This window comes from Mesorhizobium sp. M8A.F.Ca.ET.218.01.1.1, assembly GCF_004791165.1.
Lineage (GTDB): Bacteria > Pseudomonadota > Alphaproteobacteria > Rhizobiales > Rhizobiaceae > Mesorhizobium.
In genome coordinates this window covers 119,627-176,515 of sequence record NZ_SRUZ01000008.1, presented here as the reverse complement: position 1 = coordinate 176,515, position 56,889 = coordinate 119,627, and the positions used below count along the sequence as shown (strand labels likewise).

52 protein-coding genes, 1 tRNA gene, 1 pseudogene and 1 riboswitch (2 of these 55 only partly in view) are annotated in these 56,889 nt (G+C 63.8%); of the genes and pseudogenes, 26 read left to right on the top strand and 28 right to left on the bottom strand.

What is annotated here, in order from left to right:
- A protein-coding gene (locus tag EN861_RS26910) for a UbiA family prenyltransferase (protein WP_135866652.1) crosses the window boundary here: on the bottom strand, positions 1–758 show its 5' portion. It extends 676 nt beyond the left edge of the window; only the first 758 of its 1,434 coding nucleotides appear in the window; its start codon is at positions 756–758; the stop codon falls past the left edge of the window.
- Positions 759–983: 225 nt separating this feature from the next.
- Positions 984–1,247: a hypothetical protein gene (locus tag EN861_RS26905; protein WP_127277681.1), complete on the bottom strand. Its 264-nt coding sequence runs from the start codon at positions 1,245–1,247 to the stop codon at positions 984–986.
- 76 nt (positions 1,248–1,323) lie between these two features.
- Between EN861_RS26905 and EN861_RS35565 the strand changes: the two genes are divergently transcribed.
- A complete protein-coding gene (locus EN861_RS35565; protein WP_189343742.1) occupies positions 1,324–1,467 on the top strand; it encodes a hypothetical protein in 144 nt (47 codons plus the stop codon).
- Here the strand turns inward: EN861_RS35565 and EN861_RS26900 are convergent.
- On the bottom strand, positions 1,464–3,950 hold the full coding sequence (locus EN861_RS26900) for a mechanosensitive ion channel family protein (RefSeq protein ID WP_135866650.1): 2,487 nt from the start codon (positions 3,948–3,950) through the stop codon (positions 1,464–1,466). The genes EN861_RS35565 and EN861_RS26900 overlap by 4 nt on opposite strands.
- Positions 3,951–4,139: 189 nt before the next feature.
- Here EN861_RS26900 and EN861_RS26895 point away from each other — a divergent pair, with 189 nt between their 5' ends.
- From EN861_RS26895 to EN861_RS26875, 5 genes are all read left to right on the top strand, one after another.
- Positions 4,140–5,399: a sarcosine oxidase subunit beta gene (locus EN861_RS26895; protein WP_127277679.1), complete on the top strand. Its 1,260-nt coding sequence runs from the start codon at positions 4,140–4,142 to the stop codon at positions 5,397–5,399.
- Positions 5,400–5,408: 9 nt separating this feature from the next.
- A complete protein-coding gene (locus EN861_RS26890; protein ID WP_027145874.1) occupies positions 5,409–5,705 on the top strand; it encodes a sarcosine oxidase subunit delta in 297 nt (98 codons plus the stop codon).
- Entirely contained in the window at positions 5,702–8,695 is a 2,994-nt protein-coding gene (locus tag EN861_RS26885) for a sarcosine oxidase subunit alpha (protein WP_135866648.1), read from the top strand. Before EN861_RS26890 ends, EN861_RS26885 begins: the two co-directional genes overlap by 4 nt.
- Positions 8,688–9,275, top strand: a complete 588-nt coding sequence (locus tag EN861_RS26880) for a sarcosine oxidase subunit gamma (protein WP_135866646.1) — start codon at positions 8,688–8,690, stop codon at positions 9,273–9,275. Before EN861_RS26885 ends, EN861_RS26880 begins: the two co-directional genes overlap by 8 nt.
- Before the next feature lie 169 nt (positions 9,276–9,444).
- Positions 9,445–10,887 (top strand): MFS transporter, encoded by a 1,443-nt coding sequence (locus EN861_RS26875; RefSeq protein ID WP_135866644.1) that lies wholly within the window; start codon positions 9,445–9,447, stop codon positions 10,885–10,887.
- Positions 10,888–10,915: 28 nt separating this feature from the next.
- On the opposite strand, the gene EN861_RS26870 is transcribed toward EN861_RS26875, so the two are convergent.
- Entirely contained in the window at positions 10,916–11,620 is a 705-nt protein-coding gene (locus EN861_RS26870; protein ID WP_189343741.1) for a nitroreductase, read from the bottom strand.
- Positions 11,621–11,791: 171 nt separating this feature from the next.
- Here EN861_RS26870 and EN861_RS26865 point away from each other — a divergent pair, with 171 nt between their 5' ends.
- The 5 genes from EN861_RS26865 to EN861_RS26845 all read left to right on the top strand — a co-directional run bounded on the left by EN861_RS26865 (position 11,792) and on the right by EN861_RS26845 (position 19,468).
- Entirely contained in the window at positions 11,792–12,388 is a 597-nt protein-coding gene (locus EN861_RS26865) for an XRE family transcriptional regulator (RefSeq protein WP_189343740.1), read from the top strand.
- Positions 12,389–12,491: 103 nt separating this feature from the next.
- On the top strand, positions 12,492–14,945 hold the full coding sequence (locus EN861_RS26860) for an FAD-dependent oxidoreductase (RefSeq protein ID WP_135866640.1): 2,454 nt from the start codon (positions 12,492–12,494) through the stop codon (positions 14,943–14,945).
- Entirely contained in the window at positions 14,942–15,847 is a 906-nt protein-coding gene (locus EN861_RS26855; RefSeq protein WP_135866637.1) for a homocysteine S-methyltransferase family protein, read from the top strand. The genes EN861_RS26860 and EN861_RS26855 overlap by 4 nt, the downstream gene beginning before the upstream one ends.
- Complete coding sequence (locus tag EN861_RS26850) at positions 15,840–17,021, top strand: pyridoxal phosphate-dependent aminotransferase (protein ID WP_135866635.1); 1,182 nt, start codon at positions 15,840–15,842, stop codon at positions 17,019–17,021. The genes EN861_RS26855 and EN861_RS26850 overlap by 8 nt, the downstream gene beginning before the upstream one ends.
- Entirely contained in the window at positions 17,018–19,468 is a 2,451-nt protein-coding gene (locus EN861_RS26845) for an FAD-dependent oxidoreductase (protein WP_135866633.1), read from the top strand. The genes EN861_RS26850 and EN861_RS26845 overlap by 4 nt, the downstream gene beginning before the upstream one ends.
- Positions 19,469–19,516: 48 nt before the next feature.
- Here EN861_RS26845 and EN861_RS26840 read toward each other — a convergent pair whose 3' ends face one another.
- From EN861_RS26840 to EN861_RS26810, 7 genes are read right to left on the bottom strand one after another with little or no spacing between them, the layout of a single operon-like run.
- Entirely contained in the window at positions 19,517–20,104 is a 588-nt protein-coding gene (locus EN861_RS26840) for an NAD(P)H-dependent oxidoreductase (protein ID WP_135866631.1), read from the bottom strand.
- Positions 20,104–20,685 carry an NAD(P)H-dependent oxidoreductase gene (locus tag EN861_RS26835; protein ID WP_167531380.1) on the bottom strand — a complete coding sequence of 194 codons (582 nt, stop codon included), beginning with the start codon at positions 20,683–20,685 and terminating at the stop codon, positions 20,104–20,106. Before EN861_RS26835 ends, EN861_RS26840 begins: the two co-directional genes overlap by 1 nt.
- Positions 20,685–22,088 (bottom strand): FAD-binding oxidoreductase, encoded by a 1,404-nt coding sequence (locus EN861_RS26830; RefSeq protein ID WP_135866891.1) that lies wholly within the window; start codon positions 22,086–22,088, stop codon positions 20,685–20,687. Before EN861_RS26830 ends, EN861_RS26835 begins: the two co-directional genes overlap by 1 nt.
- Positions 22,088–23,389: a cytosine deaminase gene (locus EN861_RS26825; protein ID WP_135866629.1), complete on the bottom strand. Its 1,302-nt coding sequence runs from the start codon at positions 23,387–23,389 to the stop codon at positions 22,088–22,090. Before EN861_RS26825 ends, EN861_RS26830 begins: the two co-directional genes overlap by 1 nt.
- A 4-nt stretch (positions 23,390–23,393) precedes the next feature.
- Positions 23,394–24,242 carry an ABC transporter permease gene (locus tag EN861_RS26820; protein ID WP_127871556.1) on the bottom strand — a complete coding sequence of 283 codons (849 nt, stop codon included), beginning with the start codon at positions 24,240–24,242 and terminating at the stop codon, positions 23,394–23,396.
- Entirely contained in the window at positions 24,229–25,053 is an 825-nt protein-coding gene (locus EN861_RS26815) for an ABC transporter ATP-binding protein (protein ID WP_135866627.1), read from the bottom strand. Before EN861_RS26815 ends, EN861_RS26820 begins: the two co-directional genes overlap by 14 nt.
- Before the next feature lie 12 nt (positions 25,054–25,065).
- Positions 25,066–26,070 (bottom strand): ABC transporter substrate-binding protein, encoded by a 1,005-nt coding sequence (locus EN861_RS26810; protein WP_135866625.1) that lies wholly within the window; start codon positions 26,068–26,070, stop codon positions 25,066–25,068.
- Between the two features lie 267 nt (positions 26,071–26,337).
- Between EN861_RS26810 and EN861_RS26805 the strand changes: the two genes are divergently transcribed.
- Both EN861_RS26805 and EN861_RS26800 read left to right on the top strand, forming a co-directional pair.
- Positions 26,338–26,721, top strand: a complete 384-nt coding sequence (locus EN861_RS26805; protein WP_135866623.1) for a RidA family protein — start codon at positions 26,338–26,340, stop codon at positions 26,719–26,721.
- 56 nt (positions 26,722–26,777) lie between these two features.
- Positions 26,778–27,581, top strand: a complete 804-nt coding sequence (locus EN861_RS26800) for a creatininase family protein (RefSeq protein ID WP_135866621.1) — start codon at positions 26,778–26,780, stop codon at positions 27,579–27,581.
- Positions 27,582–27,585: 4 nt separating this feature from the next.
- Here EN861_RS26800 and EN861_RS26795 read toward each other — a convergent pair whose 3' ends face one another.
- Together EN861_RS26795 and cobD are read right to left on the bottom strand one after the other, a co-directional pair.
- On the bottom strand, positions 27,586–28,095 hold the full coding sequence (locus EN861_RS26795; protein WP_135866619.1) for a tyrosine phosphatase family protein: 510 nt from the start codon (positions 28,093–28,095) through the stop codon (positions 27,586–27,588).
- Positions 28,092–29,138, bottom strand: a complete 1,047-nt coding sequence (gene cobD, locus EN861_RS26790; protein WP_135866617.1) for a threonine-phosphate decarboxylase CobD — start codon at positions 29,136–29,138, stop codon at positions 28,092–28,094. The genes EN861_RS26795 and cobD overlap by 4 nt, the downstream gene beginning before the upstream one ends.
- Here cobD and cbiB point away from each other — a divergent pair.
- Positions 29,137–30,111: an adenosylcobinamide-phosphate synthase CbiB gene (gene cbiB / locus EN861_RS26785; RefSeq protein WP_135866615.1), complete on the top strand. Its 975-nt coding sequence runs from the start codon at positions 29,137–29,139 to the stop codon at positions 30,109–30,111. The two genes, cobD and cbiB, sit on opposite strands and share 2 nt — an antisense overlap.
- Here cbiB and cobO read toward each other — a convergent pair.
- The 4 genes from cobO to EN861_RS26765 are packed head-to-tail and all read right to left on the bottom strand — an operon-like array spanning position 30,108 to position 32,239.
- Entirely contained in the window at positions 30,108–30,731 is a 624-nt protein-coding gene (gene cobO, locus EN861_RS26780) for a cob(I)yrinic acid a,c-diamide adenosyltransferase (protein WP_127871562.1), read from the bottom strand. The genes cbiB and cobO overlap by 4 nt on opposite strands.
- Before the next feature lies 1 nt (position 30,732).
- The gene (gene cobU / locus EN861_RS26775; RefSeq protein WP_135866613.1) at positions 30,733–31,248 is read right to left on the bottom strand and encodes a bifunctional adenosylcobinamide kinase/adenosylcobinamide-phosphate guanylyltransferase; all 516 of its coding nucleotides are present in this window, start codon (positions 31,246–31,248) and stop codon (positions 30,733–30,735) included.
- Positions 31,241–32,044: a CbtA family protein gene (locus EN861_RS26770; RefSeq protein ID WP_135866611.1), complete on the bottom strand. Its 804-nt coding sequence runs from the start codon at positions 32,042–32,044 to the stop codon at positions 31,241–31,243. The genes cobU and EN861_RS26770 overlap by 8 nt, the downstream gene beginning before the upstream one ends.
- A gap of 15 nt (positions 32,045–32,059) precedes the next feature.
- Positions 32,060–32,239 (bottom strand): CbtB domain-containing protein, encoded by a 180-nt coding sequence (locus EN861_RS26765; RefSeq protein ID WP_127280551.1) that lies wholly within the window; start codon positions 32,237–32,239, stop codon positions 32,060–32,062.
- A gap of 36 nt (positions 32,240–32,275) precedes the next feature.
- Positions 32,276–32,474, bottom strand: a riboswitch (cobalamin riboswitch).
- 143 nt (positions 32,475–32,617) lie between these two features.
- Here EN861_RS26765 and EN861_RS26760 point away from each other — a divergent pair.
- Positions 32,618–33,784 (top strand): aromatic ring-hydroxylating dioxygenase subunit alpha, encoded by a 1,167-nt coding sequence (locus tag EN861_RS26760; protein ID WP_127871565.1) that lies wholly within the window; start codon positions 32,618–32,620, stop codon positions 33,782–33,784.
- A gap of 50 nt (positions 33,785–33,834) precedes the next feature.
- On the opposite strand, the gene EN861_RS26755 is transcribed toward EN861_RS26760, so the two are convergent.
- On the bottom strand, positions 33,835–35,034 hold the full coding sequence (locus tag EN861_RS26755) for an MFS transporter (protein ID WP_135866609.1): 1,200 nt from the start codon (positions 35,032–35,034) through the stop codon (positions 33,835–33,837).
- 236 nt (positions 35,035–35,270) lie between these two features.
- Here EN861_RS26755 and EN861_RS26750 point away from each other — a divergent pair, with 236 nt between their 5' ends.
- Positions 35,271–36,269 carry a DUF1624 domain-containing protein gene (locus EN861_RS26750; protein WP_135866607.1) on the top strand — a complete coding sequence of 333 codons (999 nt, stop codon included), beginning with the start codon at positions 35,271–35,273 and terminating at the stop codon, positions 36,267–36,269.
- Positions 36,266–36,736, top strand: a complete 471-nt coding sequence (locus EN861_RS26745; RefSeq protein WP_135866605.1) for an isoprenylcysteine carboxylmethyltransferase family protein — start codon at positions 36,266–36,268, stop codon at positions 36,734–36,736. The genes EN861_RS26750 and EN861_RS26745 overlap by 4 nt, the downstream gene beginning before the upstream one ends.
- Positions 36,737–36,748: 12 nt before the next feature.
- Here EN861_RS26745 and EN861_RS26740 read toward each other — a convergent pair whose 3' ends face one another.
- The 3 genes from EN861_RS26740 to mgtE form a co-directional block, all read right to left on the bottom strand.
- The gene (locus EN861_RS26740; RefSeq protein WP_135866603.1) at positions 36,749–37,261 is read right to left on the bottom strand and encodes an HXXEE domain-containing protein; all 513 of its coding nucleotides are present in this window, start codon (positions 37,259–37,261) and stop codon (positions 36,749–36,751) included.
- A gap of 68 nt (positions 37,262–37,329) precedes the next feature.
- Positions 37,330–37,716, bottom strand: a complete 387-nt coding sequence (locus EN861_RS26735) for a MerR family DNA-binding transcriptional regulator (protein ID WP_006203215.1) — start codon at positions 37,714–37,716, stop codon at positions 37,330–37,332.
- A 141-nt stretch (positions 37,717–37,857) separates the two neighbouring features.
- Positions 37,858–39,276 carry a magnesium transporter gene (mgtE, locus tag EN861_RS26730; RefSeq protein ID WP_135866601.1) on the bottom strand — a complete coding sequence of 473 codons (1,419 nt, stop codon included), beginning with the start codon at positions 39,274–39,276 and terminating at the stop codon, positions 37,858–37,860.
- A 391-nt stretch (positions 39,277–39,667) separates the two neighbouring features.
- Between mgtE and EN861_RS26725 the strand changes: the two genes are divergently transcribed.
- From EN861_RS26725 to EN861_RS26695, 7 genes and pseudogenes are all read left to right on the top strand, one after another.
- Positions 39,668–40,339 carry a response regulator transcription factor gene (locus EN861_RS26725; RefSeq protein WP_135866598.1) on the top strand — a complete coding sequence of 224 codons (672 nt, stop codon included), beginning with the start codon at positions 39,668–39,670 and terminating at the stop codon, positions 40,337–40,339.
- A gap of 121 nt (positions 40,340–40,460) precedes the next feature.
- Positions 40,461–41,651 carry an aminotransferase class V-fold PLP-dependent enzyme gene (locus tag EN861_RS26720; protein ID WP_135866596.1) on the top strand — a complete coding sequence of 397 codons (1,191 nt, stop codon included), beginning with the start codon at positions 40,461–40,463 and terminating at the stop codon, positions 41,649–41,651.
- A gap of 10 nt (positions 41,652–41,661) precedes the next feature.
- Positions 41,662–42,612: a CoA ester lyase gene (locus tag EN861_RS26715; protein WP_127279350.1), complete on the top strand. Its 951-nt coding sequence runs from the start codon at positions 41,662–41,664 to the stop codon at positions 42,610–42,612.
- Positions 42,613–42,663: 51 nt separating this feature from the next.
- Entirely contained in the window at positions 42,664–43,848 is a 1,185-nt protein-coding gene (locus EN861_RS26710; protein ID WP_127279351.1) for a malate--CoA ligase subunit beta, read from the top strand.
- A gap of 14 nt (positions 43,849–43,862) precedes the next feature.
- Positions 43,863–44,762, top strand: a complete 900-nt coding sequence (sucD, locus tag EN861_RS26705) for a succinate--CoA ligase subunit alpha (protein WP_135866594.1) — start codon at positions 43,863–43,865, stop codon at positions 44,760–44,762.
- Entirely contained in the window at positions 44,759–47,443 is a 2,685-nt protein-coding gene (locus EN861_RS26700; protein WP_245512118.1) for a phosphoenolpyruvate carboxylase, read from the top strand. The genes sucD and EN861_RS26700 overlap by 4 nt, the downstream gene beginning before the upstream one ends.
- 818 nt (positions 47,444–48,261) lie before the next feature.
- A pseudogene (locus EN861_RS26695) lies at positions 48,262–48,489 on the top strand (ATP-binding protein); the annotation flags it as partial.
- Between the two features lie 86 nt (positions 48,490–48,575).
- On the opposite strand, the gene EN861_RS26690 reads toward EN861_RS26695, so the two are convergent.
- Positions 48,576–48,660: transfer RNA gene (locus EN861_RS26690), tRNA-Leu, on the bottom strand.
- Between the two features lie 233 nt (positions 48,661–48,893).
- Between EN861_RS26690 and lipB the strand changes: the two genes are divergently transcribed.
- On the top strand, positions 48,894–49,637 hold the full coding sequence (gene lipB, locus EN861_RS26685; protein ID WP_135866592.1) for a lipoyl(octanoyl) transferase LipB: 744 nt from the start codon (positions 48,894–48,896) through the stop codon (positions 49,635–49,637).
- A 79-nt stretch (positions 49,638–49,716) separates the two neighbouring features.
- Here lipB and EN861_RS26680 read toward each other — a convergent pair whose 3' ends face one another.
- The 6 genes from EN861_RS26680 to mce form a co-directional block, all read right to left on the bottom strand.
- A complete protein-coding gene (locus EN861_RS26680; RefSeq protein WP_127279564.1) occupies positions 49,717–50,967 on the bottom strand; it encodes a site-2 protease family protein in 1,251 nt (416 codons plus the stop codon).
- Positions 50,968–51,616: 649 nt separating this feature from the next.
- Entirely contained in the window at positions 51,617–52,297 is a 681-nt protein-coding gene (locus EN861_RS26670) for an ABC transporter ATP-binding protein (protein ID WP_127279562.1), read from the bottom strand.
- Positions 52,297–53,583, bottom strand: a complete 1,287-nt coding sequence (locus EN861_RS26665) for a lipoprotein-releasing ABC transporter permease subunit (protein WP_127871574.1) — start codon at positions 53,581–53,583, stop codon at positions 52,297–52,299. The genes EN861_RS26670 and EN861_RS26665 overlap by 1 nt, the downstream gene beginning before the upstream one ends.
- Complete coding sequence (gene proS / locus EN861_RS26660) at positions 53,580–54,908, bottom strand: proline--tRNA ligase (protein WP_127871575.1); 1,329 nt, start codon at positions 54,906–54,908, stop codon at positions 53,580–53,582. The genes EN861_RS26665 and proS overlap by 4 nt, the downstream gene beginning before the upstream one ends.
- A gap of 650 nt (positions 54,909–55,558) precedes the next feature.
- Positions 55,559–55,843, bottom strand: coding sequence for a DUF1467 family protein (locus tag EN861_RS26655; protein ID WP_127276486.1), 285 nt, complete (start codon positions 55,841–55,843; stop codon positions 55,559–55,561).
- Complete coding sequence (gene mce, locus EN861_RS26650) at positions 55,840–56,244, bottom strand: methylmalonyl-CoA epimerase (protein ID WP_127276488.1); 405 nt, start codon at positions 56,242–56,244, stop codon at positions 55,840–55,842. Before mce ends, EN861_RS26655 begins: the two co-directional genes overlap by 4 nt.
- Before the next feature lie 127 nt (positions 56,245–56,371).
- Between mce and EN861_RS26645 the strand changes: the two genes are divergently transcribed.
- Positions 56,372–56,889: the 5' portion of an MBL fold metallo-hydrolase gene (locus EN861_RS26645; RefSeq protein ID WP_245512117.1), read on the top strand. 337 nt of this gene lie beyond the right edge of the window; only the first 518 of its 855 coding nucleotides appear in the window; its start codon is at positions 56,372–56,374; the stop codon falls past the right edge of the window.

Genomic DNA, 56,889 nt, shown 5'->3' with positions numbered 1-56,889 from the left:
TTGCGGTCGAGCGCAAGGTCGAAGAAGTCGTTGAGGATGTAGATCGCCGAGGCAACGGCGCTGAACGAGACGAACGCCAGCAGGCATTCCCAGATCATGTTGGAGTTGAAATATTCGTGCGACAGCATCATCGGCACGGCGATCAGCGAATTCTTCAGCCATTGGTGGACGCGCAGCATCTTGATGATGGTCCGCAATGTCGGCTTCGGAGCCGGCATCGTTTCGGCGCCATGCGCCGCCTGCCAGCGCGCGGCATGACGGTCCGGCGCCACCACGATCGCGCTGCGCGCCGCGTCGAAGACCTGGAGGTCATGGCGGCTGTTGCCGGCATAGTCGAAACCGGCATCGCCATAGGCTGCGAGGAGCGAGGCGCGCTTCTTGCCCGAAGTGAGATTGTCGAGGCCGTCGGTGGCCAGCACCCGGTCGAAGATGCCGAGATGGACGGCAATGGCATCGGCGAACTTGCGCGGCGTGCCGGTGGCCAGCACGAGCTTGCGGCCTTCGGCGTGCTCGGTGCGGAGCCGGTCGAGCAGCGGCGCCCGATAGGGCAGCATGGCGGGGTCGATGTCGACGCGCTGGGCAATCGCCTGCTTCAGCCGCGCCGGTCCCCCGGCCGCCCAGAAAGGCACCAGGAAAAGATAGAGCGGGTTCTTCTTGAGGAGGATGAACAGTCCTTCCCACAACAGGTCGGTCGCGATCAGCGTGCCGTCGAGATCGACCGCAAGCGGTATTGCGTTCCTGTCCGACCGCGCGTCCATGCCCGTCCTGCCCTGCCAGCATATGATCCGGAAACCGGAACCCCTTGAGCGCCGTATTTCGGCGTCTTGGACAGTGGTATAGCGGGGGATCGCCTAGGGAACGTTAAAACGTACGGTTGCAGGCGGCTGCCGCGGCGGTATTTCAGGCGTCACTGTTAAGCAACAGCTACCGGAAACGATAAAAGGCCGGACAAATGCCCGGCCTTTCCAACCATGCCACGGAGATTACTTGATGCGGGCGACGCCGCCGGAAATCTCGATGGTTTCCGAACCGGTCAGGGCTTCGAGGTCACCGTTCGGCAAGGTGACGAAGCAGCCGTTCTGGCAGAACTCGACGGTTTCACCGCCGGCCAGGGCAAGCTCGGTCTTGCTGCCGCCCTCGGTCACGACCAGCGTGCGGGTCTCGGCGTCCTTGTTGACCGCGCTGGCGGCATGGGCCGAGCCGCTCACGGCGAGCAAAGCCACGGCAGCGACGAGAGACTTCCACATTTGCAGTATCGGTGTTCCCACCGCCTCTGTTGCATTTCACAAGGCATTTTCGCCGTTGCATGGGAGCTTATATGAGATGAAAGCTGAACCGCAACTGAATGCCGCATTCATGCCGCAATTGGCTTTGGCTTTTGCCTACCCCGTTAATCTGGCCGCCCGGCACGAAATGAGCCGAAAGGCAGCGACGGGCGCCGCCCGGCAGGCCGGATCCCGGGCCTAGTCCGGATCGGGCTTCTTGGACTTGCGCGGCTTCGGCAGCTTTTTCGACTCCGCCTCGGCTTGCGCCTTGGCCTCTTCCTGCTCCGCGAAATCGGCCTCGATCTTGTCGTCATCGGTTGGCCAAGCCTGGTGCTTCTTGGCCTCGACGACCGCGCGCGGCGTGGAAGGGATTTCGATGTGCTGGTCGTCGAACTTCTCCAGCACGGTGAAGCGGACGTCGTTCTGCACGATGTTGCCGTTCATCACATCGGCCAGGAACACACGAATCTCGAATTCGAGCGCGGCGGGTCCGAAATTGGAAAACAGCACGAAAGGCTCGGGATTCTTCAACACCAGCGGATGGCTGCGCGCGATATCCAGCAGCACGGCGTGGACTTGCTTGACGTCGCTGCCATAGGCGACGCCGACCTTGATGTCGATGCGGCCGAGCTTGTTGCGGTGCGTCCAGTTGCCGACGGCGTTGTTGATCAGGTTGGAATTGGGCAGGATCACCGACTGCCGCTGGAAGGTCTCGATCTCCGTGGCACGCACGCTGATCTTCTTGACCGTGCCGCTGACGTCGCCGGCCACGATCCAGTCGCCGACCTTGAACGGGCGCTCGGCCAAAAGGATCAGGCCGGAGACGAAATTAGACACCACATTCTGCAGGCCGAAACCGATACCGAGGGAGAGAGCACCGGCGACCAGCGCCAGGCTGGAGAGGTCGATGCCCGCGGCCGAGATGCCGACCAGTGCGGCGAGCGCTACGCCGGCATAGCCGACCGCCAGCCGGATCGAGTTGCGCACCCCGGTATCGACCTTGCCGCGCGCCATGACGGAGCCGTCGAGCCAGCCCTGGAACCAGCGCGTCAGGAAATAGCCGATGACGAAGACAACGATGCCCGACAGGATGCCGGTGACCGAAATCGTCACCGAACCGATATTGATGCCGGTTGCGAGCTTATATGCCCACGCCTCGATATCGCCGGGCTGGAAGCCCCACATCAAAAGGATCAGCGGCAGGAAAACCAGCACGATCATCAGGTTGATGGCGATGCTGACGACAAGGCCGAGCTGGTCGAGCGCGGTATCCTCGTAGCTGGAATTGGCCGACAGCCAGCGCCCGACCGACGTGTTGGCGAAAGCGCCCTCCTCGCCGATCGCCTGCGCCGACAGGAAGCCGATATAGGCTGTTATCAGCGCGGTGCCGGTGACCACGACCTGCAGCGATACGAACAGCGCAAGGCCGATATAACCGAGCAGCGCCGCGATGATGGTGAAAAGCCCGAGCCCGAGCGAGGTGTAGCGCAGCCATGCCGGCCATGGGCGCCAGCTGCCGTCACGCGCCTTGAACGGCCTCAGCATCGCCATCAGGATCAGGATGACGCCGACGATGATGGTGGCGACGAAACTGCGCGCGATGGTCAGCGACAGCGGCGACCCCATCTTGTCGTTCACGATCGACAGGAAGGTGTTGAAGCTGATGACCACGGCCATGGCGGTGGTCAGGCGCACCAGCCAGCGCGCCGGCCCGGTTTCGACGGGGATGAGACGCCAGTTGGGCAAACGCGGCTCGAGTGCCGCGTTGGTCAGCCGGTTGACGCAAAACACCACGCCGATGACGGTGGCCAACGCATTGAGGAAAAGCCCAATATCGCCGCGCAAGACGTTGTAATAGTTGAAAAAGAAGATAGTCGAGCCGAGAAACGCGGCAACCGCCAGCGTCGGCAGCAAGGTCGACCAGAAGGCCACCGAAAGACGGCTGAGATAGGATGGATCCTCATTGCTGGGGTCGGCCTCGAACACCCGCCCGAACAGGCGCCGCCCGCCGACCAGAAGCACCAGCGCCAGGCCGAGCGCCACGAAGGTTGCCGCCAGGATGGCCTGGAACTTGAACTTGATGGCGAAGCTCAGCCAGGACGACACCGCCTTGTAGAAATTGCCGAACTCGTCGCGCGCATCGGAAAACACCTGCGGGCTCAAGGCGTCCGAGAGTACGTAGCGCTTGGTCAACAGATTGCGGAACAGCGCGCTGCGCATGTTGCCGATCTTGTCGATCAGCCCGCTGATGCGGATCGACAGGTTCTGTGCGCTGGCGACGACCGCGTTGATCTCGGCCTTCTCCGACGCCAGCGCCTGGCGTTCGCCGGTCACTATGTCGGGCTCCTGCGGCTGGCCTGCCGCCGGCGGCGGGCCCAGCACCTCGATGCGATTGTTGATGTCGGTGAGGCGCGAACGGAATGCCAGCGCACTGGTGAGTGCCGACCGCGACAGATCCTCCAGTTGCAGACGGATATCCACGAGCGAGGCATCGTCCTCACCGTCCTGCTGTAATTTCTTCTCGAGATCATCGGTTTTGGCTGTCAGGCCCTGGATGACCTTCTGCTGATCGGTAACCAATCCGGCGGCGCCCTGGCCGAGCGCTTGCGCCATCGCCTCGAACGAAGGCGGCGCCGAAACGACAAGCGCGAGGATCAGGATGAGGCGAAGCAATCGAAAAAGCATGATCTGTTGGCGACTCACGGAGCGCAAAGGCAATTCAAAAAAAGCCTGTCCTTGATAAAGACGGCCATATCATGGGGCAAGCCGTCGCATCGAGGCGTCGGCCAGTCGAAAGGCCATGGCGCAATATTGGCTTTGCCGATGCGGCCTGCTCTATAGTCTGCCGCATCGCCCGCAACGGACACCTTACACATGGCAGAGTACTCGGCCCTTTCGCTGCTCGCGAACGCGCTCAAGGGAAACAAGGACTGGAAGCCGGCCTGGCGCAAGCCGGATCCGAAGGCCTCCTACGACGTCATCATCATCGGCGGCGGCGGTCACGGCCTGGCGACCGCCTACTATCTGGCCAAGGAACACGGCATCACCAATGTCGCGGTGCTGGAGAAAGGCTGGCTGGGCTCCGGCAATGTCGGCCGCAACACCACGGCCGTGCGCTCGAACTATCTGCTGCCGGCCAATACCCGCTTCTACGAGCATTCGATGAAGCTTTGGGAGGGCCTGTCGCACGAGCTCAATTACAACGTCATGTTCTCGCAGCGCGGCTGCCTGAACCTGGCGCACACGCCGGCTCAGTTCGACGACTACGCGAGGCGCGGCAACGCCATGCGCCATCTCGGCGTCGACGCGGAATTGATGACGCCAGCCGAGATCAAGCGCCTGATCCCGGCGCTCGATATCTCCGATGATGCACGCTTTCCCGTGGTTGGCGGCCTGATGCAGCGGCGCGCCGGCACCGCCCGGCACGATGCGGTTGCCTGGGGCTATGCGCGCGGCGCCGACCGCCGCGGCGTCGACATCATCGAGAATTGCGAGGTCACCGGCTTTCTGCGCGACGGCGACCGCATCACCGGCGTCACCACCTCGCGCGGCGATATCAGGGCCAAGAAAGTGGCCGTCGCGGTGGCCGGCAGCACCGGCCGCGTCATGCAACTGGCCGGCGTCGAGACGATGCCGATCGAAAGCCATGTGCTGCAGGCCTTCGTCACCGAATCGCTGAAACCTTTCATCGACACCGTCGTGACCTTCGGCATGGGCCATTTCTACATGTCGCAGTCCGACAAGGGCGGCCTTGTCTATGGCGGCGACATCGACGGCTACAACAGCTACGCCCAGCGCGGCAATCTGCCCATCGTCGACGAGGTGATGAGCGAGATGCTGGCGCTTTTCCCAGGCCTTGCCCGCGTGCGCATGCTGCGCTCCTGGGGCGGCGTCTGCGACATGTCGATGGATGGCTCGCCGATCATCACCATCGGCCCCCTGCCCGGCATGTATCTCAATTGCGGCTGGTGCTATGGCGGCTTCAAGGCGACTCCGGCTTCCGGCTGGTGCTTTGCCTGGACCATCGCCAAGGACCAGCCGCACGATTTCAACGCCCCTTTCACGCTCGACCGCTTTCATCGCGGCCTGGTGATCGACGACAAGGGTCAGGGCGCGAACCCGCGGCTTCATTAGGAACATTCCGTGCTGATCACTTGCCCCTACTGCGGCCCGCGCGACGTCATCGAGTTCACCTATCAGGGCGACGGCAACCGCGAACGCCCCGACCCCGCCTCGCAGAATTTCGAGGCCTGGAACGCCTATGTCTACGACCGGCTGAACCCGGCCGGCGACCACAACGAGATCTGGCAGCATTCCGGCGGCTGCCGGGCGCACCTGAGGGTTGTGCGCAATACGCTGACGCATGAGATCTCCAGTGTCGCCTTCGTGCGCGGCGATCACAGCTCGGCCGCGCGCCGCAAGGCGGAGGACAAGCCATGAGCCCGCGCCGCACCGACACCGGCGGCCGCATCGACCGGCTGAAGACGATCCGCTTCACTTTCGACGGCGTCGCCTATACCGGGCATGGCGGCGACACGCTGGCGTCCGCGCTGCTGGCCAATGGCGTCACGCTGTTCGGACGTTCCTTCAAATACCATCGGCCGCGCGGCCTGCTGAGCGCGGGCGTCGAGGAGCCCAACGCGCTGGTAACGGTGCTGAAGGGCGAAGTGCGCGAACCCAACATCCCGGCGACCATGGTCGAGATCCATGACGGGCTGAGTGCCGTCAGCCAGAACCGTTTCCCCTCGCTCACCTGGGACATCCATGCCGTCAACCAGCTCGGCGGCAAGATCCTGTCGGCCGGCTTCTACTACAAGACCTTCATGGGTCCGGTTATCGGCCCGCTGAAAGGCACGCGCTTCTGGATGTTCTGCGAGCATTTCATCCGCCGCGCCGCCGGCCTTGGCAGCGCCGGATCGGCAAAGGACCCGGCCCGCTATGAACGCATGAACGCGTTTTGCGACGTGCTTGTGGTCGGCTCCGGCCCGGCCGGGCTGATGGCCGCCAAGGCTGCCGCCGATCAAGGCGCACGCGTTGTCCTGGCCGATCTCGAGCCGCGTTTCGGCGGTTCGGGCAACTGGTCGGGCGAAACCATCGATGGCGCACCGGCGGCTGAATGGGTGCGGCGCACCGTCGCCCAGCTCGAGGCCCGCGACAATGTCCGGCTTCTGCCGCGCACCACGGTCTGGGGTTACTACGACAACAACACGCTTGCCGCGCTCGAGCGGGTCAGCGACCACAAGGCGCAGCCCGCAAAGGGTGAGCCGCGCCATCGTTACTGGGCGATCCGCGCCGGATCCGTGGTGCTGGCCACCGGCGCCTTCGAAAGGCCGCTGGTGTTCCCGGGCAATGACCGGCCCGGCGTGATGCTGGCGCACGCGGCGCAGCGCTACGCCAACGAATTCGGCGTGCTGCCGGGGCAGCGGGTCGTGGTATTCACCAACAATGACAGCGCCTACCGGTCGGCGTTGGCGCTGAAGCAGGCAGGTGCTGCGATCGTTGCCATCATCGACGTGCGCCCGCAGCCCTCCGCCGAGATGAGTGCCCTGGCCGGCGAAGCCGAGGCGGAATTGCTGTCCGGCCATGCGGTGGTCGCCACGGAAGGCGGCAAGGCCTTGTCCGGTCTCAAGGTCCAGCGTTTCGACATGGTCGCCGGTGCGCTGAGCGGCGATGCGCGCAGCGTCCATGCCGATTGCCTGCTGATGTCGGGCGGCTGGTCGCCGACCATTCATCTGGCCAGCCAGGCCGGCGCCAAAGCGGAATGGAACGCCGCCCGGCAAGCCTTCCTGCCGCCCAAGCCGACACAAAACTGGATCGGCGCCGGCGCCTTCACCGGCAGCTTTTCGACGGTCGAGGCGATCGCCGAAGGACGCGCCGCAGGCCTTGCCGCGGCCGGAGGAACAGGCACGCCGGCGGCGCTGCCCACTGTCGAGGCAACTCCTGGAGACCAGGATCCCGCCCCTGTGTTCGAAATCAAGGGCAGCGGCAAGAGCTTTGTCGACTTCCAGCACGACGTCACGGCGGAGGATGTCCGCCTGGCGCATCGCGAAGGCTTCGTCTCTGTCGAGCACCTGAAGCGTTACACCACGCTCGGCATGGCCACCGACCAGGGCAAGAGCTCCAACATCCCCGGCCTTGCCATCATGGCGGAAGCGCTCGGCAAGCCGATCCCGGAAGTCGGCACGACCCGCTTCCGGCCGCCCTTCGCGCCGGTGTCGATCGGCTCGCTGGCAGCCGAACGTTTCGGTGACCTCAAGCCCGAGCGGCTTACGCCGATGCATGACTGGCACCTCGCCAATGGCGCGACCATGTATTCGGCCGGCCTCTGGTACCGGCCGATGATCTACGGGCTTTCAGGCGAGACTGTCGAACAGGCCTATGTGCGAGAAGCCAAGGCGACGCGCGAAAGTGCGGGCATGGTCGATGTCTCGACACTGGGCAAGATCGCCGTGCAAGGCCCCGACGCGGCCGCGTTCCTGGACCGCGTCTACACCAACATGTTCTCGACGCTCGCCGTCGGCAAGGCACGCTACGGGCTGATGCTGCGCGAGGACGGCTTTGCCTTCGACGACGGCACCACCTGGCGGCTGGGCGAACAGGATTTCCTGATGACCACCACCACGGCCAATGCCGGCAAGGTGATGCAGCATCTGGAATATTTCCTCGACGTGATCTGGCCGGAACTCAAGGTCCATGTCACCTCGGTGACCGACGAATGGGCGGGAGCCGCGATAGGCGGCCCCAAAGCGAGGCAGATTCTCGCGGCCTGTGTCACCGGCACGGCTGTCGACAATGCGACGCTGCCCTTCATGGGCATCGTGCACGGCGAGATATCAGGTGTGCCGGTAATGATTTGCCGGCTATCCTTCTCCGGCGAAATGGCCTTCGAAGTCTATTCCGGCGCCGGCCACGGCACCCATGTCTGGGAAGCCTTGGTCGAGGCCGGCAAGCCGTTCGGGCTGGTGACCTACGGGCTCGAGGCGCTGGGCACGATGCGCATCGAGAAGGGTCATGTCACCGGCGCCGAGATCGATGGCCGCACCACGGCGCGCGACCTGCATCTCGACTGGATGCTGTCGAAGAAGAAGCCGTTCATCGGCTCCGCGATGATGGACCGGGAAGGCCTCGTCGCGTCCGAGCGGCTGGAACTGGTCGGCCTGATCGCGCTCGACAACCGGCCGCTCAATGGCGGCGCGCATATTGTCGAGGAAGTCGACGAAGCCAATCCGCACGGCTCGATCGGGCACATCACCGCCTGCTGTTATTCGCCGGCGCTCGGCAAGCATATCGCGCTGGCGCTGGTCAAGGGCGGCAAGGCCAGGCACGGCACGCGTGCCCATGTCTCCGACCCCTTGCGCAACCGCTTCGGGCCCGTGGAGATCGTCTCCAACCACTTCTACGATCCGGAAGGGACCCGCATGCATGGCTGAGCGTCAATCGCCCCTCGAACCGGAATTCCATGTCGGCTCGCACGGCAATTTCGAACATGGCGTCGAGATCCTGCTCACCGAAACCAGGCCGGGCTCGATCGTGCAACTCGCGGCATGGCCTGGCGAAGAGAAGAAACTGATGGCAGCGATCCGCGCCGTCAGCGGGCTCGCTCTGCCGGACGGCGCCGGCGGCGGCTTGAGCGACGGCGCGAAGTCGGTGTTCGGTTTCGCACCGGGAAAATTCACCGTGACCGATGAGGCCGAAGGATTGGCCGCGGCCTTCGCCAAGGCGGTGACGCCGGCCATCGGCACGGTGACGGACCTGTCGCATGGCCGCACCGCCATCCGCATTGCCGGGCCGAAAGCCGAATGGGTGCTGTCGAAATTCTTTGCCATCGACTTCGTTCTGCCCGCCTTTCCGGTCGGCGCCGGCCGCTCGACAACGCATCACGATGTCTTCGCCCAGATCCAGCGCACCGGCACCGACCAGTTCGACATCTATGTCTTCCGCTCTTTCGCCCGCTCGTTCTGGAAGGCGCTCTGCCATGCCAGCGAGGAAGTCGGCTACGAGGTGCAGTAGGCAGTGCGGCCGGATGTGCCCATTGCCGCTGCTTCTGGCCTCAATACCGGCCAGTTCTGCCGCTAGAGAATCCTGCCGCGGGCGCCCATGATGCAAAACATGGCCGCCCACGGTCCAAGGGATATGAAAATCCCGTCTCAAAGTCGGCATATTTGGTTCGAACATCCCCATGACTGCTGAACTATCCGCCGGCGCCACCGATCGCGCCGATGTGCCGGCCAGAGCCTTGCTCCTGCTGCCGCTGACGGTCGCCTGCGGCGTGTTCATGACCAGCCTCGACCAGAATGTCGTGGTGACGGCGCTGCCGGGCATCAGCGAAAGCCTTGGCCGTCCGCCGAGCCAGCTCGGCCTGCTGATCACCGTCTACGTCGCCAGCCTGATCATCTCCATGCCGCTCGGCGGCTGGGCGGCCGATCGTTTCGGCCTGCGCAACGTCTATTGCTTCGCCTTGCTGGTGTTTGCCGCTTCATCGGCTCTGTGCGGGCTCTCGAACGACATCTGGATGCTGGTCGGCGCCCGCGCGCTGCAGGGTTTCGGTGGCGCACTGATGGGCACGCTCGGCCAGGTCGTCATCCTGTCGACCTTCCCGCGCAGCCGGACCTTGAAGATCAACATGTATATCTCGCTGGCCGGCCAGTCCGGGCCGCTGGTCGGTCCGCTCGTCGGCGGCGCGCTGACCACCTACATCTCCTGGCGCTGGATCTTCTTCATCAACGTGCCGTTCGCACTCGCCGCCGCAATCCTTGCCGCCTCACTGTTCCCGACAATGACTAAGCCCGTGCGCACGCGGTTCGATTTTCCAGGCTTTGTGCTTGTCGGCAGCGGCATGGTGCTACTGGTCTTCGGCATGGACTCCCTTGCGGCAAAAGACGCCGCCAGCGGCATGATCGCGGCCGAGCTTGCGCTGGCGCTCGTCATCCTGACGGCCGCCTCCTTCTACTGCCTGCGTGTGCGCAATCCCTTGCTCGATCTCAAGCTCCTGCGCATCCGCACCTTCCGCATCTCCTTCCTTACCGGCGGCGGCCTCGACACGATCGGTCTCAGCTCCGTCGTCTTCCTGCTGCCGCTGATGTTTCAGCTCGGCTTCGGCATGAGCGCGGTGCAGGCGGGATCGCTGACCTTCGTTGCGGCGGTCGGCTCGGTAGGTATGCGTTTCTTCATGCCACGCCTTCTCAACCGTTTCGGTTTTCGCCGCGTGCTGGTCTTCAACACGCCCGTGGTAGCCGCCATGGTCGCGGGCTTCGCCTTGATCCAAGCAACGACCCCGGTCTGGATCACGCTCACCTACATCTTCGTCTTTGGCGTCTTCCGCTCGGTGCAATGGGCTTCGACCGGCAATCTAGCCTATTCCGACATCGCGCCCGAGCAGCTCGCCCGCTTCAGCGCGCTCTATTACATCCTGTGGCAGCTGGCGGTCGCCATCAGCGTCGGCCTCGCGGCCGCGATGCTCTCGTTTCTCGCCGGCGGCGGGCCGGCCGTCGCCAGCGATTTCCGGATCCTGTTCGTGATCGAGGGCATCATCACGCTCTGCGCGCTGCTTGCCTATCTCAAGCTGACGCCGCAAGACGGCGCCCATGTCAGCGGCCACGGCGCGCACATGAATACGGAATAGCGGCCCTGCCCCGGTTGGCGGCCGAGACCTATTCGCTGAACGTCACCCATTCCTCGAGCGGCTCACGATCGGTGCGGAAGGCGTTCTCGGGCTTGGAAGTGTCTTCATAGCCGAGCGCCATGCCGCAGACGACGATCTCCTCGTCGGGAATGCCGAGCACCGACCTAATCTGCCGGTGATAGGGCGCGAAGGCCGCTTGCGGACAGGTATGCAGACCCCTGCCCCGCGCCGCGACCATGATGTTTTGCAGGAACATGCCGTAGTCGATCCACGAACCCTGGTTGAGCCGGCGGTCGATGGTGAAGATCATGCCGACCGGCGCGTCGAAGAAGACGAAGTTGCGGTCGTGCTGGGCGCGCATCTTGTCGACCTCCCGGCGGCCTATGCCGAGCGCGCCATAAAGGCCGAACCCGTTGGCACGGCGGCGGGTGAGATATGGCTCGAAGAACTGGGTCGGATAGTAGCGATATTCGTCCCAGTCGGCTTTTTCCGCGCGGATGCCGGAATTCATGATGGCATCCGTGATCCGCTGCTTGGTCCCGCCCTTGGTAACGTAGACCCGCCACGGCTGCATATTGGTGCCGGAGGGAGCGCGCGCCGCAACAGTCAGTATGTCACGGATCGTCTCGTCATCGATCATGTCGGGCAGAAATGCACGCACCGAACGGCGCGACATGATCGCGTCGTCGACGATCTCGGCATCAACCGTGATTCGAGCCTTCTTTTCCAGCATGGGCCGTCCCTTAGCCGTTGTGTCGATCGGACGTCCCCACTCGCCGCTCGCGGCGGAGCCTTTGCATGAACCGTCAAAATCCTGCAAGCAAATCTTGAGCATTGGTGAAAATCTACTTGATTTTTTCATGAGCTTGATTTCTCATGAAATTCGGCTGAAAATTTTCATGAAGTGAGCGATTTGGTCTCCCCTACCCCACGAACATTACAGGGACCTGACGAGCGAGTCCTGGCCGGCGATATCAGGGCCTTGCGCCGGGTGCGCGGACTGACGCTGGCCGAGATCGCGCTGAAGCTCGGCCGTTCGGTCGGCTGGGTCAGCCAGGTCGAGCGCGGCCTGTCGACGCCATCGCTTAGTGATCTCCGGGCCTTTGCCGAACTGTTCGGCGTGCCGATCAGCCTGTTCTTCAGCCATGACGTGCCCGTGGAGAGCGAGCGCGGCGTGGTGGTGCGCGCCGGCAAGCGCCGCGCGCTTGGCACCAGCGAATCCGGTCTGGTGGAGGAGCTTCTGTCACCGGACCTCGGTGGTAGCTTCGAGATGGTGCGGTCGGTCTTCGCGCCGGGAGCGGAGTTGAAGAACGAGGCCCGCCGGCCGACCGAGGAGGCCGGATACATCGCGTCCGGGCAGTTCGACATCGAAATAGCCGGGGTCTGGCACCGGCTTGGCGAAGGCGACTCCTTTCGCTTCGAAGGCAAGCCTTACCGCTGGCGCAATCCGGGTAGCGAGCCGGCTGTTGTCATCTGGGTGGTTTCGCCGCCGGTCTATTGATTGATGAGTGGATGTCGTCCGGAACCATGCAGCGGTTTTGCGACGGCGACACGCATAAAAACAAAAAGAAAAGCGCGGCGCGCTTGAAGATTGGGAGAAGAACATGGCGGGTTTGCCGAGCACCGCGCGCGTGGTGATCATCGGAGGTGGCGTGGTCGGCACCTCCTCGCTCTATCATCTGGCCAAGGCCGGCTGGACCGACTGCGTGCTCCTGGAAAAGAACGAGCTGACCTCCGGCTCGACCTGGCATGCCGCCGGCAATGTGCCGACCTTCTCCTCCTCATGGTCGCTGATGAACATGCAGCGCTATTCGACCGAACTCTATCGGGGCCTCGCCGACGCCGTCGACTATCCCATGAACTACCATGTCACCGGTTCGCTCAGGCTCGCCCACTCGAAAGAGCGCATGCAGGAGTTCCAGCGCGCCAAAGGCATGGGCCGCTATCAGGGCATGGACATCAACGTGGTCGGGCTCGACGAGATCAAGCGCCGCTATCCCTTCCTCGAAACGCACGAGTTGAAGGGCGCGCTCTACGATCCGAGCGACGGCGACATCGACCCGGCACAGTTGACGCAGGCGCTGGCCAAGGGCGCACGCGACATGGGCGCGAAGATCATCCGCTTCTGCCCCGTCACCGGCGTGCGCCGTGAGAAGGACGAGTGGGTGGTTGTAACGGCGCAAGGCGAGATCCACTGCGAGATCGTCGTCAACGCAGCCGGCTATCGTGCCGCCGAAGTCGGCAGGATGTTCGGCCGCGAAGTGCCGATGATGGTGATGAGCCACCAGTACATATTGTTCGAAGAGATCCCCGAGCTCGCCGCCTGGTCGAAGGAACAGGGCAAGAAGCTGCCGCTGCTGCGCGACGTCGACACTTCATATTATTTGCGCCAGGAAAAGGCCGGCATGAACCTCGGCCCCTATGAGCGCAATTGCCGCGCGCATTGGGCCACCCATAACGATCCCATGCCGGATGACTTTTCGTTCCAGCTCTTCCCAGACGATCTCGACCGACTGGAGCATTATCTGGCGGACGCGGTCGCCCGCGTCCCGATCCTGGGCACCGCCGGCCTGTCCAAAGTCATCAACGGACCGATCCCCTATGCGCCCGACGGCAATCCGCTGATCGGGCCGATGCCCGGCGTTCCCAACGCCTTCGAGGCTTGCGTCTTCACCTTCGGCATCGCCCAGGGCGGCGGCGCCGGCAAGGTGCTGGCCGAATGGGTCACGCAAGGCCAGACCGAATGGGACATGTGGTCGTGCGATCCGCGCCGCTTCACCTCCTTTGCTTCCGCCCCGGACTATTGCGTGGCCAAGGGCATGGAGATTTACGGCAATGAATACGCCATCCAGTTCCCGCGTCACGCCTGGCCGGAAGGCCGCGACAGGAAACTGTCGCCGATCCACGATCGCATCAAGGCGCTGGGCGCCCGCTTCGATGCCTATAATGGCTGGGAGCGCGCCACCTGGTACGCGCAGGACGGCGACGACATCTCCGAGGAAGCCACGCTGACCTTCCGCCGCGACGGGCCCTGGCAGCAGCGCGTGCGCGAAGAGTGCCTGGCGGTCCGCGACGCCGCCGGCATCCTAGACCTGCCCGGCTTCTCGCGCTTCAATCTCGAAGGCCCTGGCGCCGCCGAATGGCTGAGCAGGCAGGTAACCGGCCTGGTGCCGAAGCCCGGGCGCATCGGCCTCGTCTATTTCTCCGATGACAAGGGCCGCATCGTCACCGAAATGTCGGTGGTGCGCCATGGCGAGGAGTCCATGACGCTGATCACAGCGGCGGTAGCGCAGTGGCACGACTTCGAATGGCTGAAGTCGCACATGCCCGGGGATGCCGCGTTCAAGCTGATCGACCGGACAGAGGAATTCTCCACGCAGATCCTGGCCGGTCCCAATTCGCGAAAAATCCTTGCCGATGTCTGTGAGGCCGACCTGACCTTGCCATGGCTGACGCATCAGGAGACCAAGATCGCCGGCCGCTGGGCCAAGCTGGTCCGCGTCTCCTTCGCCGGCGAGCTCGGCTGGGAGATCCACACCAGGGTCGACGACACCGCCGCCATCTTCGATGCGATCTGTGCCGCCGGGCAGCACCACGGGCTGAAGCCGTTCGGCATGTACGCGCTGGATTCGCTGCGTCTGGAAAAGGGCTACCGCACCTGGAAGGGCGACCTGTCGACCGACTACTCGATCCTGCAGGGCGGGCTCGAGCGCTTCGTCAAATGGGAAAAGCCCGACTTCCGTGGCAAGGCTGCCCTCCAGAACGAGAAACAGCAAGGCGTGAAGAAGCGCTTCGTCACGCTGGTGGTCGAAAACCCCGGCGACTGCGACGCGCCCTACATGTCGACGCTCTGGCATGACGGCCAGATCGTCGGTGAGACCACATCGGGCGGCTGGGGCCATCGTGTCGACAAATCGATCGCGCTCGGCATGCTGCGCGCCGACCTGAGCGAACCCGGCACCTCTGTCGAGGTCGAAATCTTCGGCGACCGTTTCAAGGCGGTCGTGCAGCAGGACGAGCCGTTGTGGGATCCGAAGAACGAAAGGCTGCGCGCATGAAGCCGGTTATCCTCACCGATGGCGGCATGGGCCAGGAGCTGGTGCGGCGCAGCAAGTCCGAGCCGACGCCGCTGTGGTCGGCCAGGGTGCTGATCGACGAACCGGACCTCGTGCGCGGCCTGCATGCCGAATTCATCCGCGCCGGCGCCCGGGTCATCACCATCAACACCTATTCGGCGACGCCCGAACGCCTGGCGCGCGAGGGCGCGGAAGACCTGTTCAAGCCGTTGCAGAAGCGTGGCATCGACCTCGCCAGGCAAGCCCGCGACGAGGCCGGCGACGCGGCGATCGCCGGCTGCCTGTCACCGCTTTTCGGCAGCTACGCGCCGGCGCTGACGATCTCCTATCAGGATACGCTCGACATCTACCGCCGCATCGTCGCCGAACAGGCTGATGGCGTCGACCTGTTCCTGTGCGAGACCATGGCCTCTGCCGAAGAGGCACGCGCGGCGGTCACCGCCGCATCGGAAAGCGGCAAGCCCGTCTGGGTGTCATGGACGCTGGCCGATCACGGCACGCCACGCTTGCGCAGCGGCGAGACGATTGCGTCGGCAGCGGATGCGCTCGGAGGTCTGCCGGTGGCGGCGCGGCTGCTCAACTGCTGTCGCCCGGAAGCCATCGCGGCGGCATTGCCGGAACTGATCGAGCTCGGCGGCCCAGTCGGCGCCTATGCCAATGGCTTCACCTCCACCGAAGCACTCAAGCATGGCGGCACGGTGGATGTACTGCATGCCCGCCACGACCTCGGTCCGGATGCTTACGCCGACCAGGCTGTCGGCTGGGTGGAATCCGGGGCGGACATCGTCGGCGGTTGCTGCGAGGTCGGTCCCGCCCACATCACCGCCTTGCGCGATCGGCTGCAACAGAACGGCTATGCGATCTCGGGAGTCTTACATGCCTAAACCATCGTCGCGCATCACCGGCATCGTGCCATCGGGCAAGGATGGCTGGGAGGTTCATTTCGCCGCCTGGAACCGCAAGGAGGCCGGCGAGGACATCATCATGCTGTCGGTCGGCGATCACGATTTCGACACGCCGTCGCAGACGATCGAAGCTTGCGTGGCAGCGGTCGGTGGCAGCAACCATCACTACACGCCGCTGCCCGGCCTGCCGCGCCTGCGCAAGGCCATGGCGGCGGCCTCCAGCGCCTGCACCGGCGTCGAGACCAGGCCCGAAGAGGTCATTGCCACGCCGGGCGGCCAGGCAGCACTTTACGCTGCCGTGCAAGCCGTGCTCGATCAGGGCGACCACGCCATCGTGGTGGCGCCCTACTATGCCACCTACCCCAACACGTTCAGTGCCGCCGGCGCCAGTTTCACAGTGGTCGAGACGCCGGCCGAGGGTGGGTTCCAACCCCGCACGGACATGATCCGTGCGGCAATCAAGCCCAACACGCGCGCCATCCTGATCAACACGCCGAACAATCCGACCGGTGCGGTCTACTCGCGCGAACGGCTGGAACAACTGGCAGAGCTCTGCCGCGAGCACGACCTCTGGCTGCTGTCCGACGAGGTTTACTGGACGCTGGGCGGCGGCGAGCATGTTTCGCCGCGCTCGCTGCCCGGCATGGCCGAGCGCACGCTGGTCATCAATTCGATGTCCAAGAGCCACGGCATGACCGGCTGGCGCATGGGCTGGCTGACGGGTCCGGAGGAGATGATCACGCTGCTGATCAACCTCAACCTGGTGACGACCTACGGCCTGCCGGCCTTCATCTCGATCGCTTGCGCCGAGGCGCTGGAGCAGCACTATGGCGTCAAGGACATCGCCGAACGCTACGCCGCACGCCGCACCGTCCTGCTCGATGCGGTGCGCGGCATGAACGATGTCACCGTGCGCGGCTCCGAAGGCGGCATGTATGTCATGCTCGACATATCGGATGTCGAACCCGACGACGAGAAATTCGCTTTCGCCTTTCTCGACAAGGAGAAGGTCGGCGTCATGCCTGGCTCCAGCTTCGGCGAAGCCGCGGCCGGTCATATCCGCATCAGCCTCTGCCAGCCCGAACCGGTACTGCGGGAAGCAGCCGCCCGGCTGCGCCGTTTTGTTTCCAGCTACCGTCGTGAGGCCGCATGACCGTCAAGACCATTCCCACCAAGGCGCGGGCCGTCATCATCGGCGGCGGCGTCTCCGGCTGCTCGGTCGCCTACCACCTGGCCAAGCTCGGCTGGACCGACATCGTGCTTCTGGAGCGCAAGCAGCTGACCTCGGGCACGACGTGGCATGCCGCCGGCCTGATCGGCCAGTTGCGCGGCTCGCAGAACATGACGCGGTTGGCGAAATATTCGGCCGACCTCTACGTCAAGCTGGAGGCCGAGACCGAGGTCGGCACCGGCATGCGCCAGGTCGGCTCGATCACCGTCGCGCTGACCGAGGAGCGCAAGCACGAGATCTACCGGCAGGCATCGCTCGCCCGCGCCTTCGATGTCGATGTGCGCGAGATTTCTCCCAATGAAGTCAAGCAGATGTATCCGCATCTCAACGTCTCCGACGTGGTCGGCGCCGTGCACCTGCCGCTCGACGGTCAATGCGACCCGGCCAACATCGCCATGGCGCTGGCCAAGGGCGCGCGCCAGCGCGGCGCCACCATTGTCGAGAATGTGAAGGTGACGAAGGTCCATACAAAAAATGGCCGCGTCACCGGCGTGTCCTGGGCGCAGGGCGAAGAGCAAGGCACCATCGAGGCCGACATCGTCGTCAACTGCGCCGGCATGTGGGCGCGCGAACTCGGTGCCCAGAACGGCGTCACCATCCCGCTGCATGCCTGCGAGCATTTCTATCTCGTCACCGAGCCCATCTCAGGTTTCGGCCGCCTACCGGTGCTGCGCGTGCCCGACGAATGCGCCTACTACAAGGAAGACGCCGGCAAGATGATGCTCGGCGCCTTCGAGCCGGTGGCCAAGCCATGGGGCATGGACGGCATCCGCGAGGACTTCTGCTTCGACCAGTTGCCCGAGGACATGGACCATTTCGAGCCGATCCTCGAAATGGGCGTCAACCGCATGCCGATGCTGGCCACCGCCGGCATCCACACATTCTTCAACGGCCCGGAAAGTTTCACCCCCGACGACCGCTACTATCTCGGCGAGGCGCCGGAACTGCGCGGTTATTGGATGGCGACCGGCTACAACTCGATCGGCATCGTCTCGTCCGGCGGCGCCGGCATGGCGCTGGCGCAGTGGATCAACGATGGCGAAGCGCCGTTCGACCTGTGGGAAGTCGACATCCGCCGCACCCAGCCGTTCCAGAAGAACCGCCGCTATCTCAAGGAGCGCGTCTCCGAAACGCTCGGCCTGCTCTATGCCGACCATTTTCCCTACCGGCAGATGGCGACATCGCGTGGCGTGCGCCGCTCGCCCTTGCATGAACATCTGAAGGCGCGTGGCGCCGTGTTCGGCGAGGTTGCCGGCTGGGAGCGCGCCAACTGGTTCGCGCGCGAAGGCCAGGAGCGCGAATATCGCTATTCCTGGAAGCGGCAGAACTGGTTCGACAACCAGCGCGAGGAACATCTGGCGGTCCGCAACAAGGTCGGCCTGTTCGACATGACCTCGTTCGGCAAAATCCGTGTCGAAGGTCGCGACGCTCAGCGTTTCCTGCAAAGGCTCTGCGCCAACGACATGGATGTGGCGCCGGGCAAGATCGTCTACACGCAAATGCTCAACCAGCGCGGCGGCATCGAGAGCGATCTCACCGTCTCTCGCCTCTCAGATACGGCCTATTTCCTCGTCGTGCCAGGGGCCACGCTGCAACGCGACCTCGCCTGGCTGCGCCGGCATGTCGGTGAAGCGTTCGTCGTCATCACCGATGTCACCGCGGCCGAAAGCGTGCTCTGCCTGATGGGTCCGGATGCGCGAAAACTGATCCAGAAGGTCAGCCCCAACGACTTCTCCAACGAGAACAATCCGTTCGGCACCTTCCAGGAGATCGAGATTGGCATGGGGCTCGCCCGGGCGCACCGCGTCACCTATGTCGGCGAACTCGGCTGGGAGCTCTATGTCTCTACCGAACAGGCTGCCCATGTCTTCGAGGCGGTCGACGAGGCCGGCGCGGATGTCGGCCTGAAACTCTGCGGCCTGCACACGCTGGATTCCTGCCGCATCGAAAAGGCTTTCCGCCATTTCGGTCACGATATCACCGATGAGGACAATGTGCTGGAAGCAGGCCTTGGCTTCGCGGTGAAGACAGCCAAGGGCGATTTCATCGGCCGCGACGCCGTGCTGAAGAAGAAGGAGGCCGGGTTGAACCGCCGTCTGGTCCAGTTCCGGCTGAAGGACCCGCAGCCGCTGCTCTTCCATAACGAGGCGATCCTGCGCGACGGCAAGATCGTCGGTCCGGTCACCTCCGGCAATTACGGCCATCATCTCGGCGGCGCCATCGGCCTTGGCTATGTGCCATGCCAGGGCGAAAGCGAGGCGGATGTGCTCGCTTCATCTTATGAGATCGAGATCGCCGGCGAACGGTTTGCCGCCGAAGCATCGCTGAAGCCGATGTATGATCCGAGGTCGGAACGGGTGAGGATGTAGCGCGGCGCCTCTTCCTTCTCCCCTTGTGGGAGAAGGCAAGTGCTGCTCTCAAAAATGCTCCAGCTTCGCCCGCACCTTGACCAGAAACGCCGCTCTCGTCGCCGGCGTCGAGGCGTCCATCAAATAATGCGCAAGGAAAAACGTCTTGCAGCGTCTGGCGCACAGCGCCCGCATGCCGCGCAGCAAGGTCTTGCGTCCGGGCTGGCCGACGACGACGCTCCACCAGGTTGGCGCACCACAGGTGGTGATGACGCCGACCTTGGTGACATGCGTCATCAGCGACTTGATCCCGCCCTTGCCCGCCGGCAGCTTGAAGGCGATGTCGGTCGCCCACACCCGGTCGAGCCAGCCTTTCAGCATCGCCGGCAGCCCATACCACCAGGTCGGATAGACAAACAGGATCGCCTCGGCCCAATTGAGCAGTTCGAAATGCGGCTTCAGCGCCGGATCCTGCGGCGCATGGTCGTTGTAACTGCGCCGCTCCTCGCAGCTCATCACCGGATCGAATTTCTCGGCATAGAGGTCGAGCAGCCGCACGTCCCAGCCTCGACGCGTCAGCACGTCCACGGCGGTGTCGCGGATCGCGGCGCAAAAGCTCTCCGGCACCGGATGGCAATAGACGACAAGCGCACGCATCAGAATGCATCCATGCTGGCCGCGACCTTCGTCATGAAGGACTTGCGCGTTTCGTCGGTCGACAGGTTCATCGCATAATGGGCGAGATAGGAGACGGGAGCGCCGGGCTTGATCGTCGCGCGCAGCATGCGCTTCACGACCTTGCGCGGCGGATCGCCCATCACCATGGCGCGGAACCGGCTGCCGCCATAGGTGGTGACAGCCGCCAGTTTACGGATGTTGTGCAGCGTCGGCTGCACTTTGCCATCGACCAGCTTGAACGACACGCCGGGCAGGAAGACGCGGTCGAAAAATCCTTTCAGGATCGCCGGATAGCCGTAGTTCCAGACCGGAAATGACAGCACCAGGGCCTCGGCCGCCTGCAGCCTCTGAATGTAGCCGGCAACCGCATCCCCTGGTCCACGCGGGTCGTGATAGCCAAGCCGTTCCGCCCGCGTCAGGCGCGGGTCGAAATTCTCTGCGTAGAGGTCGCAGTTGTCGACTGTATGACCCGCCGCCGTCAGCCGCTCGACGATCATCCGGTGCAGGCCGGCATTGAAGCTGGTCTCGACCGGATGGGCGTAGAGCACGAGGATGTTCATCAGCCTGCCTTTTGCAGCCCCTTGAACAGAAAAGTCCGGCCCGAACGGTAGTCGTAGTCCGGGTTTTCCCAGGCGATCATCTTGCCGGGGTTGAGCAGGCCTTCCGGATCGGTCTCGCGCTTGAAGGCCAACTGCACGGCGTCGGTCTGCTTCATGCCGCCCTCTTCCAGCGTGTAGCGGTGCGGGTTGAAGATCGGGCAGCCATTGTCCTCATGCAGGCGGATGATTTCGTCGAGCCTCGCCTCGGTGGTGAACTTGACCAGCGGCAGGCCGAAGCAGGTGATGTTGCCGTCCAGCCGGACGAATTCGAGATGCGAGAACACCTCGCCAGGGAACATTGCATCCATCTTCTCGACCAGCGCCAACTGGTCGGGAAAGGGATAGAGCGATTGCAGATAGGTAATCGACGGATCGACCCGCAGTGCCCTGAGCGTGGTGTGGTTCCAGGCCAGCTCGTAGGCCGGCGGCAGGCCCTTTTTCTCCTCCGGCGCGGCAAGGGCAGCGTTGAAGATCACGTCGCCCCCGGCGCGGCGCGTAAAGGCCAGGAAGGCGTCCAGCCCATGCCGAGCCACCATGATGACGCAGATGCTTTGCCCTTCCCTGAAAAATTTCTGGTGCCGCTTGAAGTAGAGTTGCGGCACGGGTGCCGCGATCGGCGTGATCAGCTTGGTCAGGATGCCGTCCTGGCAGGCCAGCGCGTTTCCATAACGGGCTGCTTCCATGAAGGCGTCGAAACCGACGATGACATCGATCCAGTCATAGGCTGCCGTCAGCGGCATCTCGACCTCGGATATGATGCCATTGGTGCCATAGGCGTGGGTCACCTTGTGCAGGTTCTCGCCTGTCAGTTCGAGCACCTTGGGCTCGGCCTCCATCGTCACCACGCGCAGCCGCAGCACGTTGCCGAAATCCCGCAACCCGCCGAAATTGATCGAGCCGATGCCACCAGAACCACCGGCGATGAAGCCGCCGATGGAGGCGGTGTTGTAGGTCGACGGCGAAAGCCGCAGTTCCTGGCCGGAATGCGCCCGCGTCGCCTTGTCGATATCGGCCAGCACCGCGCCGGGTCCGGTCACCACGCGGCCTGGGCCGATCAACTTGATCTCGTTCATCTCGGCGAGGTTGAGTACCACCCCGCCCGACAGCGGCATTGCCTGGCCGTAATTGCCGGTGCCGCTGCCGCGCGGCGTCACCGGCACGCCATGGCGGTGACAGGCGGCAAGCACGCGGATCAGTTCGGCCTCGGTCTTCGGCGTCACGATGAGGTCGCCGGTGACGTGGTCGAGCTGCCGTTTCAGCACCGGGCTGTACCAGTAGAAGTCGCGGCTCTTCTGCTGGACGATCGCCGGATTGTCGTCGAGCTTTATCCCGTCGAGATCGCGTTTGAGCGCCGAAACATCCATCATTCCACCATCAGCTCGTCGAGTTCGGCATAGTCGGGCAATTGCCGGTCGATCGCGCGTCCGGCGCGCACGACGATGCGATCCGATTCGGGCCGCGACAGCAATTCCGTCCAGCTTCGACCTTTGAACAGGATGAAGTCGGCGTCGCCGCCGGCGGCAAGCATGCCGAAGCCATCGAGCCGCATCACCTTGGCCGGTGTCGCGGTCACCGCCTGCGGCCAGTCGGCGACCGGATGATCGAAATGCAGGATGCGCGTCGCCATGCGATAGACTTCCAGCATGTCGAGATCACCATAGGCGTAGAAGGGGTCGCGCGTGTTGTCGGAAGCGACGGCCACCGGAATGCCCCTCGCCTTCATCTCGTGCAGCAGAGTCACGCCACGCCAGCGCGGCGTGGTGCCGTAGCTCCGTCGATCCTGCAAATAAAGATTGCACATCGGCAGCGACACGATGGCGAGCCCGGCCTTCGCCACCTTGTCCAGCGTGTCCAGCACCTCGAGATCGGGCTGCCGCGCCAGCGAGCAGCAATGGCCGACGAGGATCTTGCCCTCGAATCCGTTCCACAGGGCTGCCTCGGCGATCTTCTTCAGCGAGATCGCGGCGACATCGTTGGTCTCGTCGGCGTGAAAATCGAGGTCGAGCCCGTGCTTGGTCGCCTGCGCGAAGACGTGGTCGAGCAGTTCCTCCAGGTCCGGCACCATATAGGTGACCACACCCAGCACGCCCCTGGCGGCGGCCACTCGTTTGGCCAGCCTGTCGAACCATTTTCTGTCACGCACGCCCTCGATGCCGAGCAGGCAGGCACCCTGCAATTCGATGCGGCCGCGCCATGCGTCGCGCATCGTCTCGAACACTGGCCAGGAGATTTCCTCCTGAGGGGCGACGCTGTCGATATGGGTTCTCAGCGCCCTGGTGCCATGCGCGTAGGCCGAGCGCAGCGAGAAATCCATGCGCTTCGCCACGTCCTCGGCGCTCCAGCGCGCCATGCGGTCGGCGCCGGTGGCGTTCAGCGCACCCATGAAGCTGCCGTCGGGATTGGGCTTTCGCGGCCAAATATGGCCCTTGTCGATATGCGTGTGGCAATCGACGAAACACGGCAGCACGATACGGCCGCCAAGATTGATGGCGCCGGCGGGTGCCTTCGATGCGGCATACGCGGCGATGCTGGAAATCTTGCCATCGGCGACAGCGATGTCGGCGAGCGCAAAGCCATCATTGTCGTAACCAGCGGCAAGGCCCGGCGTCAGGGATTGGTGAAGCCGGGCATTGGCGAGCCGGTATGAACCTGTATTCGGTATCAAGGACCTAGCGCTCCTGCTTCAGCGCGCTCTCGTGCCAGCGCCGTAAAATGAGATGCGAAATCAGCGACAGCACGAGGAAGATCAGGATGCCTGTCAGCGAAATCAGAAACAAAGCTGCAAACAAACGCGGCGCATTCAGCCGGTAGCCGGCCTCGATGATGCGCGAGGCGAGCCCCGACGACTGGCCGGTGGCGCCGGCGACGAACTCGGCCACCACCGCGCCGATCAGCGACAGGCCGCCGGCAATCTTCAGCCCGCCGAGAAAATACGGCATCGCCGCCGGCAGTCTGAGATAGCGCAGCTGCTGCCAGCGCGTCGCGCCATTGAGCTTGAACAGGTCTCGCAGATTGCGGTCGACGGAGTTGAGGCCGAGCGTGGTGTTGGACAGGATCGGGAAAAAGGCGACGATCCAGGCGCAGAGCAGAAGCTTGGTCGTCTGGTTGTCAACATAGATGTTGATCAGCGGAAAGATCGCCACGATCGGCGTCACCTGCAGCACGATGGCGAAGGGGAAGAACGACATCTCCACCCATTTCGACTGCGCGAACAAGACCGCCAGCCCGACCCCGCCGACAACCGCGAGGAGCAGGCTGAGGAAGGTGATGCGCAAGGTGACCAGCAGCGCGGAGAACAACAGGCCGGCATCGTTGTAGAGCGTCCACAGCACCACGCCCGGCCGCGGCAGGATGTACTGCGGAATCTCGTTCCAGACGCAGATGCGGTCCCAAAGCCAGATCGCCAGGATCATGATCGCCAGCGGCAGCACCCAGCGTCCGATCCGCTCGAGCCGCTCCTGGCGCACGCGCCGCGCTTCCTCGGGGTCGAGTTTCAACGTGCCGTCAATGACCGTCATGATGCGAGCCCGCCGTTGAATTGATGGCATTGACCAGAACGTCGGAGGCCTGCCGGCACAGCGCTGCATAATCCGGCGACGTGCGGAAAGCCTCGTCGCGCGGATAGGATGCCTCGATGGCGAGTTCGTCGAACACCCTGCCCGGCCGCGCCGCCATGACGACGACGCGGTTGGACAGAAACACGCTTTCGAACACACTGTGGGTGACGAAGACGACGGTGAAGCGCTCGTCCTGCCACAGTTCCAGCAGGTCGTTGTTGAGCTTGAAGCGAGTGATCTCGTCAAGCGCGGCGAACGGCTCGTCCATCAACAGCACGCGCGGCTTGGTCACCATGGCGCGTGCGATCGAGACACGCATCTTCATCCCGCCGGACAGCTCGCGTGGCACCGCGTCTTCGAAACCGGTGAGGTGAACCCGCGCCAGCATTTCCGTTATTGCCGGTGCGGCCTTGGCGCGAGAAATGCCTTTCAGCCTGAGCGGCAGCCAGACATTGTCGAAGACGCTGGCCCAGGGCAGCAGCGTCGGCTCCTGGAAGACGAAGCCGATATTGGCACGGTCGAGCGAGCCGCCGCCGCGCCAGTCGAGCACGCCTGACGTCGGCGTCGACAGGCCGGCGATCAGCCGCAGCGCCGTCGACTTGCCGCAACCGGACGGTCCGAGCAGGCTGAGGAAATCGCCTTCCCGGATCGTCAGATCGACATCGCTGAGTGCCGTCACGCCGTTGGAAAACACCTTGCCGACGCCACGCAGTGCCAGCAAGGTCGGAGCGACGTCCAAGGCCGGCGCTTGCGCCACCTTCTCCCTCATCATGCCGGGACCGGCCTATTTCTTCAGCTCGAGCCCGACTCCCTTGTTGACGAAGGCCAGCGTGTAGGCCTTCGTGATGTCGATGCCAGCGGGCGTGACCTTGGCCTTGACCATCTTGTCGTAAAAACTCTTGATCCGCGCATCGGTCATGGCGCCGATGCCGAGCTTCTCGGTGTCGCCGGAATCGGCAAGGCCGAACTTCTTCATCTGCTCGATCGAGAAGGCGATCTGCTCGTCCGTCATGTCAGGGTTGTCTTTCTTAATCATGTCGTTGGCGGCCTTGTTGTCGCCGTAGAGGTATTTGTACCAGCCCTTGGCCGAGCCATCGACGAAGCACTGGACCACCTCGGGCTTCTTGTCGATCGTGTCCTGCATCACCTCGATCGTGGTCGAATAGGTGTCCCAGCCATAGTCGGCGAGAAGGAACTGGTTCGGCACGAAGCCGCCTTCCTTCTTGACCGCGAACGGCTCCGAAGTGACGTAGCCCTGCTGGATCGACTTCTTGTTGGCGAGGAAAGGAGCGGTGTTGTAGGTGTAGGGCGCGCGCTTTGAAGCGTCGAAACCAAGCTCGATGACCATCCACTGGAAGAAGGTCTGCGCACCTTCATCGCCCAGAATGTACTGCTCGGCGTTCTTCAGGTCTTCCCATTTATCGAGCCCCTCGCCGGGGTGGGACATGATGACCTGTGGATCCTTCTGGAAATCCGCCGCCACAACGCGCATCGGAATGCCTTGCTGGACGGCATCGAAGGCCGATAGCAAATTGCCACCCATGTAGAAATCGATCTTGCCGGCGAGCAGCATCGGCCGGCCGCTGACTTGCGGGCCGCCCTGCATGATGGTGACATCGAGGCCGCAGGCGGCATAGGTGCCATCCGCCACGGCCTGGTAATAGCCGCCATGCTCCGGCTCGGCGAGCCAGTTGGTGCCGAAAGTGACTTTTTCATTCGCCGCCGCGCCTAGCGTGCTGGCCGCAAGCAGAGCCACGACCGCTACCGAAATCTTCTGTTTCACGTACATTAACACCGCCCTTTATTTGCACCGGCGCGTTGCGCGCCGTGCTTGACACCAAAGATTCAAGAAGCAAGACGCATGCCACCGGCGTCGCGCGCCGGGACCCGCCCGCCTGCACCACAGCCATCTGCGAAAGCCGGAAAGGTCGTGCTGCACCGAAGGGCATCGTGCCTATTTTTTGAACGCCTGTCCACAATCGCACGGGCGACATGCACCGCCATCTTGATGGCGCAATGCATCCGGCCTTAGGCTGACGGTGTCCAGGAGATTGCCATGTTCAAGTTTCTCACCCCGAAATCGATCAAGCCACCCTTTGCCCGTTACAGCCACGGCGTCGAGGTGCCGGCCGGCAAGCGGCTGGTGCTGTGCTCGGGCCAGGTCGCCATCACGGCGGACGACCAGATACCGGAAGACGCCGGCGCGCAGGCCGAACTCTGCTTCAAGAACATCGCGGCGATCCTGGGCGAAGCCGGGCTGGGGTTGCCTGATATCGTTCGCATCAACGCTTACGTCACCGACCGTGCGCATCTGCGGCCCTATATGGAGGTCCGTGACCGTATGTTCTCCAGCCCGGCGCCGGCCTCGACGCTGATGATCGTTTCCGGATTTGCCAGGCCCGAATTCAAGGTCGAGGTCGAGGCCATCGCGGCCGGGTGATCGACAGACAAGCTCTGCCGCGCTAGGTCTGCCCTGACCATTAAAGAGATTATGACATGACCGTAGCAAAAAGACGCGTCTGGTGGGGCGACTACCGGACATCAGAATATGCCTCGATCGATCCCGAGGCGACGATAGCGGTGTTGCCGCTGGCGGCGATCGAGCAGCATGGGCCGCATCTTCCTGTGTCGACCGACACCTCGATCATGAACGGCATGCTCGACACGGTGATCGCACGCCTGCCCGAGGACCTCGACATCCGCATCCTGCCGGTCCAGGCGGTGGGCAAGTCGAATGAGCATCTGCACGCGCCGGGCACATTGACCCTGCCGGCAACGACGCTGATCGAGGCGTGGACCGAGCTTGGCCTGTCGATCGCGCGCGCCGGCGTGCGCAAGCTCATCGTCGTCAACTCGCATGGCGGCAATGAGGAGATCATGGGCATCGTCACGCGCGAACTGCGCGTGCGCGAAAAGATGCTGGCGGTGAAGACCAGCTGGCAGCGCTTTGGCCGCCCGGCCGGCATGTACACGGAGCTCGAGGACCGCCACGGCATCCATGGCGGCGATGTCGAGACCTCTTTGATGCTGCATTTCCGGCCGGATCTCGTTGACATGGGCAAGGCCGACAATTTCATTTCCAACGTTGCCAAGGCCGAGAAGGACTTCTCGCTGCTGCGCCACACCGGCACGCATGCCTTCGCCTGGATCGCTGGGGATCTCAACCCCAACGGCGTGGTCGGCGACGCCAGCATTGCAACGGCAGAGAAAGGCCGATTGACCGCGCAATATCAGGCCGACGGCTTCATCAACCTGCTGCGGGACATGCGCAAGGCAAAGCTCGCGGAGTGGCTGAAATAGCCGCCTAAATATCGATCTTGAGCGCGAACGGCGTGCCTTCGAAGGCGTCGGCCCCTCGCCCGATCGACTCGATCGCCTCAATCATGCGGCCCTTGCGCTCGAGCAGCTTGTCGGCCACCGCGATCAGTCGCGGATTGGGCGTCGCCGAAGGAGACAGCGCGCGCAACGTCTGCGCCAGTTCCAGCTCATTGCGCTTAGGCGCCAGCGCCGCGGTGATGATGTAGGCCGAAGCCGTCGAACGGCTGATGCCGGCATAGCAGTGAACCACCATCGGCCTTGCCCGGTCCCAGCGGCGCGCGAAATCGAGCAGGTTGCGCACATGCTCCTCGCCAGGCATGGTCATGCCGTCCTGCGCCACCGCAATGTCATGCATGACCAGATGCAGGTGGTTTTCCCTAGGGATCGAGGCCGGACGCACCACATCCGTCCCGGCCGCAAGCAGCGATAGCATGCGGTCGGCGCCGGTCCTGGCCACCGTTTCCTCGATCTTCGCCAGCGAGCAGACATGGATCATTGTTTCTGACCTTTCGACCGATCCTCGCGCCGCGACGCCCAATCGGCAAGCGCGGATTCGAGCCTGCGCCATTCCTCCTCGCTCCCCGGCAGGCCGGCGCGCAGGACATGCGGCCGGCCGGAGAAATGCCGGAGCAGAATGCCTCTTTCGCCAAGCGCGGAAAACAAGCCGCCGGCATCGGGGAGGCTGAGATAGCGGAACAATGTGGTGCCGCCAGCGACGCGAACGCCGAAACGGCCGAACAGCGCATCGAGGCGCGCCGACGCATCCACCAGCGACGCCCGCATCGCATCCTGCCACCCGAGATCGGCGAGCGCGCGGATGCCATATTCCAACGCCGGTCCGGCGACGGCCCACGGCCCGAACTGCGTGTCCAACCGTTCAGCCGTTGGCGCATCGGCAAGCGCGAACCCAAGCCGCAGTCCGGCCAGACCAAAGAACTTGCCGAAGGAACGCAGCACAACGATGCCGCCCTGGCCGACATCGCTGGCGAGACTGTGTTCGCGCGGGCCCACATCCATGAACGCCTCGTCGACGACCAGCAGCCCGCCCTTGGCGCACAGCTTGGCGGCCAGCGCAAGCAGCCGGTCGCGCTCGATGATGCGCCCATCCGGATTGTTCGGATTGACGATGATGGCCAGGTCTGCGTCGGCCAGCGCGGCGAAATCGCCGACCTCGACCACCTCGTGCCCGGCAATCGCCGCCGCCCTTGCGTGTTCCGCATAGGTCGGCGCCAGCACCAATGCCTTGCCGGGCCGCACCAACGATGCCACGCGCGGCAGCAGGATCTGCGTACCAGGCGCCGCCACGACGTTTCCCGCGGAAGGCGCGCCGTAGGTCTTGGCTGCAATCTCTATGAGCTCGCGCCCACGCACGGCCTCCGGCAATCGCCACAGGGCGGTGGCGGGCAGGTCGAAAAGCGGGTAGGAGTGCGGATTGATACCGGTCGAGAGGTCGACGAACGGCAGCACGGCACTAGGGAAAAGCGCCCTTGCCCGGCCAAGACTTCCACCATGGTCCACCGCTCCTTCAAGAAGCTTCATGTCAGTCCTGATCGCTTTCCTGTCATTGGTTGTCGAATTCGCCCTCGGTTATCCCGACTGGCTGTTTCGCGCCATCGGCCATCCGGTGACGTGGTTCGGAAGGCTGATATCCTTTCTCGACTTGAGGCTCAACCGCGCCACTGATCCCGACGCGCTGCGTCGCCAACGTGGTGTCCAGGCGCTTCTCGTCATCGTGCTGGTGCCGGCGGCAGCAGGTCTTTGCGTGCAGCTTGTCCTGCTCTGGTTCGTCCCCTTGGGATTGATCATTGCCGTCCTTCTGGCGACATCGCTTCTGTCGCAGAAAAGCCTTTACGAACACGTCGAAGCCGTCGCCGACGCGCTCGACAGCGGAGGCCTCGACATGGGCCGAGCCGCCGTCTCGCGAATCGTTGGCCGCGATCCCGAAACGCTGGACCGCGCCGGCGTCTGCCGGGCGGCGATCGAGAGCCTGGCGGAGAATTTCTCCGACGGCATCGTCGCCCCCGCCTTCTGGACCGGTGTCGGCGGGCTGGCCGGCGGCGCCGCCTACAAGGCCGCCAACACCGCCGATTCGATGATCGGCCACCGCACCCCACGCCATGAGGCCTTCGGCTGGGCGGCGGCACGCTTCGACGATTGGATCAACCTGCCGGCATCACGGCTGACGGCGGTGCTGATTGTGCTGGCCGCTTTCCTGGTCAAGGGCACCGACCCCGGCAATGCCTGGCAGGCGGTACGGCGCGACGCGAAAAAACACCGCTCGCCCAATGCCGGCTGGCCGGAAGCGGCCATGGCCGGCGCACTTGGCCTCGCGCTCGCCGGGCCGCGCAGCTATGGCGGCGTCGTGGTCGACGACGTCTTCATGGGCGAAGGCGGACGACGCGATGTCGACAGCGGCGACATCCGGCGGGCGCTCCAACTTTATCGTGTCGCCGACTATTTGCTGATTGGCCTGTTTGGGCTGATCGCGGTGATCGCAATCCTGGTGTTCTAGAACTCGATGCCCTGCTGCGCTTTTACGCCGGCGGAAAAATGGTGTTTCGTCAGCCCCATCTCGGTGACCAGGTCCGCCGCCTCGACCAGCGCCGGCTTCGCGTTGCGACCGGTGACGACAACGTGCAGGCCCTCGCGGCGAGCCTTGAGCGCGGCAACCACCTTGTCGAGATCGAGATAATCGTAGCGCAGCGCGATGTTGAGTTCATCGAGCACGACAAGGCTGATCGAGGGGTCGCCAATCAATTCCACGGCCTTGGCCCAGGCGGCTTCGGCGGCCGCGATGTCGCGCTTCAGATCCTGCGTTTCCCAGGTGAACCCCTCGCCCATCGCATGCCAGACGACCCGGTCGCCGAAGGCGGCGAAAGCGTCCTTCTCGCCGGTGTGCCATTTGCCTTTGATGAACTGGACGACGCCGACGCGCTTGCCGTAGCCGAGCATCCGCAGTGCGAGACCGAAGGCGGCCGTGGTCTTGCCCTTGCCGGGGCCGGTGTTGACGATCAGCAACCCCTTCTCGATCGTCTTGCCCGCGACCTCGGCGTCCTGCACCGCCTTGCGCTTGGCCATCTTGGCGCGATGGCGTTCTTCATCCCGGTCTTTGGAGCCCTTGTCTTCGGTCATTTCATTTCACCTTGAGCGGTAGCCCCGCCACCATCAGGAGCACCGTATCGGCGACCGCGGCGACCCGCTGGTTGAGCCGACCGGCGTCGTCGCGAAAACGCCGCGCCAGCGCATTGTCGGGCACGATGCCTTGCCCGACCTCGTTCGACACCACGAACCACGGCCCGCGCGGCCGCGACAGAACGTCCGCCAGCCGTCGGCACGCGGCCTCGACGTCGTGATCCGCCAGCATGTGATTGGTCAGCCACAGCGTCAGGCAGTCGACAAGCACCGGCTGATCATCCGGCAACGCCTCCAGGGCTTCGGCAAGGTCGAGTGGCGCGTCGATGGTCGACCAGCCCTCGCCGCGCCGCGAGCGGTGCAGCGCGATGCGCTCGTGCATCTCGTCGTCATAGGCTTGCGCCGTGGCGATATAGGCCCATGGCGAGGGCAACGCCGCCACCAGGTTTTCGGCGTGCGCGCTCTTGCCGGAGCGCGCACCACCGATGATGAAGGTCAGCTTGCCCAGATCAGGCAAAGCTGTCGCGCAGGCTGGTCGCCGTGCCGGTGAAGCGCCCGCGAACCACGCCAACGACCGCGCCGAGCACCAGCCAGAACACCAGATTTGTCACCGTCACCGCCACCACGAACTGATGGTGCAGGCCTTCCGGGATCGGTGTCTCGAAGCTGTCGGGCTGCGGCGCGCCGACAATGTGCGGCGCGACGATCAGCAAGACCGCGAGGATGGTCAACGGCAGCGATCTGCGAAACACGATCAGGCCAAGGCCGATAGCGGTTGCCGCCACCGTTGCCGACCACCAGATCTGGCGCGGCAGGAGATCGGCCGCCGGCATTGCAGGCAGCTCCGGCTGCAGGCCGAGGCCAGGCGCCAGTGTGAACACGGCAAAGCCGGCCAGACCCCAGAAAACGCCCTGGCGCCAGTTGCCGACGCCGCCTGCGAATTCCGAAACCGCGACCAGGACCAATGCGAAGCCGATGCCGGTGACGATATTGGCAAGCACGCTGAAGGCGAAACGCTCTAAGCCGTCGGCCGGCGCCCAGCCTTCATCCTCCGCTGCCGGAGCAGCTGCTTCCGCTGCCGGCGCGGCGGAACTCATGGCATTGCCTGCCGGAGCGGCCGTGCTCACGGCGCCGGTTTCGGTTGTGGCGGGTGCCGCGCCATGGTCGTGGTGATGGCCGCCGCCGGCCTGTTCGTAGACTTCCGCTTTCAGGATCAGCGGAACGGTCGCGTAGGCCTGCATGCAGGCAAGAACGACACCGGCCACGAGCCCCGCGATCGCCGCGACGAACACGACGTTGCGAAAAAGGTTCATGATGTCAGATCCCAGTTAGTGGCAGGGAAACGCCATCGAGTGGCGATAATCGTGGGCGGCGTTGTGGACCGCATCGATGTGCGAGAAGCCGACAAAGCCGACAACGAAAATGCCGAGCAGCGCGGCGAGCGCGAGCTGCATGAAGCGCGACTGCGAGGAGACGGAGGCGCCGAGGGAGACGGTAGCAGTGGTCATTTCCAGTCCTTTCGCCCTCCACCCGAGGGCATAGAAGTCAGTCTTTTCGCCGCCGGCAGGTCTCCTGGCTCGCGGATAAGCGCCCTTCCCCACCTTCCCGAAGAAAAATCTTCAGTGGCATATGGAGAGGACTACCGCACACAGTTGCGGGGGCAGCCACGGCATTGGGCGAAACCTCGCCCGCACCGCATTCCCTCTTGGCTCCCAAAAAGGAACCGACGACGTTGGTGACTATAGGGAAATTCGCCGCGCGCGGCAAACCAAATTCCGACAGCCGCCAGCGCAGGAGCGTCGTATCGGCAAAGCCGCTCCCATCCCGTCCTGATTGACAAACTTCATGGCCGGGTGTCGGCTGGCAAGCCTCACAGGAAGCCAGCCATGCAGCCCAATGCCAGCGAGCGCGATCCTTATAACGGGCTGACCCGTACCGAGCCGACGCTGCCCTCATCGGCATATTGGGATCAGGAGAGCTATAAGCGTGATCTCGACGCCATCTGGTACAGAGACTGGCTGCTCGTCTGCCGCGAGGCCGATCTGGCGCAGCCGCTAGCCTTCCGCCGATTCCGCATCGGCACGCAGGACATCCTCGTGCTGCGCGACGACACAGGTGAGCTGCGCGCCTTCCACAACACCTGCCGCCATCGCGGCTCGCAGCTTTGCCAGGAGAGCGAGGGCCGCCTGAAAGCGCGGCTGATAACCTGCCCGTATCACGCCTGGTCCTACTCGCTGCGCGGCGAGCTGGTGCGCGTGCCGTCGAAATCGCTGCCTGACGGCTTCGACAAGGCCGATCACCCGCTTTATCGCGTCGCGCTCTCGGTGTGGCGCGGCTTCGTCTTCGTCAATCTTGCTGAAGATGCCGCCGGCTCGGCGCAATCCTCCTTCGATCCCGCGTCCGGCAACCTCGGCAACTGGCCGCTCGAAACGCTGGTCTCAGGCCATGTGCTGCGCAAGGTCATGAACTGCAACTGGAAGATCTTTTGGGAAAACTTCAACGAGTGCCTGCACTGTCCGGGCGTCCACAAGGACCTGTCGCGGCTGGTGCCGATCTATGGCCGCGGCCTGATGAGCCGGCATGACGATCCCGAATGGCTCCGCCACGCCGACAATGACGCGCCGGAATTTTCCGGCGGCTTGCGCGCAGGCGCCCAGACCTGGTCGCGCGACGGCCAGACGCACGGGCCGGTCTTCTCAGGGCTGAAGCCGGCGGAACGCAGCGCCGGCCAGACCTATGCCACCAGCCTGCCCTCGATGTTCATCGTCGGCCATGTCGACTATGTCAGGACCGTGCGCCTGGTGCCGCTCGGTCCCGAACAGACGGAGCTTGTCGCGGAGTGGCTGTTCGCGCCCGAGGCCCTCGCCGAGACCGATATCGACAACATCATCACCTTTGGCACACAGGTGCTGGAGGAGGACGCCGCCATCTGCGAGGTCAACCAGAAGGGCTTGCGCTCGATGCGCCACACAGCCGGCGTGCTGATGCCCGAGGAATATGATCTGCACCGCTTCCACAATTGGGTGCGCGAGCGCCATGCGGCGGTGACATGAGGGTATGTCGAGATTCAGGTCAGGCCGGCATCACCTGAATATCGACATACCTACAGGGACTTCGGCAGGTAGCGCCAGGTCATGAAGCCGCAAAACGCCGCCAGCAGGCTGAGGGTGACGAACACCGATCCCAGGCCGAAGAACGCCAGCACCACCGAATAGACCAGCGGCGGCGTCAGTTCGGAAAAATCGAGATAGGTGCGGTAGACCGCCGCCATCTGCGCCCGCTCATAGGAGCGTACCGAGCGCATGAAGGCGGTCGAACCCAGGGCGTCGAGCGCGATGGTGAAGAAGGCGCCGCACAACAGGAAGGCGCCGGTCAGCAACGGTGCTGTCGCTCCGATCGTGCCGGCGGCCAGCAGCGATGCCGACATGGCGAAATAGGCAAACGTCATGGTGCGCCGGCCGCCAAAGCGCTTTCCTGCCTTGCCCCAGAAGATAGCCATGAACAAAAGCGCGTTGCCGGCCGAGACCAGCAGGCCGCCGGCGATATCGCCCTGCCCGGTGATGACCATGAACAGCGGCCCATAGACGAAGAATGTCGTCCAGAAGCAGGAGCGGCCGAAGGCGATCAGCCAGGCGAGTCTGAGCCTCGGCTGCGCCACGAAGCGGCCGATATTGGCGAGCGGATTGGCCGGCCGCGTCTTACCCGGGCGGATCGACGGGTTGTCACCCAGCCGGTAGGTCCAGAACAGCGCCAGCAAGGCCAGGGCGAACACCGCCACCGCACCATGCGCGGCATAGATGCCGAAATGCGCGTAAAGAAAGATGCCGAGCGTCGGCCCACAGGTCCAGGCAACCATCGACCACGCCATGCGCAGCGATTCGGCCTGCATGAAGTCGGTCTTGCGGATGTGGTCCATGATGTAGAGGTTGAGCGTGATCGACAGCGCGCTGGCGCCCATGACGCGGCACAGCATGCCGGCCAGTTGCCCGGCGAGCGTATGGGAAACGAAGAACAGCGAGCCTATGGCAAGCAGGCAGGCGCCGGCGGTGTACACCCACCGCCGCGCGAAGCGGCGGATCAGCATCGGCATGAACAGGGTCACCGACAGGCCGAGCAGCGACACGACGGTGTAGAGGATCGAGACGACCTGCTCGTTGTGCAGGATTTCGTAGGCCTGGATCGGGATGACGCTCGACACCATGGCGCGGGCGAAGGATTCGACCGCGTAGAGCGAGGCGAAGGTGCGCGCGTCCGCGGCCTTGAGGGCCGGAAGCCAGATCGGATGGCGCACATGGGTGGACATTGCTTCCCCAAACAGAATCGCGGCGCCAAATCTGGCGCGGACATTTCAGGCCCATTAAGAGGAAACCGACGCACACCCGGCAAAAAGCGAAGCCGGTCAAAGGCTTTCCCGCGCTGGCCCAAACCCGGCGGCTGGCGCGGGCTCCGCCGCGCGGTCCGGGCCAGGACGACCGGTCTTCTTCTATCCGGTGCAACCGTGATAGTCGTCTTGGAGGGGCTGAATCAGATCACGAGACCATGAGCATCAACACGCCGACCGCACCCGTTCCGGAGCCATCGAAGCGAATCGTCGCCATCGACATCGTGCGCGGCATCGCGTTGATCGCGATGGCGAGCTACCACTTCACCTGGGACCTGGAATTCTTCGGTTACACCGACCCTGGCCTCACCGCCTTCGGCTGGTGGAAGATCTACGCCCGCTGCATCGCTTCGACCTTCCTGTTCCTGGTCGGCGTCAGCCTCTATCTCGCCCATGGCGGACAAATCCGCTGGAACGGTTTCTGGAAGCGGTTCGCCATGGTTGCAGGCGCGGCGGTCGCCATATCGGTCGTCACCCGCATCGCCACGCCCGACGGATTCATTTTCTTCGGCATCCTGCACGAGATCGCGCTGGCGAGCCTGCTTGGCCTCGCCTTCCTGCGCCTGCCGGCGCTGCTGACGCTTGTCGTCGCCGCGCTCGTCATCGCGGCGCCAGCCTACCTGCGCTTCGAGGCCCTCGATCATCCGTGGCTGTGGTGGATCGGCCTGTCGGCGATCAATCCGCGCTCCAACGACTATGTGCCGCTGTTTCCATGGTTCGGCGCCGTGCTTCTCGGCCTCGGGGCGGCGAAACTCACTTCCGCTTCCGGTATACGGGCACGTCTGGCGAGCCGCGTGCCAGGCCGCTGGGCCAATCCTCTGGTCTTCATCGGCCGCCACAGCCTGGCCTTCTACCTGATCCACCAGCCGCTGCTGATCGGTTGCGTCTGGCTGTTCTCGCAAGTGATGCCCGCGCAGGTCGACCCCCCGCGGGTCAATTTCCTGAAAACCTGCCAGCGCTCGTGCGAGCAGATGCGCAACGCAACCTTCTGTTCGAGCTATTGCGGCTGTATGCTCGAGACTCTCGACGGTGAAGGCTCTCTTGATCGGCTCTACAACAACGACCAGACTGCGGACTTCAGGGCGCATCTGTCCGATCTTGCCGCAACGTGTACCGCCAAGACCGAGGACAAGATGACGGAGGGAGGGACGCAATGACGGAGCCGAAGCCTGGGCTGATACCGTGGCCGCCGGTGATCTACGTCGCCGCAATCGCCCTCAGCATCATCCTCGGCCTGCTCTATCCCCTGCCCTGGATCGGCGACCTGCTGGGCGACATCCTGTTCGCCGCCGGTTGGGTGGCTTTGTTCGCTGTCGCCGTCCTCTGGTTCACCGCGATCCGCACCATGATACGGGCCAGGACAACGCTCAATCCCAACGCCGTGCCCGATCATCTCGTCACGACCGGTCCCTTCGGCGTCACCCGCAATCCGATGTACCTGGCCAACACACTGATGCTGATCGGCGTTGCCTTCGTCTCGGGCATCGCCTGGTTCTTCCTGCTTGCCTTCGTCGCCGCCTTCGTCACCCAGAAGGTCGCGATCGAGCGCGAGGAAAAGATGTTGGCGGCGAAATTCGGCAAGAAATACCGCGACTACGTCAAACGCGTGCGGCGCTGGATCTGAGGTCCGGCGGGATCAGTCAGAAGCCTTGCCTGGAGCGCCTGCCGTGTCCGGAAGCAGTTTCCGGCCGACATAAAACAGCACCGGGAGCAGAAGCACGATGGCCAGGACAATGGCGGGCGCCGTCAAGGCGAAGCCGGTCGCCGAAATATATCCCTCGCGAAATGCCTGATGCAGCAGAGCCGCGGTGACCGGCAGGTTCAATGCGAGAGCGGTCGCGGTCCCCGGCATATAGCGGCGCGTGACCATTGTGACGAGGAGATGTGGAAAAGCCACGTTGAGCAGCATCGCAAGCGCATAGCCCGACAGGACGTAGGCGCCGAAACTCTCCCGTCCCTGCACGGTGGCGAGCAAAGCCGCAACGCCAGCAAGAACAACCAGCACGAACACCGCGAACCGGAATTCGTTGGCCGCGAGGGGACGGTGCCAGCGCCCCACCTGCTCGGACCAGGCAGGCAGGAAAACCGCCTCCTCCAGATTGTGGACGGTGACAGCGGCGACAAACAGCCAAGCGAGAGTGATGAACATGACGTGATCGACCGCCGGTTCAAGCCTTCACAGTTCCTGGCGGCGAGGCATCGGAGCAACCGCACAGGTCAGGTATTGACGCCGAGCTCGACCAGCCGCTCGACGCAGGACTCTTCGGCCTGGTCGAGTTCGGCCAGCGTCTCCTCGAGGTCGCGGCGCTTCTGCCTGAGATCCTCGCGCTTTTCCTCGATGCGCTTGATCATCAGCTTGAGCTGCCCGACCTCGCCCGGCGGCTCCTTGTACATCTGGATGATCTCGCGGATCTCGTTGATCGAGAAGCCGAGCCGTTTTCCACGCATGATCTGCCGGATGAGATGGCGGTCGGAAGGGCGAAACAGACGGGTGCGGCCGCGCCGCACCGGCTGCACCAACCCCTCGTCTTCGTAGAAACGCAGCGTCCGCGTCGACACGTCGAATTCGCGGGTCAGTTCGGTGATCGAATAATATTCCCGCATTGTCACTCCATGCCGGAATTCCGGGTGATCGCCATGCGGCGTCGCCCATCTGTCCCGAACCAAACCCTTGCCCGCCGGAATCGAACCCGGCACCCCCGCACGAGCCTCGCACGGCATTTACGTAAAAGTCAATTGAGACACTTACCGGACGCCGAACCACCAGGTCGCGAGGCCGAGGAAGGCAAAGAATCCAACGACATCGGTGACCGTGGTGACGAAAACCGCCGAAGCGACCGCGGGATCGACCTTGAAGCGGTCGAGCAGCAGCGGGATCAGGATGCCGGCAAGGGCCGCCACGAACATGTTGATGATCATCGCCGCGGCGATGATGCCGCCCAGATTAGGATCGCGAAACCACGCCGCCGCGACGATGCCGATCAGGATGGCGAAGACGATGCCGTTGATGAAGCCGACGCCCATTTCGCGCCGGATGATGCGGCCGGCATTGTAGATGTCGAGATCCCTGGTCGCCAGCGCCCGCACGGTGACGGTCATGGTCTGCGACCCGGCATTGCCGCCCATGCCGGCCACGATCGGCATCAGCACGGCGAGCGCCACGATCCGCTCGATCGTGTGGTCGAACAGGCCGATCACCGATGCCGCCAGAAATGCGGTCAAGAGATTGACGAGCAGCCAGGGAACGCGCGAGCGCGAGGTCGCCAGAATGCTGTCGGAGAGTTCTTCGTCGCCGACGCCGCCCATGCGCAGCAGGTCTTCCTCCGCTTCCTGCTGGATGACGTCGACGACGTCGTCGATGGTCAGCACGCCGACCAGCCGCTCGTTCTCGTCGACCACGGCCGCCGACAAAAGATCGTATTGTTCGAATTCCCGCGCCGCCTCTTCCTGGTCCATGGTGGCCGGGATGGCGTGCCGCGTCTCATGCATGACTTCCTCGACCTTGACCGCGCGCTTGGTGCGCAGGATCTGGTCGAGATCGATGGCGCCCAACAGCTTGAAGGTCGGATCGATGACGAAGATCTGGCTGAAGCGCTCGGGAAGGTTCTTGTCCTCGCGCATGTAGTCGATGGTCTGGCCGATCATCCAGAAGGGCGGCACCGCGACGAACTCGGTCTGCATGCGCCTTCCGGCGGTCTCTTCCGGGTAGTCGAGCGAACGGCGCAGCCTGATCCGCTCGGTGAACGGCAGTTGCGACAGGATCTCGTCCTGGTCTTCCGGCTCGAGGTCTTCGAGGATGTAGACCGCATCGTCGGAATCGAGCTCCTGCACCGCCTGCGCGATTTGCGCATTGGGCAGGTTGTCGACGATATCCATGCGGATCGCCTCGTCGACTTCGGTCAAAGCGGAGAAGTCGAAGTCGGCGCCCAGCAGATCGACCAAGGCAAGCCGTTGTTCGGGGTGCAGCGCCTCGATGAGGTCGCCAAGTTCCGACTGATGCAGGTCGTCGACTTCACGCTTGAGGGTCAGCGTGTCGCGGTCGGCGATCGCCGCACCAATCCGGGCGAGGAAGGACGAAAGGACGGCACCGTCCTCGCCATAGATGTCGGCGTGGTGCTCGTCGGCGGCCTTGGCGCCCGTCGTCCGTTCGTCCTGGCCTTCCACCAGCGCCTCCCGCCATCAGAATCCCGGAAAAGGTGCAAATCAGGTCTAGACCATGAGTCCGCAAAGTGGAAACCGGTTTTTCGGCCCGGTGCCTGTGCAAAAGCGACGTCGGCCCAACACGCTTCAACTTCGCAACATGGCCTTCTAACGCTCGGGAATCTCAGGTCAAACGCATGCTTGCCCGCTCACGTCGGGCTTCGCCGATGCCGTGTTGTCATGCGCGCGCGGACTATCGATTTCATCAAAAGAAGGGCGCCCTTCGGCTTCCGGCGGCGCGACAGCTGATGTCGCTGGGGAAAGAGCACCCTCGCGCCATTGGGGCAGAATTACCATGACGCAGGTCCAGGCATCGCCAGGACCCGCCAGGCCGCAACAAAAAAGCCGGAAGCCCTTGAAGATCAGGTCACGGACAGAGAACAAGGCAATCGAAGAGCGGCGCGTTCGCGTGGTCGTCGCCGAACGCAATCCGCTCGTCATATCGGCTCTGCGCGAAATGCTGGAATGCGACGGGCGGTTCGAACTTTTGGCCTCGGTACGAAGCGGCAGGCATTTCCTGGAGCTTGCCACGGCACAGGAGTTCGATGTCGCCGTGATCGGTTGGAAGCTCTCTGACATGGACGGCGCGGACGTCCTGGCCGAGGTCCAGGGCAGCAAGCTCAACGTTCGCATCGCCGTCTTTTCAAACGACCATGACATCGGCATCCTGAAACAGTGCGTGCGCCTGGGGGCGCAGGGCTACTGCTTCCAGTTCGACGATCCCGCCATCATCTTCGACACGATCCTGGCGGTCGCGCACGGCCGCATCTGCATCCCCTATATCGACATCAACAAGGTCAACGACACGCCTCTGTCTCGACTGACCGTGCGCGAGCGTGAACTGCTGGCGGTGCTGTCCGACGGCTGGACCAATTTGCAGATCGCGACCCGGACCGGCATCTCCGAGAATACGGTGAAATATCACCTCAAGAATCTCTACGACAAGCTGGATGTCCGCAACCGCGCCATGGCGGTAGCGCTCTATTCGAGCGAGAAGCGCCGAAGCCCCAAGTCACCTATCGGGTAGGCCAACCGGGTAGGAGCACCCCACCCGCGCGGGCCAACTACTTACCCGGCAAGGTGTTGTTGGCCGGCCGCATCGACGCGACACTCCCTCCACAATCCAAAAAGATCGGAGGAGTTCGTACATGGCTGGGTTCACTCATCTCTTCATCCCAGGACCCACAAACATTCCCGAGCAGGTGCGGCAGGCGATGAACCTGCCCATGGAGGACATGCGCGCCGCCTCCTTCCCCAATCTCACCCTGCCGCTGTTCGAGGACATCAAGGCGGTGTTCAAGAACGAGACCGGCCGCGTCTTCATCTATCCGTCCTCCGGCACCGGCGCCTGGGAAGCGGCGATGACCAATGTGCTCAGCCCCGGCGACCGCGTGCTGATGTCGCGCTTCGGCCAGTTCTCGCATCTGTGGGTCGACATGGCCGAGCGGCTCGGCTTCGAGGTCGACGTGATCGACTGCGAATGGGGAACCGGCGTTCCGCTCGAGCTCTATGCGGAGCGGCTGAAGGCGGACAAGACGCACCGCATCAAGGCCATCTTCTGCACGCAGAACGAGACCGCGACCGGCGTCACCAGCGACGTCGCCGGCTGCCGCGCGGCGCTCGACGATGCGAACCACCCAGCGCTCCTCTTCGTCGACGGCGTCTCGTCGATCGGCTCCATCGACTTCCGCCAGGAGGAATGGGGCGTCGACTGCGCCGTCAGTGGTTCGCAGAAAGGCTTCATGCTGCCGGCCGGCCTCGGCTTCCTGTCGGTCAGCAAGAAGGCTCTCATCGCTTCGAGAACCGCCACCCACCGGCGCTGCTTCTTCTCCTTCGAGGACATGATCCGCGCCAACGATGCCGGCTATTTTCCCTACACGCCGGCGACGCAATTGCTGCGCGGTCTGCGCGCCTCGCTCGACCTCATCGCCGAGGAAGGGCTGGAGAATATCTTTGCCCGCCACCATCGCCTTGGCGAAGGCGTGCGCAAGGCGGTCGACGCCTGGGGGCTGAAACTCTGCGCCAAGGCGCCGAAATGGCACTCGGACACGGTCAGCGCCATCCTCGTGCCGGAAGGCATCGACAGCGCTGAAATCGTCAAAAAGGCCTACCAGAAGTACCAGACGTCGCTTGGCGGCGGCCTCAACAAGGTGGCTGGCAAGGTCTTCCGTATCGGCCATCTCGGCTGGCTGAACGAGGTGATGGTGCTGGCCTCGCTGTCGGCGGCCGAAATGGCGTTGCTCGATTGCGGCGTGCGGCTGGCGCCGGGGTCCGGAGTCGGCGCCGCCATCCAGCATTTCCGCGCCTCGGCCGCGGTGCCGGTCGCCGAAGCCGCTTGAGGATGAGAAGATGAGCCACACCATCAACCATCTCAAGAAGCTCAGGCTGCAGCGCAGCGAGCTGGCGGTTCCCGGCTCCAGCCCGGAGATGATCGACAAGGCGGCCAACAGCGCCGCCGATTTCGTCTTCCTCGACATCGAGGACGCTGTCGCTCCGCCCGACAAGGAACGCGCCCGCAAGAACATCATCCAGGCACTCAACGACATCGACTGGCGCGCAAAGGGCAAGACAGTCTCGGTGCGCATCAACGGCCTCGACACGCACTATATGTACCGCGACGTGGTCGACGTGATGGAACAGGCCGGCGACCGGCTGGACACGATCCTGGTGCCGAAGGTCGGCGTGCCGGCCGATCTCTACATGGTCGAGGCCATGGTCAACCAGATCGAGATGGCCAAGGGATTCACGACCCGTGTCGGCTTGGAAGCGCTGATCGAGACCGCGCTCGGCATGGCCAATGTCGAGGCCATTGCCGCGACGCCCGGCCGGCTGGAAGCGATGCATTTCGGCGTTGCCGACTATGCTGCCTCAAACAAGGCGCGCACCGTCAACATTGGCGGCCTCAACCCCGACTATCCCGGCGACCAGTGGCATTTCGCCCTGTCGCGAATGACGGTCGCCTGCCGCGCCTATGGTCTGCGCGCCGTTGACGGGCCGTTCGGCGATTTCTCCGATCCGGAAGGCTACAAGGCGGCCGCCCGGCGCGCCGCCGCACTCGGCATCGAAGGCAAATGGGCGATCCATCCCTCGCAGATTGCTTTGGCCAACGACGTGTTCTCGCCGCCGGAGAAGGAAGTCACGCGCGCCCGCCGCATCCTGGAGGTGCTGAAGGAAGCCGAGGCGCAAGGCAAAGGCGCCGCCGCACTCGACGGCAAGATGATCGACGCCGCTTCGGAACGCATGGCGCGCAACGTGCTGGTGGTCAACGACGCCATCGAACGCGCCGGCCAGCTTAATTAGCCAACGAGGGCCGCGCGTCGCGGCACTTTGACGATTTGCGGAGGAGAAAAAATGGACATCCACGAATATCAGGCCAAGGAGCTGCTCGCCCGGCATGGAGTGCATGTGCCGCGCGGCGGCCTGGCTTACAGCCCCGAGCAGGCCACCTACCGGGCGCGCGAAATCGGCGGCGGCAAATGGGTGCTGAAAGCGCAGGTTCATTCCGGCGCGCGCGGCAAGGCCGGCGGCATCAAGCTCTGCGCCAATGACGAGGAGATTTCCAGCGCCGCCGAAGCCATGCTCGGGCGCAAGCTGGTGACCCACCAGACCGGCCCGCGCGGCAAGCTGATCTCGCGCCTCTATCTCGAGGAAGCCGTCGACATCGCGCAGGAGCTCTATCTCGGCTTCGTGCTCGACCGCAAGGAAGAGCGCGTCATGATCGTCGCCTCGGCCGCCGGCGGCATGGAGATCGAGGAGATCGCCGAAAGCGCGCCGGATTCCATTATCCGCGCCACCGTCGATCCGGGCGTCGGCATGCAGCGCTTCCAGGCGCGCGAGATCGCCTTCGGGCTCGGGCTTGAGGACAGTCTGATCGGCAAGGCGACCGAGACCATCTTCAGTTGCTATCAGGTGTTCCGCGACTACGACGCCTCGATGCTGGAGATCAATCCGCTGGTGGTGACCCGCGACGGCAGCCTGGTGGCGCTCGACGCCAAGATGTCGTTCGACGAGAACGCGCTGTTCCGGCGGCCGGAAATCTCCGAATTGCGCGACAAGAGCCAGGAAGACCCGCGCGAAACCTTCGCCAGCGACCGCGGCCTGTCCTATGTCGGCCTCGACGGAAATATCGGCTGCATCATCAACGGCGCCGGGCTCGCCATGGCGACGATGGACATGATCAAGATCGCCGGCGGCGAACCGGCCAACTTCCTCGACATCGGCGGCGGCGCTTCGCCCGAGCGGGTGGCGAAATCCTTCCGCGCCGTGCTCGGCGACAAGAATGTCGAAACCATCCTGGTCAACATCTTCGCCGGCATCAACCGCTGCGACTGGGTTGCCGAGGGCGTCATCAAGGCGATCCGCGAGGTCGGCGTCAGCGTGCCGCTGGTGGTGCGGCTGTCCGGCACCAGGGCCGAGGAAGGACGCAAGATCCTGGCCGATTCCGGCGAGGCGGTGATTGTCGCCGACACGCTCGCCGAAGCCGCCGAAAAAGCCGTCGCCGCATGGCGCGCGGCCACCAAGAAAAAAGCAGCCTGAGGGAGGACAGAAAAATGGCAATCCTGCTCAACCGCAGCACGCGCGTCATCGTGCAAGGTTTCACAGGCAAGATCGGCAGATTCCATGCCGAGGACATGAAGCGCTACGGCACCAAGCTCGTCGGCGGCGTCACCCCCGGCAAGGGCGGCCAGACGCATCTTGGCCTGCCGATCTTCAACACCGTCAAGGGCGCGGTGCGCGAAACCCGTGCCGAGGCCAGCATCGTCTTCGTGCCGCCGCCCTTCGCCGCCGATTCGATCATGGAGGCCGCGGACGCGGGAATAAAACTCTGCGTCTGCATCACCGACGGCATCCCCTCGCAGGACATGATGCAGGTCAAGCGCTACATGCGCCGCTACCGCTTCGAGGACCGCATGCGGCTGGTCGGGCCGAATTGCGCCGGCATCATCACGCCGGGACAGGCGCTGATGGGCATCATGCCCGGCAGCATCTACCTTCCAGGCCGCGTCGGCATAGTCGGGCGGTCGGGCACGCTGGGTTACGAGGCCGCCTCGCAGATGAAGGCGCTCGGCATCGGCGTCTCGACCAGCGTCGGCATCGGCGGCGATCCGATCAACGGCTCCTCCTTCAAGGACGTTCTGAAGCTGTTCGAGCAGGACGACGAGACCGACGCCGTGGTGATGATTGGCGAGATCGGCGGGCCGCAGGAAGCCGAAGCCGCGATCTGGGCGCGCGACAATATGAGGAAGCCGCTGATCGCCTACATTGCCGGGCTTTCCGCCCCGAAAGGCCGCCGCATGGGCCATGCCGGCGCCATCATCTCGGCTTTCGGTGAGTCCGCGCAGGAGAAGGTCGAGATCCTGAAAGAGGCCGGCGTCATCATCGTGCCGACGCCGTCGTCCTTCGGCGACGTCGTGGCCGAGACTTTGGAGCGAACGAAGAAGGCGGCTTGAAGCGTTTGGAACAGAGCAGACGCATCAAATTTCGGGAGGACGAGCGCAGCCTCTTGTTGCGCCTGCTGCTTCAGGTCGCAAGCGCGCGGGAGCCGGAGATCGCCGCCGTTCTGACCGGACGTCGGTCGCTTGTCTCGCTTGCCGCGGAGCAGCGCATCCCGGCGCTTCAGGCGAGCGGCGTCTGGTTCCAGCTGCTCGCCATTGCCGACGAGTTGCTCGCCATGCGGGCGCGCCGCGAACTCGAACAAGGCACCGGTGTCGACGACGTGCCCGGCTCCTTCGCTAGCGTGATCGCGCGGATGGCGGCGAACGGCCATTCGGCGGAGCAGGTCCAGGCCAGGCTCGACGAACTCTGCGTCGGCCCGACCATGACCGCGCACCCGACGGAGGCCAAACGCGTCACGATGCTGGAGATCCATCGCCGTATCTACCGCAAGCTGACCGAACTCGACCAGCCGCGCTGGGCGCCGCGCGAACGCGACCTGCTGGTCGCCGATCTGGAAAGCGAGATCGAGCTTCTGTGGATGACGGGCGAGCTGCGGCTGGAGCGCCCGACGGTCGAACGCGAAATCGCCTGGGGCCTGCATTTCTTTCGTGAAGTCATCTTCGAGGCAACGCCGCAGCTCTATGGCAAGCTGGAAGGCGCCCTCGAGCGCCATTATCCGGCAGCGCCGATCAGAATCCCCTCCTTCATGCGCTATGCCTCGTGGATCGGCGGCGATCGCGACGGCAACCCGAATGTGACGGCCGCCGTCACCGCCCATGCCCTGGCCGAATACCGCGATACGGCCATAGGCTGGTATCTGGCGCAGATGCAGCGGCTGGTGACGGTGCTCAGCGCCAGCTCGAACGTCATCGACCTGCCGGCGAGCTTCAAGCCGGTGCTGCAAACGGCGCTTGATAAAAGCCGACAGGCCGATGGGATCAACGCCCGCAACCCTGACGAACCGCTCCGCCAATTCGCTTCGGCCCTGCTTGCCCGGCTGGAGGCGACACGGGACGGCGGTGCGGCGGCGTACCCGTCGCCGGACGCGTTTCGTGCCGATCTGGAGGGGCTGTCGAGCGTTCTCGAAGCAATCGGCGGGCGCGCGGTGGCCAGGCGTTTCGTCCAGCCTCTGCTCTGGCAGGTCGGCAGCTTCGGCTTCCGCACCGTCTCGCTCGACCTCAGGCAGAACTCCACGGTCGTCAACCGCGTGCTGGCCGAACTGTTTGCGCTGACGAACCCCGCCGATCCGGTCGCGGCTGGCACGCCGCAATGGTCGGCGCGCATTCGCAAAGCCATCAGCGAGGGCGAGCGGCTGGAGATAGACGCTGGGCGGCTCTCGGCTGAAGCAGGCGAACTGCTTTCGACATTCTCCGTCATCGCCAGGCACATCTCCAGCTCTGATCCCGAGGCTGTCGGCTCTTTCGTTCTCTCGATGACCCGCTCCGCCGACGATCTGCTCGCGGTCTATCTGCTGGCGCAATATTGCGGACTTTCGACCGCGCCCGCCGGCGGCACAATCAGGCTGCGGATCGTGCCCTTGTTCGAGACCATCGCCGACCTGCAGGCCGCCCCTGGCATATTGAACGGATTGCTCGACGTCTCGCTGGTGAGGCGCACGGTGCGCGATTTCGGCGCGCGCCAGGAAATCATGCTCGGCTATTCCGATTCCAACAAGGACGGCGGCTTCCTCGCCTCCAATTGGGAACTGGCCAAAGCGCAGAAGCGGCTCGCTGCCGTCGGGCGCAAGCACAAGGTTGGGATCAGTTTCTTTCACGGCCGCGGCGGCTCCGTCAGCCGTGGCGGCGCGCCGACCGGCCGGGCGATCGCGGCGCAGCCGCAAGGCACCGTCGCCGGCACCATGCGGGTGACCGAGCAAGGCGAGGTTGTATCGTCGAAATTCGCCAATCGCGGCACCGGCCTCAACCAGCTCGAGATCCTCGCCGCCGCCGTTCTGGCCCACAGCGTCGGATCGCCGGGCGATGCCGAGACGAAGGAGACGCCGGAGTTCGACGAAGCGCTCGAGGCGCTCGCCGGTATGTCGCAGGCATCCTATGCCACGCTGATGGCCGAGCCCGGCTTCCTCGATTATTTCAACCAGGCGAGCCCGGTCGCGGAACTGGCGCTCCTGAAAATGGGCTCACGGCCGGATCGCCGTTTCGGCGCCAACGGCATCGCCGACCTGCGCGCCATTCCATGGGTGTTCGCCTGGAGCCAGAACCGTCATCTGTTGACCGGCTGGTATGGCATCGGCAGCGCGCTGAGCGCCTTCGTCGCGGTGCGCGGCGAGGTCGGGCGCGACCTTCTGGCCCGCATGTTCGAGCACTCGCGCTTTTTCCGCCTGGTCGTCGACGAAGCCGAGAAGACGCTCTACCAGGCCGACATGGAGATCGCGCGGCTCTACGCCGGCCTTGTGTCCGACAGCGATGCCGCCAAACGAATCTATGCCCGCATCGCCGGGGAGTACGAGTTGACGCGACGCCTGATCGGCGACCTCACAGGGGGTGATCTTTCCGAGCGCTTTCCGATGTTCAAGCGGCGTTTCGACAGCCTGCGGCGGCAGATGGACGACATCCACCGGCTGCAGGTCGATCTGCTGCGTGATGTCAGGGCAAGGACGACGGATCAAAAGCGGGCAACCGACGCCTTGCTGGTGTCGATTAATTGCATCTCGGCTGGGCTGGGATGGACGGGGTAGCTCGCCGGCTGGCCGAGTTACGTCAGTCACCTTGCTTCATCATTCTTGGCTGATTGCCGATCGCCCAGATCATCGGCCTGTCTGCCCGAAAGGCCGCCGCATGGGCCATGCCGGCGTCATCATCGTGCCGACGCCGTCCTCCTTCGGCGAGGAGGTGGCCGATACGCTGGCACGGATGAAGAAGGCTGCATAACCTCTGGGAACAGGCTGCCTAAGGGCAGTTCCCGGAGCACGGGGCGGCGCGATCTGAATGCGCGGCCCAGCGGTCCCTTCCAAACAGTCGAAAAGCTCACGCCACGATGGAAGCCCGCCCGCTTTCGACGGCGGGCGATCTGGCAGAAGCCGGTTCGGCCCAGCCCTTAGGTCGGGCAGCCGAAGCTAGGACAAGCTATCGCCGTCACGGCGGACAGCTTTTCGCGCCTTACGAACATCGGCTTCACATAAGTCTTCTTCATGGTATCTCCCCTTTGCCAAAACCCACGAAGCGATTCGTGCCGTGGTCTGGATCGCTTTGTCAAGCGAGCTGAGAGCAATAACAAAACAGCGACAGCCTTGTTTAGCAGCTCAGCTGAGGAAGCGGCCAGCCGCTGGTGAACTTTAGTTGGCCGACAAAAAATCCCTCTCGGCAGCGGTCAGGCCGGCCCAACGTCCTGACGAGCGGGACTATCAAACACTCCCGAGTCTGACGCTTTGCCGTTCCAGAGGCGCGCACGGAGCCAAGATCAAGCCAAGATTGCGCAACAAAACTTAAGATCACTTCATGCATGCAGCCATTTTCACCTGAAATAGTCCAGGCATCGGTGCTCCTACTGCCTCCCGATGGGCCGGGCATTTCCATGACAGCGCGCTCGCGCGTGTTCGAACCGTTCTTCAAGGAGGACATGTCACGCGGCGTTGCCTCGAAGCACGGCTTCGGGCTCGGCCTTTCCATCGTAGCGGATATCATCCAGGGGCACGGCGGCAAGATCGAGTTGCACGACAACCAGCCAAGCGGCCTCGTCGTGACCTTTGATCTGCCGAGTGGAACCGAGATCCGGCCCTTATAGCAGGCCGGCGCCATACTCAGGATCTGATGATCGCCAGATTGCAGGAGGTCATTTCAAGACGTCCGAAGGCTTGCCTCAGGAAATACTGGTGCGGTCGAGAAGACTCGAACTTCCACGGGTTGCCCCACAGCGACCTCAACGCTGCGCGTCTACCAATTCCGCCACGACCGCACGTGGTAGGAGCCGGAACCGACCGGCTCGCGGCGTGTAGCAAATCGTTTCCGGCGAAACAAGTGCGTGGCGAGCAATAATGTCGGGCAATTGGCATAACGTTCCACAGGATTGCAATGAGCGTCGCGAACTGGACGTTTGCGCCCAATATCGCCATATGGAGGCCAAGGCATGTCGCCCAAAATCGCAAGGCGGTTTTGGGACCACGACATTTATAAGCAAAGCGATACGTCATGACTGAACGCAGCCAGATCGCCACGTCATTCCTGCCCTTGCCCGGTTCGGCGCCGGTCGAATGGCTGGTCGAGCCCGGCCTTACCGCCTATCCCGACGCGCTTGCCTTCATGGAGGCGCGCGCCGAGGCGATCCGCAGCGGAGCTGCCGGCGAGATGGTCTGGCTGGTCGAACATCCACCACTCTACACCGCCGGCACCAGCGCCCGCACCGAGGACCTGATCGAGCCGGACCGCTTTCCGGTCTTCGCGGCCGGACGCGGCGGCGAATACACCTATCATGGGCCCGGCCAGCGGGTTGCCTATGTCATGCTCGACCTGAAGCGCCGGCGCGAGGACGTGCGCGCCTTCGTCGCCGCGCTCGAACAATGGATCATCGGCACACTCGCCACCTTCAACGTGCGCGGCGAGCGCCGCGAGGACCGTGTCGGTGTCTGGGTGGTGCGGCCGGAGCGCCCTGCTTTGCCTGACGGCTCGCCAGCCGAGGACAAGATCGCGGCGATCGGCATCCGGCTGCGTCGCTGGGTGAGCTTTCACGGCATCGCCATCAATGTCGAGCCGGACCTCGCCCATTTCGGCGGCATTGTTCCTTGCGGCGTGCAGGACCACGGCGTCACCAGCCTCGTCGATCTCGGCCTGCCCCTGACCATGGCCGATCTCGACCTGGCACTGAAATCCGCTTTCGAGGACGTGTTCGGTCCCGCGACGGCCTTGCCCGCCGAAGCTTCGCGCAAGGCCGGCTGACACTGTCGGCCTGGGAACTGCATAAGGTGTATTGAGATTCAGGTCAGGCCGTGTCGAAAACTGTGGGTTCCGAGCACCCTTAGATCAGTTGGGCGGAAGCCCATAGCACGCCGCAGCCATGGATGGCGAACACCGCCAGCAAGGCGCCTGCGATGACGAACCGGTCGAGGGTGCCGATCGGCTCCAGTTCGTGACGCGGCTTCACCCCGCTGCCGACGGTGAGCAGGCTGAGGATCGAAAACACCGCACCGGCCGCCAGCAGGAAGCCCGAGGAAAAACCAGCCCGCCAGCCAAGCGCCAGAAAGGCCGAAAGCAGCGAGAAGGACGCCAGCGCCAGGACCACCGGCCCTGGGCAGATCTGGCGCAGCACCTGGCCGCCGTCGAATTTCCACACCGGCACCAGATTGGCGATGTTGAACAGGGCAGCGCAGCCTGCAAGGGCGGCCAGCAGCGCGGCGGCAGCCTTGTGACCCTCGTTGCCGGCAAGCACGCTGGCGGCGATGACGATCGGCACCAGGAAGGCGGAGAACCCCGCCCCCATCAAGGCCACGAAGGCCACTTCGAAACGACTGTTGTAGGGTCGTCCGCCAATGGCGATGCCGCCAAGCAGCGGGATGAAGATCATCCGCGCCCTGCGATGGCCCGCCAGCCGGAACGCCGCCATGTGGCCGAGTTCGTGCAATGCCACCACCGACGTCAGGATCGCGGCCAGCGCCAGCCCGCCGAGGTGGAGGCCGAAGAACGGCCACAGGAGCAATGCCGATAGCACGGCAAAGCCGACCTGGCTCAGCGGATGCTCGAACCAGCCGCCCTTGCGGTACTGCCCGGTCCTTGCCCAGCGCTGCAGCTTGGAAAGCTCGCGGCGCATGGCGAAGTAGCGGAACACCAGGAAGGCGACGCCGCGATACCGGTCGGTCCGGCTGAGCGTCACGCGTGTGCCGCTGCCCTCCGAAACCAGCTCGGCGGTCTCGCCATAATCCTTCCAGAACGAGCCATCGAGCGCGGTATCCTCGATCACCCGCATCGAGAAGCGGCTGCCCTCGACGACATCTTCAAACCGCGCCCTGCGCTCTATCGGCTTGCCGTCGCGGCCTTCCCACGACAGCATGATGCGAGCCACGCCCTCTTCGTCCAGCGGCTGCGCCGACAGGATCTCGCCGGACCAGCCGGCATCGCTGCCAAGCGGCCACAGCGCCTGCCACAGGCGCTGCCGGTCCATTGCCACAATGCGGCTGGACCGGACCGTGCGCAAACCAAGCGGCACGGTCATCAAGAGAAAGATCAGTCCGAGATTGCTGGCCACGAGAATGGCCGTGACGATGGGCGACACCTGGACGCTGCTCCCTGCCTGGAGACGCACCCTAACGTCGCGGCGGCAAGAAAAGCTTAACGGCGGAGCGGCTTAGGGCCATCGGGAAACAGCGATGGCAGACGCCGCCAACTCACATGGCTCCGATCCAGATCGCCATGGAAACAAGAAACGCACTCATGCAAACCAGCGAGATGACATCCTGAACCAGATCGGTCATAACTCTCTCCTGTTGTGGATATGTTTCCAATTTGTTCTAATTTTGTTCCAATGTCAATCGCTAGGGGATAGAGCGATAGGCGGGGAATTTTGCACGGTTAGCGAAAGGTTAATCGTTCGCCACGAGACGATGCTGAAAGCGCGGCGGCGTAGGCTTCCAGTCCTGGAGATCAGGATTAGCGCGCGCTTGTATTAAAGCGTGGCCGAAGCAATAATTCTTGGGCTGGGGCACTGCCGGGCGATGGATATGGGGAAGTACGGAGGCGCGAATCAAGGTGACCGTTGGCGAAAGCGCATGCGACAAGGCCGCCGGCGACGCCTCTCTCGCAACCTTGTAATCTGGTTGTTCATCCTGGCGACGAGCGCGATATCGTCCACTCTGATCGCAATGAACGCTCACTGGCGATTCTAAGCTACCCCCGCGCGGTACATGCCGGGTGAGAACCGTTCCTTACAGCGGCACCACCTTGCCGTCGGCCAGCGTGACACGCCGGTCCATGCGCGATGCCAGTTCATGATTGTGGGTGGCGATCAGCGCGGCGAGCCCCGATTGCCGCACCAGCGCCTCCAGCGCCTCGAACACATAGGAGGCGGTGACCGGGTCGAGGTTGCCGGTCGGCTCGTCGGCGAGCAGCACCAGCGGCGCATTGGCGACCGCGCGTGCAATGGCGACGCGCTGCTGCTCGCCGCCGGACAGCTCGGATGGCCGGTGCGACGCCCGCTTGCCGATCTGCATGTAGTCGAGCAGTTGCGCCGCGCGCTCGCCCGCTTCCTTGCGCGGCAGCCCCTTGATCAGCTGCGGCATCATGATGTTTTCCAGCGCGGAAAACTCCGGCAACAGATGATGGAACTGGTAGACGAAGCCGACATCGTTGCGGCGGATCGAGGTGCGCTCGTCATCGGACAGCCGGCCACAGGCGCGTCCGGACAGGATCACGTCTCCGGCGTCAGGACGCTCCAGCAGCCCCGCCGTGTGCAGCAGCGTCGACTTGCCGGAGCCCGAAGGGGCTACCAGCGCCACCATCTCACCGCGCCGCAGCGAGAAGTCGGCGCCGTTCAGGATGGTGAGCTTGCGCGGCCCCTGGACGTAGTGCCGCTCGACGCTCTTCAGCTCGATAATGACCTCGGCCACTACTCGTACCTCAAGGCTTCGACCGGATCGAGGCGGGCCGCCCGCCACGCTGGAAACACCGTTGCCAGGAAGGACAGCGCCAGCGCCATGATGATGACATAGGTCGTCTCGCGTGGATCCATCTTGGCCGGCAACTGGCTGAGGAAATACAGCTCCGGATTGAACAGCACCTTGCCGGTCATCCAGGAGAAGAACTGGCGGATCGATTCGATGTTGGTGCAGATCAAGACGCCGAGCAGCACGCCGGCGAGCGTGCCCGTCACGCCGATCGCCGCACCCGTCATCAGGAAGATACGCAGGATGGCGCCGCGCGAGGCGCCCATGGTGCGCAGGATGGCGATATCATGCCCCTTGTCCTTCACCAGCATGATCAGTCCGGAAATGATGTTGAGCGCCGCCACCAGCACGATCAGCGTCAGGATCATGAACATCACGTTGCGCTCGACCTGCAGGGCAGAAAAGAAGGTCTCGTTGCGCTGGCGCCAGTCGACCAGGTCGATGGGGCGTTGTGCCGCCTCCTCCACCTTCGGCTTCAGCGCGTCGACATCATCGGGATTGTCGACATAGATCTCGATGGTCTGCGCCCGGCCGTCCATGTTGAAATAGAGCTGCGCCTCGGAGAACGGCATGTAGACGATGGAGCTGTCATACTCCGACATGCCGACTTCGAAGATCGCCGCGATCTTGTAACCCTTCATGCGCGGCGTGGTGCCGAGCGGCGTCACATCGCCGTCCGGCGAGATCAAGGTGATGGTATCGCCGAGCGTCAGGCCAAGATTCTCGGCCATCCGCTTGCCGATGGCGACACCGTCGCCCGTATCGAAGCCGTCGAGCGAGCCTTGTTTGATGTTGCTGGCAACGATGGCGATCTTGCCGAGGTCTTCACCCCGGATGCCGCGAACCAGCGCGCCGCTGCCGCCGCCGACATTGCCTTGCGCCAGCACCTGGCCATCGATCAGCGGAATGGCGTATTTGACCCCGGCCACACCGTTGATGCGGCTGGCGACCTGGGCATAGTCCTCGAGCGGCGAATCGAGCGGTTGCACGATCAGATGGCCATTGACGCCGAGAATGCGCGTCAAAAGCTCGGCGCGGAACCCGTTCATCACGGCCATCACCACGATCAGCGTGGCAACGCCCAGCATGATGCCGAGGAAGGAGATCGAGGCGATCACCGAGATCACCGTCTCCTTGCGCCGCGAACGCAAATAGCGCCACGCAACCGTGCGTTCGAAGATGGAAAAAGGGCCGGCGCCGGCCGATCTCGCTGCCGCCGCCTCGCTCATGCGGCGACACCGAAGCGTTTTTTCGCGTCGGCGATCGGCAGCGTCACGCGCTCGCCGCTCTTGCGGTTCTTGATCTCGATCTCGCCGGCGGCCACGCCGCGCGGCCCGACGATCACTTGCCAGGGCAGGCCGATCAGGTCGGCAGTGGCGAATTTGCCGCCCGGCCGCTGGTCGGTATCGTCGTAAAGCACATCCTTGCCGGCGGCGGTGAAGGCGGCATTGAGTTCGTCGCAGACGCGATCGCAGTCGGCGTCGCCCGCCTTCATGTTGATCAGGCCGATATCGAACGGCGCCACCGCTTCGGGCCAGATGATGCCATTCTCGTCGTGGCTGGCCTCGATGATCGCCGCGACCAGCCGCGACGGGCCGATGCCGTAGGAGCCGCCCGAGGCGAAATGATCCTTGCCGTCGGGCCCGGTCACCTTGGCGCCCATCGGCTTGGAGTATTTCTCGCCGAAGTGGAAGATATGGCCGACCTCGATGCCGCGCGCCGAGACCCGGTCGCCTGTCGGAACCTTCTCCCAGGCCGCCTCGTCATGCATCTCGTCGGTCGCGGCGTAAGGCGTCGTCCACGTCTTGACGATATCGGCAATTTCGCCGTCATTGGCGAAGTCGGTGTTCGCGCCGGGCACGGCAAGCGACAGATAATCGCGATGGCAGAAGACCTGGCTCTCGCCTGTGTCGGCCAGGATGATGAATTCGTGGCTGAGATCGCCGCCGATCGGTCCGGTGTCGGCCCGCATCGGGATTGCCTGCAGGCCCATGCGGGTGAAGGTCCGGAGATAGGAGACGAACATCCTGTTATAGGCGGCTCGCGCGCCCTCGAAGTCGAGATCGAAGGAATAGGCGTCCTTCATCAGGAATTCGCGCGAACGCATCACGCCGAAGCGCGGCCGCACCTCGTCACGGAACTTCCACTGGATATGGTAGAGGTTGAGCGGCAGGTCCTTGTAGGACTTGACGTAAGCGCGAAAAATCTCGGTGACCATCTCCTCGTTGGTCGGTCCGTAGAGCATGTCGCGGTCCTGGCGGTCCTTGATGCGCAGCATCTCCTTGCCATAGTCGTTGTAGCGCCCGCTCTCGCGCCACAGATCGGCCGACTGGATGGTCGGCATGAGAATCTCCAGCGCGCCGGCGCGGTTCTGCTCCTCGCGGATGATCTTGCAGACCTTGTCCAGCACCCGCTTGCCCAGCGGCAGCCAGGAAAAACTGCCCTGCCCCTGCTGGCGGATCATGCCGGCGCGTAGCATCAACCGATGCGAGACGATTTCGGCCTCGCGCGGATTTTCTTTGAGGATAGGCAGGAAATAGCGCGACAAACGCATGGACTGGTCCGTGAATGAGAATGGCCACGCCAGAATCGGCGCGGCGCAGGCTTGCTTGCCCCGGCTTCATAGCGATTTCATGACGGAATGGAAACCCGGCCATCCCTATACATCACCCCCTTCCGGCCCGGAATCCCTCGCTTCCGGATCAGTCGGCGCCGACAATGGAACGCGCCGAACGTCTTCGGGTCGAGCCGCCAATTCTTTGCGCGCGTCAATTGCGAACATGCCGCAAAGGCTCTGTCGAACTCGCCTGTTCGTTTCAAAAGCAAAGCCTGCCGCACTATTGTGCAGTGCAACACGAGAATGCCCGTTTCAAGGCAAAATTCTTCGTGACATTTTCATTTCCGTTGGGCTAATGTGCCCCGATAACCGAGAGGGCGGAGAAAAATCTGCCCTCCTACGCGGTCAAAGTCTTGGGAGGATGCGATCTAGGCGCGGTTACTCGCTGCCGCCGGATAACGGAAACAGATCGGACGCGTTTAATTGCAAGGCCTCGTGCCTTGCATTTTTTTTGTGCAATCATCTGGTTAGCGCCGCAAGTTGCAAGGTTGCGTGACCTTACGTCACCAGACGTTCGGCGGCGAAAACGCGGCAGCATCCCAATCAGCATCCGATGCTCGATGTGGTCGAAAGGACTTGCCGGCTCTCTACTTCGCTGGGGTCTGGCCGAAATCCGGCACGATGTGCGGGATGTCGTTGAGGCTGTATCCCAGCCCGTGCGTCAGACCGTAGAAAATGCCCATCAGGATCGCCGTCGCGATGGTGGTGCGGATCACGGCACGCAACATATGCGGCCCGCGCGGCGCGCTCGGAACCGTGCCCAGCGTCACGTCGTGATCATCGTCCTGCGTCTTGACGCTGAACGGCAGAACGGCAAACAGCACCACCCACCAGGTCGCGAAAAACAGGGCGGTGAACGAGACCCAGCTCATGATTGCTCCAGTTCGATTAGCGTACCGAAGAAATCCTTCGGATGCAGGAACAACACCGGCTTGCCATGCGCACCGATCTTGGGATTGCCGTCGCCAAGCACGCGGGCGCCGGCGGCCTTGAGCTGGTCGCGCGCCGCCAGGATGTCGTCGACCTCGTAGCAGAGATGATGCATGCCGCCTGACGGGTTCTTTGCCAGGAATGCCGCGATCGGCGAGCCCTCGCCAAGCGGCTCCAGCAATTCGATCTTGGTGTTGCCGACATTGACGAACACCACGGTGACACCATGCTCCGACAAAGCCTGCGGCTCGGTCAGTTCGGCGCCGAGCGTGTTGCGGTAAGCTGCAATGGCGGCAGCCAGATCCGGCACCGCAAGCGCGACATGGTTCAGCCGTCCGAGCATGTCCGAGCTTCTTTCTCCCAGATCCAATGACTGGCGTCATACGTTAAATCAGCCGCGATCAACAGCCATTCGGGAAGCGCGCACTGTCGCACCTGTTCCAACCGATATCGGCGAAGTACAAACGGCAATGTCTGGAATCAGCTCTGCCCGCCCCCGTGTTTTTACCTTCGATCTCGGGTCGTTCAAAGTTGCCGCCTTGCTCGATGCCGTCGACATCAGAGACGAGCTTGCATCGGCCTTCGCGGCCGGACAGCCGCCGGCGGCGGTGCTCGAACTCGCGGCCTCGAACTTCATCGACCAGGATCGCTACGAGCATTGCTTCATCCCGACGCTGATCGACACCGGTTCCGAAAAGATCCTGTTCGACACAGGCTGCGGAGATGACGGCGGTTCACTCCCGGACTGCCTGCAAACCCTTGGGCTCGGCCCCGATGACATCGACGTGGTGGTCATCACGCACGGGCACCCGGACCACATTGGCGGGCTGGTCAGGAATGGCCAACCTGTCTTCAGCCGAGCGCGATACGTATTCGGCGCGGCCGAGTTCGCCTTTTGGACCGAAGGAAATGCGGTGCGCTCGGCAAGGTTGGCCAATCGTGATCTGTTCAGGCGGATTTGCACCGGCCTGGCCGACCACGCGACATT

Excerpts from the sequence above, each read along its gene's own strand:
- EN861_RS26655 (WP_127276486.1), bottom strand. The coding sequence starts at position 55,843 with ATGAGCTGGGTCTCGTTCACCGCCCTGTTTTTCGCGACCTGGTGGGTG.
- EN861_RS26720 (WP_135866596.1), top strand. The coding sequence starts at position 40,461 with ATGGCTGGGTTCACTCATCTCTTCATCCCAGGACCCACAAACATTCCC.
- EN861_RS26815 (WP_135866627.1), bottom strand. The coding sequence starts at position 25,053 with ATGATGAGGGAGAAGGTGGCGCAAGCGCCGGCCTTGGACGTCGCTCCG.
- proS (WP_127871575.1), bottom strand. The coding sequence starts at position 54,908 with ATGCGTTTGTCGCGCTATTTCCTGCCTATCCTCAAAGAAAATCCGCGC.
- EN861_RS26770 (WP_135866611.1), bottom strand. The coding sequence starts at position 32,044 with ATGAACCTTTTTCGCAACGTCGTGTTCGTCGCGGCGATCGCGGGGCTC.
- EN861_RS26795 (WP_135866619.1), bottom strand. The coding sequence starts at position 28,095 with ATGATCCATGTCTGCTCGCTGGCGAAGATCGAGGAAACGGTGGCCAGG.
- EN861_RS26810 (WP_135866625.1), bottom strand. The coding sequence starts at position 26,070 with ATGTACGTGAAACAGAAGATTTCGGTAGCGGTCGTGGCTCTGCTTGCG.
- EN861_RS26755 (WP_135866609.1), bottom strand. The coding sequence starts at position 35,034 with ATGTCCACCCATGTGCGCCATCCGATCTGGCTTCCGGCCCTCAAGGCC.
- EN861_RS26760 (WP_127871565.1), top strand. The coding sequence starts at position 32,618 with ATGCAGCCCAATGCCAGCGAGCGCGATCCTTATAACGGGCTGACCCGT.
- EN861_RS26895 (WP_127277679.1), top strand. The coding sequence starts at position 4,140 with ATGGCAGAGTACTCGGCCCTTTCGCTGCTCGCGAACGCGCTCAAGGGA.
- EN861_RS26715 (WP_127279350.1), top strand. The coding sequence starts at position 41,662 with ATGAGCCACACCATCAACCATCTCAAGAAGCTCAGGCTGCAGCGCAGC.
- EN861_RS26710 (WP_127279351.1), top strand. The coding sequence starts at position 42,664 with ATGGACATCCACGAATATCAGGCCAAGGAGCTGCTCGCCCGGCATGGA.
- EN861_RS26750 (WP_135866607.1), top strand. The coding sequence starts at position 35,271 with ATGAGCATCAACACGCCGACCGCACCCGTTCCGGAGCCATCGAAGCGA.
- sucD (WP_135866594.1), top strand. The coding sequence starts at position 43,863 with ATGGCAATCCTGCTCAACCGCAGCACGCGCGTCATCGTGCAAGGTTTC.
- EN861_RS26900 (WP_135866650.1), bottom strand. The coding sequence starts at position 3,950 with ATGCTTTTTCGATTGCTTCGCCTCATCCTGATCCTCGCGCTTGTCGTT.
- EN861_RS26875 (WP_135866644.1), top strand. The coding sequence starts at position 9,445 with ATGACTGCTGAACTATCCGCCGGCGCCACCGATCGCGCCGATGTGCCG.
- EN861_RS26860 (WP_135866640.1), top strand. The coding sequence starts at position 12,492 with ATGGCGGGTTTGCCGAGCACCGCGCGCGTGGTGATCATCGGAGGTGGC.
- cobO (WP_127871562.1), bottom strand. The coding sequence starts at position 30,731 with ATGACCGAAGACAAGGGCTCCAAAGACCGGGATGAAGAACGCCATCGC.
- EN861_RS26835 (WP_167531380.1), bottom strand. The coding sequence starts at position 20,685 with ATGAACATCCTCGTGCTCTACGCCCATCCGGTCGAGACCAGCTTCAAT.
- lipB (WP_135866592.1), top strand. The coding sequence starts at position 48,894 with ATGACTGAACGCAGCCAGATCGCCACGTCATTCCTGCCCTTGCCCGGT.
- EN861_RS26905 (WP_127277681.1), bottom strand. The coding sequence starts at position 1,247 with ATGTGGAAGTCTCTCGTCGCTGCCGTGGCTTTGCTCGCCGTGAGCGGC.
- EN861_RS26885 (WP_135866648.1), top strand. The coding sequence starts at position 5,702 with ATGAGCCCGCGCCGCACCGACACCGGCGGCCGCATCGACCGGCTGAAG.
- EN861_RS35565 (WP_189343742.1), top strand. The coding sequence starts at position 1,324 with ATGAAAGCTGAACCGCAACTGAATGCCGCATTCATGCCGCAATTGGCT.
- EN861_RS26850 (WP_135866635.1), top strand. The coding sequence starts at position 15,840 with ATGCCTAAACCATCGTCGCGCATCACCGGCATCGTGCCATCGGGCAAG.
- EN861_RS26740 (WP_135866603.1), bottom strand. The coding sequence starts at position 37,261 with ATGTTCATCACTCTCGCTTGGCTGTTTGTCGCCGCTGTCACCGTCCAC.
- EN861_RS26765 (WP_127280551.1), bottom strand. The coding sequence starts at position 32,239 with ATGACCACTGCTACCGTCTCCCTCGGCGCCTCCGTCTCCTCGCAGTCG.
- EN861_RS26855 (WP_135866637.1), top strand. The coding sequence starts at position 14,942 with ATGAAGCCGGTTATCCTCACCGATGGCGGCATGGGCCAGGAGCTGGTG.
- EN861_RS26820 (WP_127871556.1), bottom strand. The coding sequence starts at position 24,242 with ATGACGGTCATTGACGGCACGTTGAAACTCGACCCCGAGGAAGCGCGG.
- EN861_RS26805 (WP_135866623.1), top strand. The coding sequence starts at position 26,338 with ATGTTCAAGTTTCTCACCCCGAAATCGATCAAGCCACCCTTTGCCCGT.
- EN861_RS26830 (WP_135866891.1), bottom strand. The coding sequence starts at position 22,088 with ATGGATGTTTCGGCGCTCAAACGCGATCTCGACGGGATAAAGCTCGAC.
- mce (WP_127276488.1), bottom strand. The coding sequence starts at position 56,244 with ATGCTCGGACGGCTGAACCATGTCGCGCTTGCGGTGCCGGATCTGGCT.
- EN861_RS26745 (WP_135866605.1), top strand. The coding sequence starts at position 36,266 with ATGACGGAGCCGAAGCCTGGGCTGATACCGTGGCCGCCGGTGATCTAC.
- EN861_RS26800 (WP_135866621.1), top strand. The coding sequence starts at position 26,778 with ATGACCGTAGCAAAAAGACGCGTCTGGTGGGGCGACTACCGGACATCA.
- EN861_RS26845 (WP_135866633.1), top strand. The coding sequence starts at position 17,018 with ATGACCGTCAAGACCATTCCCACCAAGGCGCGGGCCGTCATCATCGGC.
- EN861_RS26735 (WP_006203215.1), bottom strand. The coding sequence starts at position 37,716 with ATGCGGGAATATTATTCGATCACCGAACTGACCCGCGAATTCGACGTG.
- EN861_RS26870 (WP_189343741.1), bottom strand. The coding sequence starts at position 11,620 with ATGCTGGAAAAGAAGGCTCGAATCACGGTTGATGCCGAGATCGTCGAC.
- EN861_RS26840 (WP_135866631.1), bottom strand. The coding sequence starts at position 20,104 with ATGCGTGCGCTTGTCGTCTATTGCCATCCGGTGCCGGAGAGCTTTTGC.
- EN861_RS26665 (WP_127871574.1), bottom strand. The coding sequence starts at position 53,583 with ATGAGCGAGGCGGCGGCAGCGAGATCGGCCGGCGCCGGCCCTTTTTCC.
- cbiB (WP_135866615.1), top strand. The coding sequence starts at position 29,137 with ATGTCAGTCCTGATCGCTTTCCTGTCATTGGTTGTCGAATTCGCCCTC.
- EN861_RS26880 (WP_135866646.1), top strand. The coding sequence starts at position 8,688 with ATGGCTGAGCGTCAATCGCCCCTCGAACCGGAATTCCATGTCGGCTCG.
- cobD (WP_135866617.1), bottom strand. The coding sequence starts at position 29,138 with ATGAAGCTTCTTGAAGGAGCGGTGGACCATGGTGGAAGTCTTGGCCGG.